This is a genomic window from Mucilaginibacter sp. (genome assembly GCF_964263795.1).
Lineage (GTDB): Bacteria > Bacteroidota > Bacteroidia > Sphingobacteriales > Sphingobacteriaceae > Mucilaginibacter.
Genome location: NZ_CAXVWK010000019.1, coordinates 1 through 57,671 on the forward strand (window position 1 = coordinate 1; position 57,671 = coordinate 57,671).

Sequence of the window (57,671 nt, forward strand, 5' to 3'; positions counted from 1 at the left end):
AATGATCACTAGTTTTTTTATCCGTTTGGGCCTTTGAATGGCCAACTGGTAGGCAATGGTGCCGCCCATACTATAGCCCGCAACATCTGCGCTATCAACCTTCAAATAATCCATTACGCCGTCCACATCGATTGCAAGCGCAGCCAGGTTCATCTTCCTGTCGGCATAGGGTGTGTGCCCGTGGCCCTGCATTTCAATAGCGATCACCTTCCTGGTTTTAGCTAAATGTGGTATTATCTTCGCCCAGTTACCCTCAATGGTCATGAAAGCGCCGTGCAGCAAAACAATGGGCTTACCACTACCGTAAACTTCGTAATAAACTTTTATGCCATTTACAGGCGCAAGGCCGCTTTGCAGGGGTTTAATTTGCTGCCCTTTAGATTGCACCGACGCTAAAAACAGCATAGCAATTATTAAAGCCGGCTTTAGGAGATCAGGTCCTGTAAATAATCTTTTCATAAACTTTTTATAATATTTGATTGATAATACAAATATCAAGTACATCGCGGAGGTTGGGGCTGTGCGGAAGCGACAATAACAGGGCTAATCACGACTAATACCAGCCGTTATGCAATCATCGTTAACCGCTATCCGCATATTTGCACATCTGCACATTTAATTAATCCGCATATTTGAAGTATGATCTTAGTAACTGGCGCAACGGGGTTTTTAGGGGCCGAACTGGCTAAAGAATTGGTGTTACGCGGCAATATCATCCGCTGTACCAAAAGGGCATCCTCTGCTATCCCGGCAATACTTAGCGGTTACAGCCAACAAGTAAATTGGGTGGATGCCGATCTGATGGATGCCTTTGCCGTGGCAAGCGCTTTAGAGGGCGTTACGCAGGTGTACAATTGCGCTGCATGGGTATCGCTTAAGGCGGCCGACAAAGACCCGATGATACATACGAACGTAACAGGTACGGCCAACCTGGTAGACCTGTGTGTTGAAAGGAAGATCAGGATGGTGCACACCAGTTCAGTAGCGGCAGTTGGCGAGGCCAAGCCCGGCAAATTGATTAGCGAGGAGCATCACCTGGACCCTACAATCGAAAACGACGGCTATGCTATATCCAAACTGGAAAGTGAGATGGAAGTTTGGCGTGGAATTGCCGAGGGGCTCGATGCTGTGATCGTGAACCCATCCATCATTATCGGGGCAAGTGCGGGCACTAAGGGTAGCGGACAGATCTTTGAAACCGTTCGTAAAGGTTTGAAATTTTACACCGAAGGCACCATGGGCTTTGTTGATGTACAGGATGTTGCCAAATGCATGATCGGACTAATGGAGAGCGGTATAAGCGGAAAAAGATATATCATCAACGCCGAACACCGCAGCTATAAACAACTTTTTACAGAAATAGCCGACCGTTTCGGCGTAAAACCTCCCGCCAGTTTGGCTAAGCCCTGGATGTTAGAATTTGCCTGGCGCGGGGCTGCATTGGTGTCGGCCCTAACCGGTAAAAATCCGGCGATTGACAAAACGAGTGCCCGGGCGGCATCTGTTAGCCGCCAATTTGATAATTCGGCCGTCAAAAAAGCTATCGGTTTTGAATTTAAACCGCTAAGCGGAACCATCCGCGAAATTTGCAGCGCTAAAAAAGCTTAACGAAAGTTAGGCCGTCATAGGGTCGTTAGCGGTATCTATGTTGATACCCTCTGAAGTAATACGGGCAAGCTTTGCCGTGTTAAACACTTCAAGCTTTTGGTACAATGCCGACGACTGAAAGGGTTTAGACAAATAATCGTTCATACCTGCCTCTTTTATCTTATCATAAATATTGTGGGATACCGATGCCGTGAGGGCGATAACGGGAAGCTGCCCTTTAGCCGGGTCTGTAAGGCCGCGAATCACAAAAGTGGCTTCGTAGCCATCCATTAGCGGCATGTGCAGGTCCATCAACAATACATCATAAGTATTAGCGATGACTTTGGCTACAGCATCCTGGCCATTGGTGACAACATCGGCGTTGATGTTCCATTTGGTTAGTAATTTGCCCAACAAAAGAGCGTTAATCGGGTTATCTTCGGCAATCAGCACGCGCAGGCCGGTGAGGCTGCTTTCCGTTGCCGATATAGGCGAGACGGATTTGACATCGCCCTTATATAAACTAAAGCTGATAGCGAATGAAAAGGCAGAACCTATATCCGGTATGCTGTTCAATTCAATTGAACTATTAAATAAAGCCAGCAAACGTTTTACAATAGCAAGCCCCAGGCCAGTACCCCCGTAATGCCTTGTAGTATCTGCCGATGCCTGTACAAAGGGCTCAAAAATAGCCGCCTGCCTGTCTGCCGGGATCCCAATGCCTGTATCGGTTATGGTGAAATGTACATTAATACGTTCTTCATCCTCTTCCGTAGCAGTTACTTTGATGTTTACCTCGCCCTTCTCCGTAAATTTAATGGCATTGCCACCAAGGTTGTAAATGATCTGCGTTAGGCGGGTAGGGTCGGTAATAATCCATCGGTCTTTCAGCACATCATCCACTTGTAATATCAGGCCGAAACCCTTTTCTGCGGCCTTTTGCTGTAGCCCGTAGCAAACCTTGTGCAGCAGGCCGGGTAAATAAACAGGTATTGCTTCCAGCTCAATTTTATCGTTCTCGCTTTTATTGAAATCCAGTATATCGTTCACCAGGGTAAGCAAACTGGTGGCCGAAAATTCCAGTATATCCAAATTTTCTGTCTGCTCTTCGGTAGCGGTATCCTTAACCAGGTTAGTCATTCCGATTACAGCATTGAGCGGGGTGCGCAGCTCATGCGACATGGTAGACAAAAAAAGCGAGCGCGAATCGGCCAGGGCTTTAACTTCGGCAATGGTATTTTGCAGCTGTTTGTTCAAAGCCTCCTTTTCCGCTACGTTATCTTTAAACGCCCAGTAAAATAGGTAATGAATGTACACCATGGTGGTAAAATTCAGCATCACGATGATTTCAAAGCCAGGAGATGGAAGCTCCTGCGAGGACTGGTCCAGTTGCCATAACGCCTCGTTCCGCGTTACTAAATACAACATTATAGCAATAATAGCCGAGAAGCTATAGGCAATGGCGTAACGCTTATCTATCAGGTAATAGCCCACAAAAATCACCATGAATACAAACTGAATGGTGACCAGGTTAAGCCGTTGCCCAAACACAAACAACGTAGACCATACACTGGCCACGCCCGTTAAAATAATGATATGTGATATCAGCGTAACCGCCGCTGGCTTGTAAAGCAGGTATTTGATAAGGCCCAGATACAGTACCAACACAAAACTTAAACGGTAAAACTGATGTGCCTTTAACTCATGATAAACAAATGGAAAAAGAACAATGATTTTAAAAATAAGCAGCGCCAGGGTGGTAAACACTATCTCGACCCGGGCACGATTAAGCGAATCGGGTTCCTTTAACAAAACCTTATTTAAAGAAAAGTTGAAAAACGGTAAAGATGCCATCAACAGGTGTTAAGAGTTTTGTAAACAGGGTAGATGAGAGGGCTAATGTACTAAAATACAAGCGATTTGCATTGCACGTTGGCTGACAAACACCATTAAAGATAAAAATTAACTATTGCTTATTCCCGCAATTACAAATTGGATATTTTATTACTTTCCACGTAATAAAGAGGCGCAATTAATTTGGCAGGCTATTTCTTAGCTTTAGTAAAACAACATTTTCTACGTGTTGGGTATGAGGGAACATATCCACAGGCTGAATTTTAACAGTATCGTATTTTTCTTTTAGTATGAGCAAATCGCGCGCTTGGGTAGCGGCGTTGCAGCTTACATAAACTATCTTGTCGGCCTCAATTTCCATCAGGCGCGCTACCACATCGGCATGCATACCGGCACGCGGCGGGTCGGTGATGATCACGTCCGGTTTACCATGCTCGGCAACAAAATCTGCAACCAGAACATCCTTCATATCACCCGCGTAAAATTTAGTGTTGGTGATCTCATTTATACGGGAATTTACCTTGGCATCTTCAATAGCCGATGGCACATACTCAACCCCTACCACCTGGCGCACATGGCCGGCAATAAAATTAGCAATAGTGCCTGCCCCGGTGTAAAGGTCATAAACCAGTTCATCCCCTTTAAAGCCTGCAAAATCACGCGTTATCTCATAAAGGCGCAATGCCTGGATAGAGTTGGTTTGGTAAAAAGATTTTGGCCCTACCCTGAAACGTACTACACTGCCGTTGGCCGCGCCGGGCATTTCTTCGTGGATAAACTCCGGCCCGCGCCAGGCTATCACCTCCTGATCGAAGATGGTATCGTTCATCTTGGTGTTTAGTATGTAAAGCAGGGAAGTAATCTGCGGGAATGTGGCATCTACATAACCCATCAGGTCATCAACCTGCTCCTGGCTGGCGTGCGCAAACACTGCTATTACCATGATCTCGCCGGTAGAAGAGGTGCGGATGATGAGGTTACGCAGTGCGCCGGTGTGCTGACGTACATCGTAATAACTGATGCCCTGCTGCCGGGCGTATGCGTTTATACTGTTTCTAAGATCGTTAGAGGGCTCTGCCTGCAGGTAACAGTGATTAATGTTCAGGATCTTATCAAACCGGCCGGGGATGTGGAAACCTAGTGCATCCATATCCAAACGCTCATCGTCGCGGTTCTCGCCATCGTACAACCAGCGTTTGTTGCTAAAAGTATATTCCAGCTTGTTGCGGTAATACCTGTCGGCCGGCGACGGTACAATGGCGTCCATGTGCTCTACATCGATTTTGGCAATGCGTGTAAGGGCATCATGTACGGCCTTTTGCTTAAATTTTAGTTGAGCATCGTACGTCATGTGCTGCCATTTACAGCCGCCACAAACACCAAAGTGTTCACAAAATGGCTGTGTACGATATTCTGATGGTTGAATAAGGCGCGTTATCTTGCCTTCGCCAAAGCTTTTTTTGCTTTTATAAACTTCTATGTCTGCAATGTCGCCCGGTACCGCTTTTTCAATAAATATTACAAAATCGTCGGCTTTGCCAACGCCTTTACCTTCTTCGGCAATGTCAATTACGGTAACGTTCTCAAAGAACTTTGGCTTTTTTACAGATCTACTCATCAGGCTGCAAAGTTAATCAAAGGCACGAACTAAATAAATACCAGCATAAGATGAATTGATCCTACTTTGTTAGGGAAGTAGCATTTTTGTAGACTCGAATTTTAAGATTAAAATAAGGCAAACAGATTTATATCATGCGGCCTTTATCACTGAGGAAGTAATAATTGAATACGCATAGCGCAGAATGGTACGATTTGTTGCCTGGCTTGACCAACGCAAAAGAATTCAATGCCGCAGGCAAGCGCCGGCCGCAATTTTTATTTTGCCCGATGATGCTTTGCTGGCAATTATAAAAAGAAACTGAATAATTTATCGAAGTAAACTTCGATCGTAATATCCGTCATTTCAAACTGCTCATCGATAAGCTCCGAAAACTCTATTAATTCCTGGCTCATAGCTTTGTAGATTTTTGTTATGCAAACATAGTATTTTTTATACCGAAAACCAAAACGGTATAATGAACTTTCTGTTAATTTACCGTTATGCTTTTTTACTAAGTCCATTCGTACCATTTAAAATCCATTCAAATTATTAAATCCAAAATCATGTTAAAAGTACTTTGCGTTTCAAAGCATGTGGGTAAAAAAATTATTTGGGTGATTTTTGATTTTTTATAATCTGTTCAAGTGCATCCAAATGCAGCTTAAATGCTTGTCGGCCTTTTTCAGTAGCCTGGTAGGTAGTATTGGGTTTGCGGCCCAAAAATGTTTTGTGCACCTGCATATACTCTTCTTTTTCCAGCGCTTTCAAGTGCGATGCCAGGTTACCGTCGGTAGTATCCAGCAGTTCTTTAAGCGAATTAAAATCGTACCTGTCGTTCACTACCAGCACACTCATAATTTGCAGGCGCAGGCGGTTCTCAAAGGCTTTATCAAGTTTTTGAAAAGGGATTTTCACTTATCGTATTTAAAGTACATAATGCTGCCGTAAATTATGTGCAGCACACCAAAACCAAACGCCCAAAGCAGCAGGCCGTAACTAGGCAGCAATGCAGCAAGCAAACCTAACAATATCTCGCCAATGCCTAAATATTTTACATCTGTAAAACTAAAGTTTCCGGCATTTACCAGTGCAAGGCCGTAAAATATAAGCGATGCAGGCACTACCAAACCAAAGTAATCTTTAGCTATCAAAACCAAAATCAATATACCGCCTGCAAGCAAAGGTACCGCCATGTTAAACAGCAACTGCCGGCTTAAACTGCCCGTAATCTGCTGCTTTTTGCGCCGTGCCTTACGTATGGTTAAAACAATACCGGTAGCTACAGATGCAACAAGTACTACTAACGCTGTTAACATAATCTGCGCAGCACCAGGTATGGCCAAATTATTTACCAAGCCCCCATTCCCTACGTAGCCGGAGCTAAAAGTATGTTGCTGCACATAAATGATCTGGTAAGCAATGCCCGCCCCTACCAACGCATAAAGGCCGGCAAGCACGCCTGATAAACCGCTTAAGGATATAAATTTTGACGACCGCTCCATCAAACTACGGATAGAGGTGAGCTGATCCTGAATTTCTTTTTCTTCCACGTGAAAGTACTTTGTTCTTCAAAGTAATGGATTGTCTTTTGAATATCCAAATAAAATAGTGTTGTATCTGCACAAAAACATTTAATGCCTGCCTGCATTGTTTAATAATGGATTTAAACTTGAGCGATATCTTTACTAAAGACCTTGATTTTACTTTTGGAATTGAAATAGTTGTACGCACACTTGTTATGTTTATCCTTATTTTGGTTGTGCTGAGGATGACCGGTAAAAAAGGCGTAAGGCAGTTATCAATTTTCGAAGTCGCTATTATCATCGGCTTCGGTTCGGCCGCTGGCGATCCGATGTTCACCAGAGATATTTCGATAGTGCCATCGGTAATTGTAATGGCAACCATTCTCCTACTTTACCGGGCCATTACCTGGCTGGCTACCAAGAGCGAGCGCTTTGAAAGCGTACTGGAAGGTGACCCTATGTACGTAATCGAAGATGGGATGTTTATACTGCTTGATAACGATGAGCTTACCTTTGCCAAAGATGAGTTTTTATCAGAAATGCGGCAGCAAAGTATTGAACACCTGGGACAGATCCGTATAGCGATATTAGAAACTACAGGCAACGTCAGCTTTTTTTATTTCAGCGACGAAGATGTGCGGCCAGGCTTGCCGGTTATGCCCAGGGTTTATAACACCCGCTCAAAAACCGTTGATATGAAAGCCGATTACGCGTGTGTTTACTGTGGCCATGTAGAAACACTTGCCCCGGGGCGGCATGAATGCAAAAGGTGTAAAAAAGATGAATGGGTAAAAGCGATAGATACTTTGCGGCTATCCTGATTTGTTAAATAGTAACTGCTGCTTTAACCAGGTATGGCAGGATCTCTTTTTGAAACGATACAAAATTCTTGCGTACATCGGCATCGCTTACCGAAGTAAAGGCAAAGCTAAATACAATGCTTTTACTGCATTTGATCAGAAACCGCAGGCGCTGGTGATAAGTTTCATGCTTGCGGATATTAGGTAATTGTGTAAAGGACTGCATCAGCAACTCTTCGAGTTCATTGGAGAGGTTTTTAAGAAAATCCTGCGAATTCGTGCTCTCGCGGATAAAGTCCCAGCCAATAAATTCATTACAGATGGTGTATGATAACCGGCAGGTTTTCATGATCAGGTTACTCAGATGGGTCTCCTCGTCCAATTCGGGCGTGTTAGTGGTAATCAGGTCATTAACGCTCACTTTGATGTAATCCATCAGCAGCACATGCAAAACAGCCTCTTTACTATCGAAGTATTTATAGATGGTGGCCTTGGCTATTTTGGCTTTACGGGCTATTTCGTTTACGCTGGTTTTGTGGTAACCGAATTTGCGGAACAGTTCCTGCGCTGCCCGCTTAATGCTGTCTTTGATCTTATCGGCTTCCATTTATCAATTATACACAATTATCTCAAATTGTGTATCTGAGACTTGATAAGCTTTTAAGGACCTGGTTGCAGGGCCTTTAACGGAGCCGCCGTCGCTCAACGAAAATTTTGATCCGCTGCAGGGGTCGGTTAAGGTCAGCCCGGTATCGTCAACCTTAACCGAGCAAAGCTTTTCAGGCATGTAGGTGCTGCAACGGTCAAACGCTACATAGCCGAAGTTGGAATGATAAATAACAATACCGGCCACGCCAACGCCATTCAGTTCTTTATAACCGCCAATAGCAGTTAGGCCGGCATAGTTAGGGTCGGCTTTAGTGATGCGCAGGTTTACTGCCACGTTAGGCACTACATCGCCGGCTTTCCCGCACGATAAAAGTAGCATGCCCGCCATGGCCAGTATCAGCACAAACCTCATATGATCTCGCTCTGAAACTGTTTAAGGAATTTGGTGTCGTTTTCAGAAAATAAGCGCAGATCACGGATTACGTATTTTAAGTTGGCAATTCGCTCCATACCCATGCCGAATGCGAAGCCGGTGTATTTTTTACTGTCTATGCCGCAGTTCTCTAACACATTTGGGTCAACCATGCCGCAACCTAATATTTCTACCCAGCCGCTATATTTACACATATTACAGCCTGCGCCCTTACAAATGGTACAGGAAATATCCATCTCTGCGGATGGCTCCGTGAACGGGAAATATGACGGGCGGAAACGCACCTGCGTACCTTCACCATAAAGCTCCTGTACAAAGTGATATAGCGTTTGTTTGAGATCGGAGAAAGAAACGTTCTCGTCTACATACAAACCTTCTACCTGGTGGAAGAAACAGTGCGCACGGGCAGATATGGCCTCATTACGGTACACGCGGCCGGGCATAATGGCACGAAACGGCGGTTTACCCTGCTCCATCATCCTCACCTGTACAGACGACGTATGGGTACGTAAAGCAATGTCGCCCTTTTCCTGGTCGCCTTTGCGGATAAAGAAGGTGTCCTGCATATCACGGGCGGGGTGTTCCTCCGGAAAGTTAAGCGCCGAAAAGTTATGCCAGTCGTCTTCAATCTCCGGCCCTTCGGCCACCACGAAACCCAAACGCTTAAAAATATCGATGATCTCGTTACGCACCAAAGAAAGCGGATGGCGTGAGCCAATCTCAAAACCGTCGCCGGGAAGGGTCAGGTCAATTTCCGATTTCGGGTTTTCAATCTCAGATTTAAGCGAGTCCTTGATCTCTTCATATCTGGCTTCGGCAAATTGCTTAAACTGGTTAAGCACCTTGCCAAACGTCCGTTTTTCTTCTGGGCCAACCGTTTTAAATTCTTCAAAAAGGTCTTTTATCAAGCCCTTGGTGCCTAAATATTTTATGCGGAATGCCTCCAGCTCGTCTGCCTTAGCAGCAGTAAAAGCTTTTATCTCGGCAGTGTACTGATCTATTTTAGATTGCATTATAGTATTGTTCTTAAAAATTGCTCGGCTGTTAACACCGGGATAGTAGATTGTTTATAGTCCTTTATATTTCGGGTAATAATGAAGTCGCATTCTCCTTCAACTGCAGAATAATATTGTATTGCATCTTCAAAATCTATAAAGTTGCTACTCAGTGCTAAGTCAATGATGCCAGCGCCTACACTTATAATGGGCAGTATCGACCTCAGTCCTTTTGATAATCTTAACTTATTCGCTTTGTCAAATTTATCAAGAAAGTAATTTACATTCACAAATACCACCGAAGACGTTACACCAGCAATTCGTCCATTGCCTATAAGCGTTATCAAATTCATTGATGGTATATTAAAGCCCGGTCTTTTTAGCAAAGCGTCTAAAATTACGTCGCTATCCAAAAACACCTTTTTCATAACCCGTATTTTTGATCTAAATGCTTATGATATTCGGCTTTATGATCAAAATCGTTTACAGGCGCTGTAGAAATGGTTAACTCCTTTACCCAATCCGGCAATTCGTCTAAATTTTTCATTTGGAAAGGTCCGATTTCTGATGCTACTTCCTTCCTTAAAAAATTTTCTACGATCTTTGAAATACTGGTGTTTTTTTTCTTTGCTACCTCTTTGATCTGGTCTATTAACCTGGATTCGATGTTTAATGTTAGTTTCATAACAGGTCTTTTATACGTACAAATATAAAAATCTTATACGTAATTTATTTGATCACAGCCAGCTCTTTGCCGACTTTGGTAAACGCGGCGATGGCTTTATCCAGGTGTTCCCTTTCATGCGCGGCTGAGATCTGTACGCGGATTCGTGCCTTACCTTGCGGAACAACCGGGTAGTAAAAACCAATCACGTAGATTCCCTCGTCCAGCATTTTGGCGGCAAACTGCTGGGCCAGTTTAGCATCGTACAACATCACCGGTACAATGGGATGCACGCCTGGTTTAATGTCAAAACCGGCGGCAGTCATTTGCTCGCGGAAGTATTGTGTATTGGTTTCCAGTTTATCGCGCAGGTCGGTAGTTTCGCTCAGCATATCTAACACGGCAATTGACGCACCAGTGATAGCCGGAGCCAACGTATTACTGAACAAGTATGGCCTTGAGCGCTGGCGCAGCATATCAATGATCTCTTTACGGCCCGATGTAAACCCGCCTGATGCCCCACCTAATGCCTTACCTAACGTACCGGTGATAATATCAATTTTACCCATTACATTATGGTGCTCATGCGTACCACGACCGGTTTTCCCCATAAAGCCGCTGCAATGGCTTTCATCTATCATTACCAAAGCATTGTACTGCTCTGCCAGGGCGCAGATCTTATCCAGTTGGGCAATTGTACCATCCATAGAGAAGGCGCCATCGGTAACAATGATACGGTGGCGCAAATCCTGGGTTGCTTTCAGCTTTTCCTCCAGGTCGGCCATGTCATCATGCTTATAGCGTTGTCGCTGCGCTTTACACAAACGCACCCCGTCTATTATCGAAGCATGGTTCAGCTCGTCAGATATAATAGCATCCTGTTCGTTAAATAATGGTTCGAACACCCCACCGTTGGCATCAAAGGCGGCGGCATAAAGAATAGTATCCTCGGTGCCTAAAAATTCTGCTATCTTTTGTTCCAGTTCTTTGTGAATATCCTGGGTACCGCATATAAAGCGCACTGATGAAAGGCCGTAACCGTGGCTGTCCATAGCGGCCTTAGCAGCATCAATTACCCTTTGGCTTCCCGACAAACCGAGGTAGTTGTTGGCGCAAAAATTAATCACCTCTTTACCACCCTGCACCGTAATATCGGCACCCTGCGGCGATGTGATTATTCTCTCATTTTTATATAGGCCCGCATCTTCAATACCGGCAAGTTCCTGCTGCAAAACGGGTTGCAATGTGTTATACATATTTTAATTTTAAAGTGTCAAAATTAAGCATTACGCAGCAATTGAACATCTACATGCAACATTTTTAATATATTAAAGGTATAAACAAACATTTCGTTATAAAAAGTATTAAATGTAGAAATCCCTATATGAGAAGATACCTACTATTCTTTTTGTTTTTACTGACTGCATTAACAGCTTCGGCACAACAATATACACTCTCTGGTTTAGTTACCGGCCAAAAAGGCCTGCCGGTTGCCTTTACTTCCGTTTATATCCGTAATTCTACCTACGGTACCACCGCCAATGAAAATGGCCGTTACCAATTTAAATTAAATCCCGGCACCTATACTGTAATTTATCGCTACGCCGGTTATAAAGAACAGGCCGAAAACGTAACTATTACCGATCATAGCGAAGTACGTAATGTGCAGCTTGCCGACGAGGTGTTCCGCTTTAGCCAGGTATCTGACGAGTGGAAACGCAACCGCGACCCTGGTGATACCATTATGCGCCGCGTAATAGCCAAACGCGAACAACGGCTTAACGAAGTTAAAGGCTACTCCTGCGCGGTTTACATCAAAGGGGTGCAAAAACTTTTGAGCTCACCAAAGGCCTTATCGGGCAGGGCGGTTACGCAAGCCCTCGACCTTGACTCAATGGGCAGGGGCATCCTTTACCAATCGGAATCACTTTCCGAATTTAGTTACGGCGGCTCAAGCAGCAAGATCAAAGAAGTAACTATCGCTTCTAAAACGGCAGGTGTTAATACAGCCTTCAGCTACAACAAGGCGTCGGACCTGCAGGCTAATTTTTATAACAATATTTTCACTATAAATGGATTAAGCACACGCGGCTACGTATCGCCGGCAGCTGCAGATGCATTCCACTTTTATGATTATAAACTGATAGGCAGCTCCGTACAAAACGGCCGCCAGATTGATAAGATAGAAGTAATTCCTAAACGTAAATACGGCCAGTATTTTACCGGCAGCATTTACATAGTTGAAGGCGACTGGCGCATATACGGCGTCGACCTGTTTCTTACCAAGGCTACCAATTCGCTCAATTTTGTTGATACGCTTGAGGTAAGGCAGCAATATGTGCCCATTACCGATAGCGTTTGGATGCCGGTATCTGTTCATTTTAACTTTAAAGGAACCGTGCTGGGCTTCAAATTCGGCGGTTATTACACTGGCATTTACAATAATTACAAGTTAAATCCCGCTTTTCCTGAAGGTTTTTTTACCGGCGAAATTTTACGGATAGATACGGCATCTAACCTAAAATCAAAAAGCTACTGGGATAATAACCGCCCGGTTCCGTTAACGCAGCAGGAAACGCGCGACTACTTCAAAAAGGATAGTGTGGCGGCATATCATCTTACCAAAGGCTACCTGGATACGCTTCAGCTAACCAAAAATAATCTCAATCCATTAGGCTATCTTATTTTTGGATACAGCGCCAGTAACCGCAGCAACCGCGATTCGTTATACGTGTTCCCATTCCTGCAAACGTTCTATTACAACACGGTAGAAGGTTTTGGTATTAATGCCAAAGTGCGTTACAGCCACACTTATGATGATTTCCATTCGCTGAGTGTAACCCCGGCCATACGGTACGGCTTCTCTAACAAGTTATTCAGCGCAAATTTTTTAACCGAGTACAAGAACGATCCGTTCCACAATGCAAAATTCTGGGTTAATTTTGGCAGCGATGTGCTGGACCTTAACAACGTAGGCACGCGTTCACTGTACTTTAACACACTAAGTACCATCCTATACGAAAACAACTATGTTAAGTATTACCGGTCACAATTTGGCGGTTTTGGTTACCAGCGCGAATTGGTTAACGGCCTGTTATGGACAGGAAGCCTAAGCTATTCAGACCGTGCACAGCTGTACAATACTTCGTACTGGAAACTATTTAACAGCAAAAACCGCGAGTTTACATCAAACAACCCGCTGGCGCCGCCGGGAACGCCTGCAGATGATAATTCATTCCTGTTTCCAAAACATCAGGCCTTAACTTTCAATACTTCGTTCCAGTTTACCTTTGCCCAGCAGTACATTACCAGGCCTACCGGTAAATTTAATGTACCATCAAAATATCCAACGCTTACTATAAACTATCGCAAGGGTATTAAGGGTGCTTTTGGGTCTGACGTTGACTATGATTTTGCATCTGCAGATATTTCGCAATATAATATCCGCATAGGCCTCTCGGGTTTTTCATCCTTTAAAATAACAGCCGGCGATTTCTTTAACAACAAAACACTGTACTTTATGGATTTTAACCACTATTTAGGTAACCAGGGTACCACTTTTGATCCCACTTACATCGGCAGTTTCCACTTCCTGCCGTTTTATACTTACAGTACCAGCGGCGCATTTTTTGAGGCGCACTACCAGCACAACTTTGCAGGATCTATTCTGAACAAAGTCGGTTTCGCCCGTAAGCTTAAACTGGAAGAAATCATAGGTGCCAACTACCTGTCTACAGTAGGTAACCTTAATTACCGGGAGTTTTATGTAGGATTACAACGGCTGATATTCCGCGTAGATTACGGTATATCATACGCCGGCAACAAAAAATATTTGCAGGGCTTCAGGATCTTCTACGGTATCAGATAAGGAAGTTGACGGTGTAAAGTTAAAGGTTGAAAGTTTACCCATATCTTAACTTTACACTTTCAACTTTATACTTTAAACTCTAAACCTTATCTTTGCGCTTCATTTAACACCGTTTGCAGCGGTATCAATGATGTTATGACGATATACAACACACTCCTTTACTATTGTTATGCAACTATAGCCGATGGCGAGCAGTTTGCTGCCGATCACCTCAAATTTTGTAAATCCCTTGGGTTAACCGGGCGTATCATCGTAGCTGACGAGGGCCTTAACGGAACCGTATCGGGCACAGCCGAAGCATGCAAAACCTACATGGATACGGTACATGCCGACGAGCGCTTTGCCGGCATCGATTTTAAGATAGACGAAGTTGCCGAGCCGTCGTTTGTAAAGATGCACTGCCGCTATAAGTCAGAGATTGTACATTCGGGCCTGCGCGATCCTAATATGATCAACCCGCAAAAGCAAACTGGCAAGCATTTGGAGCCCAAAGAGTTTTTAGCAATGAAAGACCGCAATGATGTAGTGATATTGGATGTGCGTTCTAACTATGAGCACTCTTTAGGCAAATTCAAAAACGCTGTTACGCTTGACATTGAAAACTTTCGCGATTTCCCGGCAATGATCAACGAACTGGCACAATACAAAGACAAAAAGATCCTGACGTATTGTACCGGTGGCATCAAATGCGAAAAGGCTTCTGCACTGCTCCTGCATGAAGGTTTTAGCGATGTTTATCAGCTGCATGGCGGCATCATCAAATACGGTAAGGAAACAGGCGGCGAAGATTTTGAAGGCAAGTGCTATGTATTTGACAATCGCCTTTCCGTTGATGTGAACAGCGTTAACCCGGTAGTGATATCTACTTGCCGCAATTGCGGTAACGTTACGCCTAAAATGATCAACTGCGCTAACCCGGAATGCAACGAACACTTTACACAGTGCGATGATTGCGGCACCAAAATGGAAGGTTGCTGTACTGATGCCTGCCAGGCACACCCACGTAAACGGGTTTATGATGGCACCGGCTATTATGTAAAGACACCGCAGCCTGTTAATACCGCTAAAAAAGGTGTTGTTTCATTAGCCGAATAAAAAAATCTTAAATTTCCTTTCAAGTTCACGTTGCTAAATTGATTACCGATTTCTTAACAACAAGCAATCAATTTATAATTACGGCAGTGGCCAAGCAACTTCATTGAAAATATTACGGCTTTTTAAAGAAGTTTAAAAAGGCGTAATGTACCCTTTACACCCTCAGAACGCGGTTTTTGCATCATTTTACAAAACTTTTTAAAGGCAATTGCGTTCTACCCTTCATATCAATGCCGGGAACAGTAATATAAATCAATACTCCTACCGGCGCTACATTTTTATTTTTATCTAAGTACTACTTAACATTTAACCACTATGAAGAGAATCTCTACAATCTCAGGGTTGATGCTTTTGTTATTCTTTTTTACCACCGCTGCTTTAGCGCAAAACGTTACCCTAAAAGGTAAAGTTACTGATGCTGCTACCGGCGAAAGCCTTATTGGCGTTAGTGTGGGTATAAAAGGGACAGCAAATGGTGTCCAAACCGATGTTAATGGCGCCTATTCAATTTCGGTACCATCAAACGCAACCTTAACATTTAGTTACATTGGCTATACCAGTCAGTTTGTACCGGTTAATGGCCAAACCACTTTAAACGTTTTGCTAAAAGGCGAAGCTAATGAATTGAAAACAGTTGTTGTGGTGGGCTATGGCACACAACGCAAACGCGATGTCACCGGCTCTGTCGCCAGCGTAAATGGCGATCAACTTAGTAAACAACCAGTACAAACACCAACACAAGCCTTACAGGGTAAAGTTGCCGGTGTGCAGGTATTATCATCAGGCCAGCCTAACTCGGCACCTATACTGCGTATTCGTGGTACAGGATCTGTACTGGCAGGTGCTAACCCACTTTATGTGGTTGATGGTGTGCTTACAGACGATATCCGTAATATTAATAATGCCGACATTGTTAGCCTTGACGTTTTAAAAGATGCATCTGCGGCTATTTACGGTGTGCGTGGTGCAAACGGTGTGGTGATCATTACTACCAAAAAAGGCAAAAGCGGCCCGGCAGTTGTTAGCTATGATGCCAATGTTGGTTTCCGTGAAATCGCCAGCCAGATCCAGTTAGCAAACAGGCAGCAATATGTAGATTATCTGAGCGTTGCCAGCCCAACTAAAATTGCCAGTGACGACAAATCACCATTGACCATTCCGGGTACTACTAACTGGGCAGATGCAATATCCCGCAAAGGGTTTTACACCAATCACAATGTGTCGATAGCAGGTGGCGGCGACAAAAGTACTTACTTTATCAGCGCTAACTATTACGATGAAAACGGTGTTATCAAAACCAACAACTTCCAGCGGTTCTCTTTACGCGCAAATAATGATGTAAAAATTTCCGACAAATTACGCTTCAGCGATCAGTTATCGCTAACCCGTGGTGCGGAACAGGGTGTTGATATCGGTGCCATTTATGGCAACGTGTACCGTGCGGCACCAATCATCCCATCAATTATCAATGGCAAATATGGTAATACATCTGCATGGAGCAACGTGGGCAACCCATTATTGCAATTAGATAAATCGAACAGGTTTACTTTAAACAACCGTGTGCAAGGTAACGTAGCGTTAGATTATAACCCTGTAAAATGGCTAACCTTCCACTCTGCCTTTAACCTGGATGCACGTTTCAATAATCAAAAAAATTATAGCTATCAGTTCGAGGCAGACGGTAACACCTTTACTGTGGGAGGTGGTAACCAACGCCAAACCAACAGCTCTTTATTTGTACAAAACGATAACTCGTACCAATACCAGTGGGATAACACCGTAACCTTCGACAGGACTTACGACAAGCACCACTTTACTGTGTTAGGAGGTGTGGTTACAGAAAAAGCCCGCTCAAACTTTATTAATGGAACGCGTATAGATGTCCCTGCCAATCAGGATCAATGGTTCCTGGATCTGGGTAACCCTGATCTTAACGCATCTAATAATAACAACGGATCGTTGTTTACACGCCAGTCGTACATTGGCCGTATTAATTACGATTATGCGAGCAAGTACCTGTTATCAGCCTCTATCCGCCGGGATGGCAGTTCTAAATTCAGCGAAAAATATGCAACCTTTTACACAATAGGTGCCGGCTGGGCCATTTCAGAAGAAAGTTTCGTTAAAGGCGGCATTTTTGATAATTTGAAACTCCGTGCCAGCTATGGCGAGTTAGGAAATGATAATATTGACCCATCGTTATTTATCGTAACGGGCTTGCCTTACCAACCTTATTATTTCAATAACGGCACCCTGGCAAACGGTACCATTATACAGGATATTAAAAACACCAACCTTAAATGGGAAACAACCAAACAGCTGGATATTGGTTTAGATTTCGGCTTTTTAAATAACCGTTTAAGCGGCGAGTTTGATTACTACGACAAAAAGGTAAGCGACGCGTTAACCTACGTAACGCTTCCGGGTATATTGGGCGACCCGGACAACCGCTTTATTACCAATGCGGCATCGTACCGTAACCGTGGTGTGGAGTTTGGCTTACGCTGGCGTGATAACATCAATGATCATTTATCTTACAATATTGGTGCGAACATCAGTTACAATAAAAACACTATTACCGGTCTTAACGGCGGCCAGGCGCTTAACGCCGGCGGGGCAAACGGCCAAACCATTACCCGTACAGATAATGGCCAGCCAATTGCCAGCTATTACGTACTTAACGCTATCGGCGTGTTCCAAAACGCTGCCGAGCTTAACGGTGCGCCAACAAACACTTACGAGGCTAACCACGTAGGCGGTTTAAGGTACCAGGATGTAAACGGAGATAATAAGATCGATGCTAATGACCGTATTTATGCCGGCTCTTATCAGCCTAAATATTTTGGTGGCTTTAATTTTGGCATTAATTACTACGCATTTGATATCAGCGCTGATTTTTACGGCAACTGGGGCAACAAGATTTATAATGGCAAAAAGAATTCAAGAGGTACTGCCAATGATAACATCGAGGCTGCCTATGCCGATGCCCGATTTACCACTGCAAGGCCATCATCAACAGACCCTGACGTGATATCACAAAGCACACCGCCATCTACTTACTTTATTGAGTCGGGTGCATTTTTAAGGTTAAACAACTTAACATTAGGTTATACCCTGCCAAAGGCTTTGCTTACACGTGTGGGCATTGCTAAATTCCGGATGTTTTTAACCTCGCAAAACCTATTTACAGCAAAGCGTTATAGCGGTTCATCACCAGAGTTATTCAATACCGATATCCTATCGGCCGGTATAGATGCTACCAACTACCCTGTAACACGCACTTTTGCATTTGGTGTAAATGTTCAATTTTAACGCTATTGAATCATGAAAAAGATATATAAAAAACATTCAACACTGCTGTTTATCTGCGCGGCAGTTATAGCAAGCACATTTAGTGCATGCAAAAACTACCTGGATGTACAACCCCAGGGACAGATAACGCAGGATCAGATTGCTAACGACCCTGCACAGGCTAAAAACCTGGTTACCGGGATATACAATGTATTTTACATTGGTGGTTTCGATCCGGATATCGAAAGCTTTCAGTTTGTGATCATGTCTGATATCGCATCGGATGATGCCGATAAAGGCAGCTCGCCAACCGATTACGGCGACGCTTTGCAAATCGATAACCTTACCACTTCTGCTACAAACGGCGTGGTAAATAACGTTTGGACGGGTCATTACCAGGGCATTGCACGCGCTAACCAGGCACTGGATAAGCTGAACGCGGCCCAGTTTGACGCGGCAACTAAAAATGCACTGATTGGTGAGGCAAGATTTTTAAGGGCTTACTTTTACTTTAACCTGGTACGTTTGTATGGCGGGGTGCCCTTACTGGACAAAGTACCTTTGCCTGCCGAAGCTAATGACGATAAATATCAAACACGGGCAACTGCCGAGCAAATCTATAACTTCATTATCGGCGATCTTGATTTTGCAGCAAGTAACCTGCCGGATAAAGGTGCTACAGATGTAGGCCGTGCAACCAAAACTGCCGCACAAGCATTAGAGGCTAAGGTTTACCTTTATATGAAAAATTACCAGAAAGCTTTTGAACTATCTAACGCGGTAATTACCAGCGGTAAATATTCTTTGGTTAACGATTACTCGCTAATATGGCGCCAGCGCGCTGTAGGCGGCGACGGCGGCAACAACAACGCCGAATCGATATTTGAGATCCAGGCGGGCATCAACAAAAACTGCTCCGCCGGTATCAATCTGTATACCGTATCGCAAGGCCCGCGCGCAGGTGGTAAGTTTGGCTGGTCAGATCTTGGCTTTGGCTTTAACAACCCATCGCAAAGTTTAATTAACGAATACGAGCCAAATGATGTGCGCAAAGCAGGTACCATTATAACCATCTTACCAAACGGTACCCGCTTGTTTGACGGTTTCCGCATACCAAGCCGCGACTCGGTAGAAAATCCTACCTACAGCTATAAAGCGTACCATAGCCGCAGTGCCGAAGACAATTGCGGCGGCAATACCGACAGGTTGCCAAAACAGGTACGCGTATTACGCTACGCAGATATTTTATTGATCAACGCCGAAGCAGCTATCCAGATTGGCAATACCGGTGCGGCAAACACTGCTTTAACCGCCGTTAGGGTACGCGCCAAACTTACACCGGTTGCACCTACCTTGCAAAACGTTTGGCATGAACGCCGCGTTGAAATGGCCGAAGAACACGACCGCTTCTTCGACATCGTTCGCCAGGATGCCGTACAGCCGGGCCGCGCAGCAGCAGCGTTTGCAGCACATGGTAAAACATGGTCTGCCAGGAATGCACTGTTCCCTATCCCGCAAACACAAATTGATTTAAGCGGGGGACGATTAAAACAAAACCCGGGTTATTGATTCTGAAAAGAACTAATTTTGACCGAAAATTTAAGATTGTCCGTCCCCTACCGGGCCGGACAATCTTTTTTCTGAAAAACTGATTTTTACAAATGAAAAAGCTATTGTTATCCGCCTGCCTTATTATGTTAAGCGCTTATGGCATGGCGCAAAAAAAAGGATTAAATCACCCGGTTAAACCCAACTTCCCCGCCGATTACATTAAACCGGTAGGAATTATCAAAGGGCTAAATGACAGCGCTTTGTTAGATGTGGTGCAGCGCCAAACCTTTCGTTACTTTTGGGATTTTGGGCATCCCGTAAGTGGTATGGCCCGTGAGCGCAGCAACCGATCTTTTGATTATGGCGACGAAGTGGTTACCACCGGCGGCACCGGTTTTGGTATTATGGCACTGATTGCTGCAGATCACCGCAAGTTTATTCCGCATGATAAGGCGGTTGACAGAATGGTAAAAATCGTAGAGTTTTTATACCGGGCCGATTCTTATCACGGCGCTTTCCCGCATTGGCTTAATGGTGCTACCGGTAAAACCATCCGCTTTGGCCGCCGCGATGACGGTGCCGATATTGTGGAGACCGCTTACCTGTTCCAGGGCTTACTTTGCGCCCGCCAATATTTTAAGGCAGACGATCCTAAAGAGCGCCGCATCCGCGATATGATAGGCTGGATGTGGAGCGAAATGGACTGGGCATGGTTTACCCGCGATGGGCGCGACAACCTTTACTGGCACTGGAGCCCTAACTATGGCTGGGCCATGAACTTCCCTATCCGCGGATTTAATGAATGCTTGATCACCTACATTTTGGCTGAATCGTCTGACCGCTCGCCGGTGAGTGCCGATATATATGATCGTGGCTGGGCACAAAGCGATTTCTTTAAGAATGGTAAATCATTCTATGGTTATAAGTTGCCCCTGGGTTTTGATTTTGGTGGCCCGCTTTTCTTTTCCCAATATTCATTCCTGGGCCTAAACCCGAAAGGACTTAAAGATAAGTATGCAGATTATTGGGAGCAAAACCAAAACCACACCCTCATTAACAGGGCGTACTGTATAGATAACCCTAAAAAGTTTAAAGGCTATGGCGAAAATTGCTGGGGTTTAACCGCGAGTGATAATTACGAGGGTTACAACGCACACTCGCCTACAAATGACTTGGGGGTAATAACACCAACCGCCGCACTTTCCGCATTTCCATACACGCCCGAGTATTCGATGAAGGCGCTTCGCCATTTCTACTATGACCTGGGCGACAAGATCTGGGGCGAATACGGCTTTACTGATGCCTTCAGCGAATCAAAAGACTGGTATGCCAAATCGTACCTGGCAATAGATCAGGGGCCGATTGTTGTAATGATAGAAAATCACCGGTCGGGCTTGTTGTGGAACCTGTTTATGAGCTGTCCTGAAATTCAGCGCGGACTAAAAAAACTGGATTTTAAAAGCCCGGCCCTGAGCAAAAATTAACGGCAGGTCATAAAAAAGGCTAAATTGCGTTATCCATAAACATCAACCTTGATAACACAACATGACGCTTAAAAAATTAGTGCTAATAGGGATGCTGGGTGCAATGCACCTGGCATTTCCTTTTGTAACACAGGCACAGGTAAACGGATCGTTTGACCGTGGCAGCTTCATCAGCAAAAAGGATACGCTGCCCTACCGCATTCTATTCCCTCAGCACCTTGATCCGAAAAAGAAGTACCCGCTGATATTTGTATTGCATGGTGCCGGCGAACGTGGTAATGATAATGATGCCCAGATCAAATACGGGCCCAAGCTGTTCCTTAATGACACTATCCGGCAGAATTACCCGGCAATCGTCATCTTCCCACAATGCCCAAAAGATAGCTACTGGAGCAACGTAAAGATAGATACCGCCGGCGGCAAGCGCATATTTAACTTTATTGAAGGTGGCGACCCTACCCGCGCTATGAGTGCTTTAATAGGTTTGGTTAACCAGTTTTTAGCTAAACCTTATGTAGATAAAAAACAGGTTTATATCGGCGGATTATCTATGGGCGGGATGGGTACCCTTGAAATATTGCGGCGCAAACCAAATGTATTTGCGGCAGCATTTGCTATATGCGGCGGCGATAATACCAACAATGTTAAAGCCTACGCCAAAAAAACGCCTCTCTGGATTTTCCACGGGGCTAAAGACAGTGTGGTGCCGTTCACCCATTCAGAAGTGGTAGTGGCAGCGTTGCAACAGGCCGGTGCCGAACCTAAATTCACCGTTTATCCTAATGACGATCATAACAGCTGGGACGATGCGTTTGCCGAGCCGGGATTGATGCCGTGGCTGTTCTCACACAAAAAATAGTTAAAAAGGCCGCTTAAATGCGGCCTTTTTAATTATTGATAAATATTTGTGCAGGCTATCAGATAACCGGGTTGCCGCCTGCAACATCCTCATCGGTAGCTGTGTCGCCGCCTGCCGTTTCTTCTTCAGTAGCACGGGCGGTTTCGGCTGTTGTTGCCGATGACGGCTCGGAGTCGCTCAGTGTATCCTGAATGCCATCCATATTAGCTACTGAACCGTTAGCACCATCAGTATTCACTACTTTGTCCGATTCCTCAGTATTGGTAACCACATCCTGTTCGGCATTATTAGTTTTTGGGTCGCCGGTAGGCTCTGGTGTGGGGAATTTATTTTCTGGTGTGCTCATAACGTTGTTTTATTTAAAAGATCAACACATGAGGTAGGAGGTTGTTTGGAGAAAGAGCCCGCCGGTCAGGGATTACCATTTCGGTCAAACAACTTTTAATATTATTTCAACTAAAATTCTCATTAGTCCAGGTTTAGCTTTAGCTTACTTCGACCAATGCGGGTTTTTACCTGCTCCCGGCAGCGGCGCTGCCGAGAGCCCCAGCCGCTTTTACCTACGCCCCATTGACAATTAAATAGTAACGAAGAAACTTAATGAACCTTTATCGATATAAGTAAATGATATCAATCGATCCTGTTTGAAGTAAAAATAAACAATAGCCTTATTTTTGATAGACAGTATCATTATATCTCTATAATCATCCGTATTGAATATTTTTTTATCCCCTTTAAAGTTATCATATTCAAAAATCTTATAATCAGATGAAGCAAGTATTTTACTGTTTGCGGTTAACTTACCAATCATAGCAGTTACTACTGTCTCTTTTTTTTCCTTTGGAATGGTTTCATTAGGGGCTATATACATATAATTGTCCATAATAAAACGGGTGTCTTTTTTATCCTTAAAAACAGCGGATATAAACGCATGAATGGTTGAACTCCGTTTAACAAACAGATCCTGAGCTGTGGCTAAATTGCTGCAAAAAACAATTAGTGCAATTAAAGTGATAATTGGCTTTTTCATGGGCATGTTCCTGATTTATTAGGTGCGTGGCTTTGTCCCTGTGAACGTATGGTACCTGTTGGTAGAGTCATATTTCGACCAGTTAGGGACTGACAGGGTTATGGTTTAAAAATATTACCTTTATGGTATTAGTGCTTTGTAAGGGCTTACCCTTGCTGGTGTACGCTTGCAATAGCAAGAGGTTAAGAGTTTATTAACTTTTTTAAATTAATCAAAGTGATAATCCACACAATACCAAAAGGGATTAAAAAGATTGCTATTCCTCCACCAACAATCATATACATAAATATAAATATTGCTGGTATAATCATAAACAATTCTTTAAAATATTTGTAGCGTGTAAATAAAATCAAGCACAACACACCCGCATGGAAAATTAGTAATAGTATCCATGCGGTTATTTGTATTTTAGTTAGTGTTCCCGCTTTAATAGAGAAGATAACACCATTAAACTCGTATTTATAGATAGCTTCCCAACTATTACCTAAAGGCATGCCTGATATAAGGGATAACACCATCATTAGTATTATATGCCATTTAATTTTATTCATAATAAATAGTTAATTACAGGGTCCATGGCTTTGTGGTGCTGCCCCCGTTGTTGTTGTTGCCCCGCTTAAATTTTTCAAAACTTGTCCAAAATCACCTGGGGTATTACTGAATGAACCCCTTGATTGGCTTGGTAAAGTTGCCCCGGCAACAGTCATCCAAGATATCGCAGCATCTGTACAATTGCGTTCTGTACCAATCATATTAGACAATGTATAATTAGATGTTGCATTATCCTGAGATAGTCTTGCAAGAGCTGCGTTGAATTGTCCAGCATTTACATTTAAAGCGTAACTAACATTGTAAGGATGTCCGCTATCATCTTTTATGATTGCTTTAGATGAAATTCCTAACCCGCCCGGATAAAACCCCATAACTTGTTTTACTGATGTTCCGTCGGTATTATTTTTTTCAAACCCTACAAATGTGTGTCCAACATTCAATGTTTGCCCGCCAGGTGTTATAAATTTTATTCCTCCGCCTGCAACATTTACATCTGTAGACCATTGGTCATTGTGTCCCGGGATTGGCTGATCGACATATATGGTTAACTTATAACTGCTTGCTGTTTTTCCATCAGTAAAACACTTTATATAGGATGCTGGATCAATTTTGGGTTTTGGATCAGCTTCAGGGATTGCTTCTGCTATGTCAGTAGGCGTTATGGTAGCCCCGCCCCCGCCTCCCGGTATAGGCAGCTGCACCATAGGGCCGTTATCCGGGCAGATAAGCACATAGCCTACAAGGTCATAACTGATAGTACAGTTGCTACCGTCATACTCGCCATTAGTGAACCAATCTGTACAGTATGCGGTTATCCAGTTAGTTGCCGCGTACTGGCAAGGCTGTGGTGCTAAAGTATTTTCTTTTATACTATTAGTGGTTTGTGTGCTTGTTGCCGGGGGCTGTGCCGCCGATACCACGCCGGTAGCAGCACCGTTTATATATTTATAGCCGCTAACCAGTTTGCCCTGCAGCGTATGAAAAAGCATCATACCGCTGAAATCCGCCTCTTTATGCTTAAACGTATTCAGCGAAAGTTTAGTGCTGTCCGGCGTTGATCCTGCATCAACGGTTATCGTCATTACATAAGCACGGAAATCGCCTGTTTTGCTTTTGATGATCAACAGCTTAGATATACTTTCCGGGTGCTTGAGGTCATACTTTTGCTTTTTTGGCCCCTGTATCAGCATTAATCCGGCCTTGTTAATTGCCGGCAGCTCCAGTACCTGCTCGCCATCCTGCTCAAAGGCCAGGGCATTATCCCATAGAGGTGCAAGTATGCGGCTCAGGTCAATACCATCTGTTGCGCCATTACCCATAGCAGCAACGCGGATATCGCTGCCCGCCGGGGCCGGTTTACAATTGCTTTCGTACCAAAGGCGGGCGGCGGATACTTTTTGCGATTGTACCGCTGCATCAGTTTGATGCATTTCTTTTTTACAATTTTGAAATACAATGGCTACAAGCGCTATCAGGATACATAGCCTGGCGAACGATTGGTGTTTCCTATTAAAGAACAAGGCTTTCTTCATAGCTAAATTCTATTGGCTTGGTTTAGGTACCGGTACGGGGTTTAACTTTAATTATGGGCAAGTTAATATGTCAAAAGCCTTTATGCAATACGTATTTCTACGCATTTTCACAATCAGGTAGTTATACGCTAAGGGCCGGAGAAAAGTTCCCGTTACTTCTTTAAAAAATGCTCAAAGGTATCGCTCCTGATACCCAGGCGCAATGTTTCTAACGGGATAATATCTGCCGGTGCAATATTACCCAGGCTTACATTAGCTCCAATCAGTTTGATAAACCAAACCTGCTGGGCCTTTTGCGGTGCTTCCCATATGATGGTTTCTTCGGGGATCTGTGTTAGTATCTCATCAACCAGGCCCTGTCGCACTTCGCCGGAATCACGGTAAATGCCTACGTTACCACTTTCACGGGCTTCGGCAATAACCTTCCATGAACCGGCCTCGATCTCGGCTTTCATCAGTGCGATCCATTTATAGGGTGCAAAGATCTTCTGCACATCTTTTGATCCTACTTCTGATATCACGGTGATCTGCTTGCTCAACTTGCGGATGTATTCGCATTTTACATCATGCTCTATAGTGATTGATCCGTCAGATACCTCAGCGTATTCCATCTGGTATTTATCCAGGATACGGCAATAGTCATCAAACTGCCCGCGTACGATCATCGCCTCAAACAAAGTCCCGCCGAAATAAACAGGTAATCCGGCTTCTTTATAAAGTTTTAATTTGGCAGCTAAATTCGGGCTCACGTAGGAGGTTGCCCAACCTAATTTGATCACATCGGTATAAACAGCACCCATTTCAATAAAATCCTCGGCCTGTCGCAGGCTTAAGCCTTTATCCATTACCATGGTTAAACCGCTATTGCGTGGCTTGGCTGTTCGTTCCGGAAGGTCATTGATGTGGTAGTTCATATATCAGGTTATAGCTTATAACTAAAAGTATTACTGCGGCAAAGGTCGGTAATGCAGTGCAGATGTGCAAATTTCAATGCCGCATTTACAGCTGCTTAAACTTTATCAAAAAAAATGTGCAGATGATCGTTTCACCTGCACATTCGTATTTTAATGTCGTAAAATTTACTTGGTATATCTGTTGATGATATCTATGATCACTTTGTTTTCCTGCAGTTGGGGCAGATAATCAAACAGGATGAAATGTTTCTCCGGATCAGATGTCAGTGCCATTTCCAAATATCTCAGTGCTTCATTAAACTCGCCTTTTGCAAACAGATAGGCAACCATACGGTAATAAAGTTCGGCTGCATCCGGATTGTTCTTTATCGCATCTGATATGATCTCGATGGCATCAACCAGGCGTTGTTGCTCATATAATATTGACGAATAATCCAACCAGGCGTCAACATCAAGCGGGTTTAGTTCTACCACTTTTTCGTAAGCACGTTCGGCTTCCAACAGGTGCCCTAACTTATATTCGGCATCGGCAATGGCAAACCAGTAGTCGGCATTGGCAATATCCAGGTCTAATGCTTTTTTATAAAAATGCAGCGCTTCAAAGTATCGTTCTTCAAAATCAAGCGTTACGCCAATTCCAAACCAGGCATCTGCCAGTTTAGGATCCATCTTAACCGACTTTTTGTAGAAGGAACGGGCCTCGTCCATCTGCTCTAGTTTTTCGTAACACTCCCCAATAGCACAGTAAGTATCGGCATTAGGCTGCTCGTACTCAAACGTCTGGCGGTAAACCTCAATTGCCTCTGCATATTTTTCCAGGTTCACCAAAGCGTTACCCTTGTTAAAGTAAGCCGATGCAAAGCTGTCTTTGATCAGGATAGCGTAATCATAGGCGTCAATCGCCTTTTCAAACAGGCTCAGTTTAGTATAGGCATTACCTAAATTGTACCAGGCAGCATAGCTATAAGGTTCGTTATCAATGTAGGCCTGGTAAAACTGCACACTCTCCTGCTGGTTATCCAAAACATCATAACAAAATGCCAGTTCATACAAGGCATCCTGGTTTTCCATGTTTTGTTTAAGGCAAAGCTTAAGGTAGGTAATAGCGGTATCATAATCGCCCATGTTTTGATAAACGTAGGCAATGTGCAGTAAAATTTCGTCGGTCTCTTCGGCAAGATCGAGGGCTTTTTCGTAGTTCTCCAGCGCCTCGGTATTTCGCTCCATACTTTCGTATAAATTACCCCGGATAATATAAATATCGGCGTCGCTGGCTTCTAACATAGCAGCTTTATCTAATGCCGCAAACGCTTCGGTAGCGCGATTGGTAACTACCAGTAACTGGGCTTGTTTGATGAGGAAAACAGCCGCAAAAGGGTGCTGATTACGGGCATATTCAGATACTTGCAGTGCCTTGGCCGGATCGTTCTTTTCGATATAGTAGTCGATGATGTTCTCAAACGCCTGCGCGTCAAAAAAGTACTGATCATGATTGCGAATCATCTCTTCGTACCGTTCTACCGAAAACTTTGGATCTTCGGTAAAACCAAATTCAAATTCTTCTTCCATTCAAGTTTATTTGCAGAACACCATTTAATACCTTGACAGACGGTTACCGGCAAGGTTTAATCATGAGTTCAAATTACAATATGTAAGCATCTGTAAGGCAATTAAGTTTTCAACATACAAACATTATCAACAAACGTTAATACAAATGCCTGATAATAAATGAAAAGCAATTTAACCGGCAGCAGGTGAGTTGATTTTATTTGCCCTAAAGATTTTTACCTTTGGCAAAAGTAACTATTATGAGCTTAGCAATTAAAGATATTCTTTATCATTTACATATTGACGACACTAATGAGGCGTTTAGTACCGGCAGCCAATGGGGCAGCAGCAATGGTGCCGATGTAAAAGAAATTGTATCGCCGGTAGATGGTAACAGAATAGCTACCGTAAAAATTGCCACCGGTGCCGACTACAACAATGTGGTTGAAACCGCCCAAAAAGCGTTCAAAACATGGCGCACCATCCCGGCACCAAAACGAGGTGAGATTGTAAGACAAATAGGCGAATCGCTGCGCCAAAATAAACAACAACTGGGTACGCTGGTATCTTACGAGATGGGCAAAAGCCTGCAGGAAGGCTACGGCGAGGTTCAGGAAATGATTGATATTTGCGATTTTGCCGTTGGCTTAAGTCGCCAGCTATATGGGCTAACCATGCACAGCGAGCGGCCCGAACATCGCATGTATGAGCAGTACCACCCGCTGGGTATAGTAGGCATCATATCTGCCTTTAATTTTCCGGTTGCGGTTTGGAGCTGGAATGCCATGCTGGCCTGGGTTTGCGGCGACGTTTGCATCTGGAAACCATCTGAAAAAACACCTTTAACAGCCATTGCATGTCAGCACATTGCGCAGGAAGTTTTTAAGCGAAACCATATCGACGAGGGCGTAAGCTGCCTGGTTATTGGCGACCGTAACATTGGCGAACTGATGGCTAATGATACCCGCGTACCTTTAGTATCGGCCACCGGCTCTACGCGTATGGGTAAAGCGGTGAGTGCTGCTGTGGGCGCCCGCTTAGGTAAAATCTTATTAGAACTGGGCGGCAATAATGCTATCATCATTACAGAACATGCCGACCTGGATATGTCGTTAATTGGCGCTGTGTTTGGCGCTGTAGGCACCGCCGGCCAGCGTTGTACCAGCACCCGCAGGCTCATCATTCACGAAAGTGTTTATGAAGCCTTTAAACAAAAACTGATAAACGCTTACCGGCAAATAAAAATTGGCAACCCGCTGGATGAAACTAATCACATGGGGCCACTGATAGATACGGATGCGGTAGATGCCTATCTGGAATCCATTGAAAAGGTAAAAGCGCAGGGAGGCACATTTGTAGTTACCGGCGGCAAACTGGATAGCGAAGGTTATACCTCCGGCTGCTACGTAAAGCCCTGTATTGCCGAAGTGAAGAACCATTATGAAATAGTACAGCATGAAACCTTTGCGCCTATTCTTTATCTTATCAGGTATACCACTATTGAAGAAGCGATAGAATTACAGAATGGCGTACCACAGGGCTTATCATCCGCCATCATGACGCAAAACCTGCGCGAAGCAGAAACATTTTTATCGTACGCGGGTTCTGATTGTGGCATTGCCAACGTTAATATCGGCACATCGGGTGCAGAAATCGGCGGGGCTTTTGGCGGCGAAAAAGAAACAGGCGGCGGACGCGAGAGCGGATCAGATGCGTGGAAAGTATATATGAGGCGCCAAACCAATACTATAAACTATTCTAAAACGTTGCCTTTAGCACAAGGCATTAAATTTGACCTTTAAAATAACCATTTTATTGCTGCATACTTAACAAAGGGCCCGACAATCAAATTCGGTTGAAATCTTAAAGATTTAGGCTGTTGATGGAATAGCGGCAATGAACGAATGCCTATAAACACGAATATCAAAATATGTATAAAATCTGCAGAACTATCACGGGCGTATTACTAAGCAGCGCCCTACTGATAAGCTTCGATTCAAACGCGCAAACAGGACCAAAACCTACTGACCTTCCCAAAAACTGGCACACGATGGACTTGAAGACCGATGGTTACTTCGGTGTAAGCCTGAATCAGGCTTACCTGTTTGTTAAGGGCAAAAAAAGTAAACAGGTTGTTGTAGCTACCATTGATAGCGGGATAGACACCGCACAGAATGATCTTAAACCTATTTTGTGGACCAACAGTAAGGAAATACCTGGCAATGGCATTGACGATGACAAAAACGGATATATAGACGATGTGCACGGTTGGGACTTTTTAGGTGGCCCCGGCGGCAAGTGCGATTTTACCGAAACCACCGAAGAAGTACGCGAGTTTAACCGCTTAAAAAGCAGATACGTTAATGCAACCGCACCAATTAACGGTAATAAAAAAGAATTTGACTACTGGTTAAAGGTTAAAGAAACACATGACGCAACCGTAACCAAATCAACCGGCGAAATTCAACAGTTACAGCCGGTGATGAACGCGCTGATGGTGACCAGCGGTTATATTAAAAAGGCGCTTAAATTACCTGCCGAGGGTTCTTTTAAAGCCGGCGACCTAAGCCGCATTAAAACCACTAATGATACTACCAACCGGAGTGTATATGTTTGGCAGTCGGTCTTTCAGCAGGAAGGCGGCGGTGATACCGATAATGCAAAGATCATTAAAGATCTGAGCGAGTACCTTGCCAAGTTAAATAACGATGTTACGCCAGACCTGGATGCCCGTAAACGTATTGTTGGCGACGACCCTAATGTAAATGATGGTAAACCTTATGGAAACAACCTGCTTAAGTTTGCCGATGCATCACACGGTACAGGCGTAGCCGGCTTGATTGGCGCGGTTCGCGATAATAAATACGGCATCAACGGCATTGCCGATAATGTAAGGTTGCTGGGAATTAAAGCGGTACCAAACGGCGATGAGTATGATAAAGATATTGCCAACGCCATCCATTATGCGGTAGATAACGGGGCTAAAGTGATCAACATGAGCTTTGGTAAAAAATTATCGCCACACAAAGCCTGGGTCGACGAGGCTTTTAAATACGCAGCCTTGAAAGATGTATTACTGGTACAGGCATCAGGCAATGATAATCAGGATGTAGATATAAAACCCGAGTTCCCTAATGATATGTTTGAGGACGGATCGGTAACGGATGCAAATAACGTTATCAGCGTGGGCGCATCTGCTGATAAAAAGGACGAAAACCTGGCGGGCTCTTTTAGCAATTACGGTAAAAAGAATGTAGATGTATTTGCACCCGGCGTTAAGGTAACTTCTATTGATATGGATGCCGAGTATAACACTGCCGACGGTACAAGCTTTGCATCGCCCATAACAGCAGGTATTGCAGCTTTGGTGTTGGAGTATTATCCTACCCTGAGCGCTAAACAATTAAAACAGGTTATCCTGGAATCGGCAACGCCTTTAACCGGCACTATGGTTTTAAAACCGGGCAGCAAAACCGAAAAGGTCGACTTTACCACGCTCTCTAAATCAGGTGGTGTAGTTAACGCTTATAGGGCTTTAGTTGCTGCCAGCAAATTAAAAGGCGAAAGGAAAAATTAAAGAAAATTATAATGAAAAGGGCCGGCCGCATATTGTGACCGGCCTTTTTTTGTTTATTAAGCTGTCATTTCATGAGTGACAGCACCGCCGTTGTCATCCCGAGGGAAGCGCAGCGACGAGGGATCCTGATAGCATTACAAAGAAGTCGCGCAAAGTCAAAGTTTGTTGACTATCAAGATTTCTCACTATCGTTCGAAATGACAGTAGGCCGTTGTCTTTTATTCACTCCCTATCAGGATTCTGAGTTTGGTTCGAAATGACGGTTATATCTATTAAAATATCGCCTCGGCTATCTTTTTGGTTGGGCCGGCGTTGCTCATCGTGTAAAAATGCAATACCGGTGCGCCAAACTTGATCAGTTCTTTACATTGATTAATCGTCCACTCAATTCCAACGTCTTTAACCTCTTTTTCGGTTTTGCAGCCGTGCACCGCATCGCACAGGTCCTCCGGCATATCAATGTGGAAGGTTTTCGATAAGCCTACCAATTGTTTGCTGTTAGCCAGGGGCTTTAACCCCGGTATAATAGGCACGTTAATACCATTAGCTCGGCAATTGTTTACAAAATCGAAATACTTTTGATTGTCGAAAAACATCTGCGTGACAATGAAACCGGCGCCCATGTCTACCTTTTTTTTCAGGTATTTAAAATCGGTTTTCATATTTGGCGCCTCAAAATGCTTTTCCGGGTACCCTGCTATGCCGATGCAAAAGTTAGTCTTCAGATTTTCTTCGCTGGTTTCATGCAGGTAAATGCCGTTATTCATATTCACCACTTGCTGTAGCAGGTCGGTAGCATAGTTATGTCCGTTAGGCGTCGGCACGAATGAGGCATCGCCCCGGCGCGCATCACCCCGCAATACCAAAACATTCTCTATCCCCAGAAACTGCAGGTCGAATAAACCGTTCTCCGTCTCGTCTTTAGTAAAACCGCCACACAGTAAATGCGGTACAGTATCAACATGATATTTATTCATGATGGCCGCGCAAATGGCAATAGTCCCCGGCCTTTTACGGTAGCTCAGTTTTTCCAGCAATCCGTTATCATGCTCTTTATAAATGTAATCCTCACGCAGCGATGTAACATCTATAAAAGGCGGTTTAAACTCCATCAGCGGATCTATCGCGTCATATATCCCCTGGATGCTCTGCCCCTTTAAAGGCGGGATCAGCTCAAAAGAAAAAAGCGTTTTGCCGTTGGCGTTTGCAATATGTTCGGTTATTTTCATTTTAGTATCAAGTATGTAGTATCAAGTATCAAGACTTGAATTATAGTTTTAGACTTTTTTGAAGGCCATAAATCATCTTTTGTATTTCGGTAATTAACTGCGTAATCTGAGCAAGCTGATCAGCGCTTAAAAAATCGAATTCTTTGGCAATAATACTTTGTGTTTCCAACTCAAATGCCGAACCTAAAGATATATTCAAAAATTGATGGAGCTCTTTGTTAGATTTTCTTCCGCATCCCTCAGCAATATTTGAAGGGATAGAGACAGCTGCACGTGTCATTTGAGATGTTAAACCGTAGCGTTCTTCAGCAGGAAAATTCCGTGTTAATTGATAAGTTAATTTGGTCACTTCAATGCCTGCTTTCCATACTTTCAACTCTTTAAAATTATGCATCTTTTGTCTTGATACTTGATACTAACTACCAGATGCTACGAATCAATAATTCATATTCGGCCCCAGCCATCTTTCTACAGTGTCAAGGCTCATATTTTTACGGATGGCATAATCCTCCACCTGGTCTTTGCTGATCTTGTTCAGGCCGAAGTAGCGGGCATCCGGGTGGGCGAAATAAAAGCCGCTTACCGAAGCGGCAGGCATCATTGCCAGGCTTTCGGTTAAATGCATATGGGCGTTATCTTCTGCCTTCAATATTTCAAATAAGGTTGTCTTTTCGGTATGATCCGGACAGGCAGGGTAACCCGGCGCCGGGCGGATACCTTGGTACTCTTCTTTAATCAGTTCGTCGGTGCTTAATTCCTCACCTGTCGAGTAACCCCAGTAATCTTTGCGCACCAGTTCGTGCATCTTTTCGGCAAAAGCTTCTGCCAGGCGATCTGCCAGGGCCTTGGCCATGATGCTGTTATAATCATCATGATCGGCTTCAAACTCGGCAACCAGTTCATCGCAGCCAATACCGGTTGTAACGGCAAAACCACCCCAGTAATCGGCCACTCCGCTATCTTTAGGCGCTATGAAATCCGACAGGGCATAATAAGGTTCGCCCTTTACCTTTTCCGACTGCTGCCTTAAGGTATGGATGCGGGTAAGGAGATGCTGGCGGGTATCATCAGTATAAACTTCAATATCATCGCCAACAGCGTTTGCCGGCCAGAAACCGATAACGCCGTTTGCACGCAGCAATTTGTTATCTATAATACGTTTTAAAAGTACCTGCGCATCGTCGTAAAGCTTTTTAGCCTCAGTACCAACGTATTTATCATTAAATATCTTAGGGTAACTGCCGCGCAGTTCCCAAGTATGAAAAAATGGCGTCCAGTCGATATAAGGCACCAGGTCTTCCAGCGGGTAGCCGTCAAATACTTTTGTTCCTGTAAAAGTTGGCTTAACCGGCACTTTTTCCAGGTCGATCACACATTTTTGTACGCGGGCTTCTTCAATACTTACAAAACGTTTGTCGCTTTTTTTGTTGGCGTGTGCCTCGCGGGCTTTGGCATATTCATCTTTAATGCCCTGGATGTAGGTATCACGGGTATCACGGTTCATTAAACTGCTGCAAACGGTAACGCTGCGCGATGCATCCAGCACGTGGATAGCCGCACCTGAATAGTTAGGCGCAACCTTTACTGCCGCATGGATTCGCGAGGTAGTAGCGCCGCCAATAATCAGAGGAATAGTAAATTCCTGGCGCTCCATCTCTTTGGCAAAATGCACCATCTCGTCCAGCGACGGAGTGATCAAACCACTCAGGCCAATGATATCTACATCGTGCTTTTTAGCTTCTTCAATAATGCGCTGCGCCGGTACCATGACCCCAAGATCAATCACCTCAAAGTTATTACAGGCCAGCACCACGCCCACAATATTTTTACCTATATCGTGCACATCACCTTTAACGGTGGCCATAAGTATTTTACCTGCGTTAGCGCGACTGCCGCTGCTATCTTCGCCCGCGTCTATAACTCGTTGTTTTTCCAGTTCAATGAACGGCAACAAGTAAGCTACAGCCTTTTTCATTACACGGGCCGATTTTACCACCTGTGGCAAGAACATCTTACCTGCACCAAACAGATCGCCCACCACGTTCATTCCGTCCATCAGCGGGCCTTCTATTACCTCTAATGGCTTTGCAAACTTTTTACGGGCCTCTTCTACATCATCATCCAGGTATTCGATAATACCTTTTACCAGCGCGTGCGATAAACGCTGCTCAACCTGGTTCTTACGCCACTCCTCATCTCTAACGATCTCTTTACCTTTACTTTTAATGGTATCGGCAAATTCAACCAAACGCTCGGTGGCATCATCACGACGGTTCAGCAAAACATCTTCTACCAATTCCAGCAGGTTCTTAGGTATTTCTTCATACACCTCCAACATCCCGGCGTTCACGATACCCATGTCCAGCCCGGCCTTAATGGCATGGTACAAAAATGCCGAATGCATGGCCTCGCGCACAGTATTGTTTCCCCTGAAAGAGAACGAAATATTGCTCACCCCGCCGCTCACCTTAGCGTGGGGCAGGTTTTGTTTTATCCACCGGGTAGCCTCAATAAAGTCTACCGCGTAATTGTTATGTTCTTCCAATCCGGTTGCAACGGTAAGGATGTTAGGGTCAAAGATGATATCCTGCGGCGGGAAGCCCACCTTATCTACCAGGATGCGATAGCTGCGCTCGCAGATCTCTTTACGGCGCTCCAGTGAATCGGCCTGGCCGGTTTCGTCAAAAGCCATTACAACTGCGGCAGCGCCATAGCTCAGAATCTTTTCCGCATATTCAATAAACTTCTCTTCGCCTTCTTTCAGCGATATAGAGTTTACAATACCCTTCCCCTGAAGGCATTTTAAGCCGGCCTCAATTACTGTCCATTTACTGGAGTCGATCATGATGGGCAGTTTGGCAATATCAGGCTCGCTGGCAACCAGGTTAAGAAATTTGACCATCACCGCTTCCGAGTCGATCATTCCCTCATCCATGTTGATGTCTATCACCTGGGCGCCACCTTCTACTTGTTGCAGGGCAACGGCAAGTGCGGCCTCATAATCTTCGGCAAGGATGAGTTTGGAAAACTTTGGCGACCCGGTAATATTGGTACGCTCCCCAATATTCACAAAATTGGTCTCGGGTGTTAAGGTAACAGCCTCTAAACCGCTTAAGCGCAGGTAAGGCTCAACTTGTGGTATTAAACGCGGTTTATATTTCGCGGCCTTTTCGGCAATGCATTTAATGTGATCCGGCGTGGTGCCGCAACAACCGCCTACTATGTTCACCAGCCCGGCTTTAATAAAATCATCTACCTGGTGAGCAGTTTCGTGCGGTGTTTCGTCATAGGCGCCAAATTCATTTGGCAGGCCGGCGTTTGGATATGCGGAAATAAATACGTCCGCTTTTTCTGAAAGCTCTTCCAGGTGGGGGCGCATTTCCTTTGCGCCTAATGCACAGTTAAGGCCAACTGATAATAAGTTGGCATGACGGATGGAGTTCCAGAACGCCTCTACGGTTTGCCCGGAAAGCGTACGGCCCGAAGCATCGGTTATGGTACCCGAGATCATAATGGGCAGGCGGATGCCCGATTCGTTGGCATACCTGTTCACTGCAAATAAAGCAGCTTTAGCGTTAAGCGTATCAAAAATGGTCTCGATCAGCAGCACGTCCGATCCACCATCTACCAATCCTCTCACCTGGGTGTAGTACGCTTCGGCAAGGTCATCAAAGGTTACGGCCCGGTAGCCAGGGTCATTAACATCTGGTGACAGAGATGCCGTACGGTTTGTAGGCCCAACAGCGCCGGCGACAAAGCGCGGCTTATCCGGATTTTTTTGCGTGTATGCTGTAGCTACTTCCTTAGCCAGGCGTGCACCTTCATAACTTAGCTCGTAAGCCAGTTCTTCCAGGTGATAATCCGCCAGGGAGATGACCTGTGTGCTAAAAGTATTTGTTTCGATAATATCAGCACCGGCGTCCAGGTACTCGGCATGAATGGCCTTTATCACATCCGGCCGGGTAATATTAAGCAGATCGTTATTACCTTTAAGGTCAGACACATGGGTACGAAAGCGCTCGCCACGAAAATCATCTTCAGTAAGTTCGTAACGTTGTATCATGGTACCCATTGCACCATCAATAACCAAAATGCGTTTCTGTAATTCTTGTTTAATATCCATTTTTATCTGTTGCCTGTTTTCGGTGGCGTGTGTCGGGTAATGTTCAGCTACAACTTATTCACTGTAAAAAGACAGATCACAGAAACCTGGCAACACGCAACAAAAAAATAAGCTTATCTCGAAAAGTCGGGTATTTAATTGACTTTCACTTATCTGTCTCGGGCTATTCTTTTAACCCGGGTAGAATGTAGCACCTTGTTAAGTAACAGGTTGCTAAGACATCGCAGGGTCTAATCCCTCCGTCTTTCTCCATAAGCGTTACAAAGATGATTAATAATGTTGTAAAGTACAAATATTCACAATGTTCCAATTTGGAATATTGTGACACAAAAAAAGCCGCTCTTTTCAGGCGGCTTTCAGTTAAGTATTTTACACTTATCTTCTGTTGCCGCCAAAAACACGTAGCAGCATCAGGAAAAGATTTATAAAATCAAGATACAGGGTCAATGCGCCCATTATAGCCATTTTTGATGCAGTAGCATCGCCATATTCTAAACCTGCGCCAATGCGTTTAAGCTTTTGTACATCATAAGCGGTTAAACCTACAAATACTGCAACGCCAACATAGCTAATGATCAAATCGAGGCCGCTGCTATGTAAGATCAATACATTTAAAATAGTAGCGATGATGATACCCACCAGCAACATGATCATGATTGACCCAAACTTTGTAAGGTCCTGATGTGTGATATAACCACCGACAGCCATTACCCCAAACACTACCGATGTGGTAATAAATACGCTGGATATTGTACCTACTGAGTAGGCGTAAAACATATAGCTTAAGCTAATGCCCATTAAGGTAGAGAAAGCTAAGAACATCAGCACAATACCTATAAAAGGCAGCTTTGCAAAGCCGGCCCTGAAAGCAAATACAAATATCAGCGGGGAAAACATTACCACAGTACCCATCAAATTGTTCTTGCCGGTTTCCGGGTCGCGCAATAATGACGACAGTTCGGGGTTAAAGGCAAATATATAAGAGCATACGGCCGAAAGACCTAATGCAACAAACATCCACATGAATACATTGGCTATGAATTTACGGGATGCCTCGGCGTTTTCTACGTAGCTTACGTTTTCGTAAACGTAATCGTGAGTTTTAGTTTCCATTTATTTAATTCAGAATTATTATGATACGAATATAGTAAAAACGTTGTAAGCAAATAAAAAGTTGAACTGCTGTAAAAGCTTACAATTTGATGTTAGTTTAAACGTTTTTGCAGCTGCTCCTCCACTTTCTTAAATACCTGCAGGGGCTTCAAGGTGCGCCAGTTCAGTTCATCCAGCTGGCCGCCAAAGTTGATGTAATAGTCGATGTTGCTTTTTTTGAACTCGCGGATCACGTGCTCCTGGAAATTGACACCCGCTATCCATCCGTCTTCCACTTCCTGGAACCACTCTTCGTAATAACTATCGTCAGAAAAGTGGAAGTTCAATACATTCTCACCAATTAATACAAATTTGTTGACCCCCTGGTCTATCATCAGCTCGAAAAGTTCACGCTTCATCAGCATGATATCGTTGTTGATGGCATCGTTCCATTCGCCTATAAATTCGATGATGCTGTACCCGCGGTCGTAATCCACAAAAAGTATCTTCAGGTAAAGCGTTTGCGAGCCGAACGAATCCCACTGCGGGTGCAGCAGGTAGTTATAGATCTGTTTATCGTACTCAAACTCGTTATACTGCGTAGCGTAAAACGGCGAATACTCGTCCTCCGCCGCTATATAATCGTCGCGCCATTTATAATATGGTTCTATTTCATGCATTGTTTCAAATTCAAAAGTCAAAAGCTAAAATTCAAAACCGAACCTTACTTTTTTAAATGAGCTTCAACTGCTTTCCTAACGCTGCCGTGCTCTTTTAAAAGCTTTGCGGCGGCAGCTTCGTTCAAGCCTGTTTCGGCCATTACCATATGGGTACCGCGGTCAACCAGTTTATTGTTGCTTAACTGCATATCCACCATTTTGTTACCCTTTACCCGCCCCAGCCTTATCATCACTGCTGTACTCAGCATATTTAAAACCAGCTTTTGGGCCGTTCCTGCTTTCATACGGGTGCTCCCGGTAACAAATTCAGGGCCGGTTAGTACCTCTACCGGGTATTGCGCTTCGGCAGCAATAGGGCTGCCACTATTACAAACTATACAGCCGGTAGCAATATTGTGGTCATTAGCTTTTTTTAACCCGCCAATAACGTAAGGCGTTGTGCCGGATGCGGCTATACCCACAACCACATCATTTTCGCTAACCTTAAATTCCAACAAGTCTTTCCACGCCTGTTGGGTATCATCTTCGGCAAATTCCACAGCTTTACGGATAGCGGTATCGCCGCCTGCTATTATACCCACCACCCGATCAAACGGGACACCGAATGTTGGCGGGCACTCTGATGCATCAACCACGCCTAAACGGCCGCTTGTACCGGCGCCTATATAAAACAGGCGGCCACCAATGCGCATCTTTTCGCTCACAATAGTTACCAGGTCTTCAATTTGTTCCAAAGCCTGTTCAACCGCCATCGGTACGGTTTTATCTTCGTTATTTATATTCCGCAGCAACTCCGCTATCGGCATCTTTTCCAGGCCGGTATAGTTGGAATCTTTTTCGGTTGTTCTGTCCATTTATTGAAATAATTTTTAACAAAATTGAGTAAAAAATAGCAAAGCAACTAACGCGATATAAATTATAGGTAATACACGCTATTGTTTAAATTTGCACGGCACACCTATCAATGAAACGAACTGCGGGTATCATTTTCCGGACACTACTGCTCATCCTTATCGGCATAACTATTGGCTTACTGATCAGTGATGATAACTTTACCTCACACCCGCTTGGCTTTAATATTTCTGGCAAAAGCGATAAGCTATCTAAAGTACTGTACCTGGTTACCAATAAGTACGTTGATTCGATAAACACGGATAGTATTGAAGGGGTAACCGTGAACGATATGCTTCAAAACCTTGATCCGCATTCTGTTTACTTACCTGCACAACAAGCGCGTAATATTAACGAACGGCTTGAAGGGGGCTTTAACGGCATAGGGCTGGAGTACCAGATACTACGCGATACTTTATACATCACCCAGATTTACCCTAACGGCCCTGCTGCAAAGGCCGGCCTTGAAACGGGCGACCGGGTGATCACGGTAGACGGGCAGCCGTTTTCTGGCACTAAACTCACTATTCCCCGCATCAGTAAAAGTTTCCGCGGTGAAAAGGACACCCGGGTAGTTTTAGGCATCTCGAAAAACTACAGCGCTGTAAAAAATTACACTATCAAACGCGGGCGGGTAGATCTAAGCAGTTTAGACGCCGCTTATATGGCTACCGCCAACATCGGTTATGTAAAGATCAGCAAGTTTGCATCAAAAACAGATGCCGACTTTAAAGCAGCCCTTAAAGGTTTGAAAATAGATGGTATGGACAAGCTGGTGCTTGATTTACGGGGCAACGGCGGCGGTTACCTTAATACTGCTACTGCTATGGCCGATGAATTTTTACCCAAAGGCAAGCTTATTGTTTACACACTTGGCGTGCATGAGCCAAGAACCGACTATTTTGCAACCGACTCCGGCCTGTATGAAAAAGGTAAGCTAACAGTTATTATTGACGAGTTTTCGGCATCGGCCAGCGAGATCCTGGCGGGCGCCCTGCAGGACCTGGACAGGGCAACTATTGTAGGCAGGCGATCATTTGGTAAGGGGCTGGTACAGCAGCAGTTTCCGTTTGGAGACGGTACAGCAGTTAACCTGACGGTAGCACGATACTATACGCCATCTGGCAGGTCTATCCAAAAATCATATAAAAATGGGGTGGCCAGCTACCGTAACGAATTAGCCGAAAGGGTGCGCCGCGGCGAATTATTGACCGAACGCAGCGCTTTAGGCGACAGCGCTTTCGTAGGCAGTTCGATTTTCCACACAGCTAACGGGCGCAAGGTGTTTAGCTTTGGAGGCATTATGCCCGATGTTTTTGTACCCGCCGATACTACTCTGAATACACGCGTAATTGGCAACCTGAACGAACGGCAGCAGTTTACGGCCTATGTGATTGACAAGCTGCAACCGCAGTTAAAAAAATTCAAAACGGCTTACGAATTTATAACGCTGTACAACATCAGCGATAATACCTTTGGCGATTTTATTACTTATGCCTCCAGGAAAACAGGGCCAATGGATATGCAGGACCTGCATACATCACGCAATACCATCAAGGCTCTTTTAAAGGCCAATGCTGCCCGCTTTAGATGGGGCAACAACGCTTACTACCATGTACTAAACGAAAGCGATAACACCTTTAAAACTGCAATAAAGCAGTAACCTGCACACGGATTATTGGCAAATATCACCATAGTTTGTTAGACCCCAAACGGGCAAAAACGTGTTAACCCAAGTATTTTACAAAATACTGACTATCAGGTATTTAAGTCTTTTTATTGCGAAAAAGTGTAAACCTTTGTTAACCTTTGTGCTGTTTGTTTATAAGCTCACGCTCATCCCGGTTGTAAAGAAAGTATTGATGCTTACCGGCAATTTACCTATCGGTTTTTGCTGTCCGGAAATTACCTTAACTGCCGAGCGCTGGAGGGCATCGTCCTTTTGGTAGCAGGCCAGCAGGGCACCGCTTCTTTCAATACCGGGAAGGCCGGCTATAGCGTAAGGGTTGGCAAACACACTGATTACGGAGTTAGGTTTGGCGGCCAGGTCGGCAACCAGCATCTTAACATCGCTGCTGTAATCGAGCTTACTGGCAGGGCGCAGGCGGGTATCGTGTATGCTCACGTAAATCTGGTCGTACTGTTTCAATGCGTCAAGCATGTTCTTAAGCTCCGGCACAGGGGTGTTTTTGCCGACAATAAATAACTGGCTGTTAGGGTACCACTTAAACAGTTCGCGCTGAAACGTGGTTTGCCCGGTTACCCCAATGCTGATGATGGCGGTACGCTTCATAGGGTCTTGCCTTAACACGCGGCTATCCCCTTTTACAAGTGTGACGGCAGCATCACTTAACTGCTGCACCAAGTCGGCAGCGGCAGGGCGATTAAGGTCAGCAATCAGGTTATCTGTCGATATATCCTGAAAGTTATTTAAACCGGCCCAGTATTTAGCCGCAAGCATTTTTTTAACCTTAGCCTCAAATTCTTCTTTGCTGATCTTACCCTGGCGCACCGCTTTGCGGATCAGTTTTTCGGCGTTCTTTGAATTCTCAGAAAGTTCTATCAGATCGTTGCCCGCTAAAAACGCACGCAGGTCGGCCTCACCGTTAGGAAAATACTTGGTTACCCCTTTCATTTCCATGGCGTCAGATGCAACCAATCCCTTAAAACGCAGGGAGTCTTTAAGAATGTCGGTTACGATGGGCCTTGACAAAGTAGAGGGCAGGTTTTTAGTGGTATCCAACGCCGGGATGTTCATGTGGGCGATCATCACACCGCCTATACCGGCATTGATAGCTTCGCGGAACGGGTATTCTTCCAGCGAATCTAAACGCTCACGGGTAAACGACAATTGCGGCAGGTCGAAATGAGAATCGACATTGGTATCACCATGGCCGGGGAAGTGTTTGGCTATAGTGATGAGGCCGCCGCTTTCCATGCCTGTAAAGTAAGCGATGCCCTTTTTAGCAACGTTATACTTATTGTCGCCGAAGGAGCGGTAATTGATAACAGGGTTGTTTGGGTTGTTATTCACATCAAACACCGGCCCGAAGTTGATATTAACGCCCAGCCGTTTAAAATCATAAGCCACCATTTGGCCCATTTTGTAAATCAGGGTATTATCCTGGATAGCTCCAAGGGTCATTTGATATGGGTAAGATACTGTCGAGTCCAGCCGCATACCTAAACCCCACTCACCATCCTGCGCTACCAGTAAAGGCACACGCGAAAGCTTTTGATAGGCATTGGTCAACACGGCTTGCCTTACAGGCCCTCCCTGAAAAAACACCACACCGCCAACATGCTCATCTTTAATCACCTTACCAACCGAATCTTCATACGCCTTACCCCTGTTGGTATGTGCGCGGATAAAAAACAGCTGGGCGATGCGCTGCCTGCGGTTAAGTTTATTATAAACAGAATCGACCCATTTGTTGGGTTCGTTAAGTGCTTTAATCAGACTTGTTTTTTGAGCGAAGGCACTTTCTGTCAGCAAACTAATCGTAAATATGATGACACAGGTAAAGAATTTTTTCGGCTGCATAATGGTTCAAATGTAGCTTAAATCTATTTTCCGGAGATATTGTTTTTGCACGATCATCAATTTATGCAATGGTTCAAATAAACCTTCGTGCATGAAAACACTCTATCAGTGTATAAATTTAAACACAATGAAGAAAATTCTCTTTTTTGCTATAGCCCTGCTGGTTGCAGGTGAAGTAAGCGCACAGCGCGTATATGATGGCCCCCGTCGCGGCCCGCGCCGGGTTATGAGGCGCAATCCACAGCCCCAGCAGGTGCGCCGGTCTTACGACGATTTTTATCAGCCTAAAGTGGGTATAGCCGGTGGCTTTAACTTTTCAAATACAGTTGATGCTTATAATTCCAGCTTTAGCACCAGCGGCATTACCGGTGCGCATGTAGGTTTAACATTCGAGGTACCATTGGTGTACCCGCTGTCATTCGCACCCGAGGTATTGTTTTCGCAAAAAGGTTATAAGGCCGAAACGGTTGATGGTACCTTCAGGCAAAAAACCAATTACATCGACATTCCTTTACTCGCAAAATTCAGGGTAGCACGGGGCTTTAACTTTGTGGTAGGCCCGCAGCTAACGTTCCTTACTTCAACCCGTAACACATTCGACAACGGCTTTAATACCGTTTATCAGGACCATTACAACAACGCCGGCGACCGCAGTTATGTATCAGGTGTGGTAGGTGTAGGTGTCGACTTGAACCGTAATGTGGAACTACGTGCCCGTTACGCACTGGACCTGAGCCAAAACAATGGCGATTTTAATTCCAGCCTCCCCGATTTCAGGAACCAGGTGTTTCAATTGGGTATTGGATTTAAGTTTCAATAATATTTTAAGCCGATACATTTAATATTGCCAAAAAGCTGGAGCCGTGCTCCAGCTTTTTGCGTTTTAAAGTAGCGCAGTTTTATTGTTACTTTAGGCGTTTATCGTACCCCAAGCTGCATACGGTTTATGATATCTTTAATTGTTTGTTCTATACAACCTGACTTGCTGCAACAGTTAACTGAAAATGTAGCAGCCACAGTTGGTGTGCCTTATGAGATCATCGCCACAGATAACCGTAATACCGGCAAAGGCATTAGCCAGGTATACAACGAAGCGTTGGTAAAAGCGCAATACGAAATTCTATGTTTTGTACATGAGGACATTATCATTCAAACTCAAAATTGGGGCCGGGTACTGGTCAATCTGTTTAAGGACACCAGCCTTGGCCTTGTTGGGGTAGCAGGCAGCAGTTACCGGCCATTAACGCCATCTGCATGGGTAGGTATAGGACCTGCTACGGTTTTCAATAATATTATTCAAGGATATCAATATACGGTTAGCCCCGACACCCTTATCTATGCAAACCCCAAAAACCAAAAGTTGGTAAATGTGGTTTGTGTTGATGGCGTTTGGCTAAGTACTACTAAAAAAGTTGCCTCAGAGATACTATTTGATCAGGAAACTTTTAAGGGGTTCCATTTTTACGATATAGATTTCTCCATGTCGGTAGTGCAAAAATATAAAGTTGCGGTAACCTTTGAGATCTTGATCAAACACTTGTCTGAAGGCAGATATGATAGCGAATGGTTAAAAAACAGCATTAAATTTTCAGAGAAATGGCAGGCGAGGCTTCCGTTGGCTATTGGTAACTTCAGTAAGAGTGAATTGATCAGAGGCGAAAAAATGACCTTCAAACACTTCATTAATCAGTTGCTACAGTTTGGCTTTCCTATAGCTGAAGCCTATAAAGCGCTTTGGCGGGGGAAGAGATTTTACACCGTTTATCGCGGACTGTTTTTCAAACTTAATTATTACATATTGATAAAGTATGCCTTCAGGTCGGGGAAATATTAGAGCGAAATAATCTGTTACTTTACAGTTTTTTTGAATATCTGATCGCGAAATTCGCCTTCGAAAAAAAGGAGCGCTTTTTAAGGCGGGGAAATAATGACTGGTAATGTTTGCAGATAAGAATAATCAGACTAGGGTTTGCCGACGTAGTGATTTTCTTTTCGAGTGCTTTTCTTAAATGGATGATGAGTTGTTTGTCTGCAGTTGCAAGCGGTCTGTAGTTTGCAAAATGGCTTAACATAATTAATGTATTGTTAAAGTCTACCTGCTTAAATATTTGCGCATTTTTACGGATAAGAGTTTGGGTGACAGATCGTTCATGTATACGGTATTGTGTAAGTTCCCGGTCTAAGTAAGTTAGTTTATGATGATAAAGCCCAACAAACCCCATCCACCAATCGTAATAACCAATTTGAGGAAAAGGCAAAATGTGAGGCAACAACAACCTAGACATTAAACAAGTATGGCCAGTAACATAATTTTCCAGTAAAATACTTTTAAAATCCCAATTACCGAACCGGAAATCGTTTAGTAATTTGCCACCAGTCAAGTTACCATCATCCAGTACCCGTACTGAATTTGAAAATATAAGCCAATTGTCACCAATGGCATTCATCAGCTGGTTTATTTTTTCTGACTCCCAAATATCGTCCTGGTCGCTTATAGCAATAAAATCACCGGTGACCAATCCAAGTGCTTTCTCGAAATTTTTGTTGTAACCTAAGTTTTCTGTATTGACAAAATACTTTATCCGCTCGTCTGCCATTGCGAATTTTTGTATTATCGCCAGCGAATCGTCAGAAGAGCAGTCGTCTACAATAACAAGCTCAATATTATTATATGTTTGATCAAGAATGCTTTGAATTTGCTCATTTAAATGGCGGGCACCGTTGTATGTACATAAGGCAACTGATACCAGGATTTGCTGCTGCATAGCGTTTCTATTTAAATATCGTAGCCGTAATTTTTAAAAACCGGCCGCCAGTAATTCAAATATTTGGGCCATGCATGGCAACCGAAAGGCAGAACTCCCCTATTAATTCGCAAGGCGCGGTCAGGGTGAAACTCGAAAGCAAACGCAACGCCAACCTTATAATCAGGAATATTTAAGTGCTGCTTTCTTCGGTTTACCGCTATACTCCAGAAAGCGTCCTCGTTAAAGCGGTCGATGTTTTTACTAATATAAGACGTTGCCTCTGCCCGCAGTGTTGTACTTAACTCATAAAATTTTTTAACCCTCCGTAAAGAGAATCCTCCGTTGCCCACTTTGTCATAAAACTGATCCATAGTAGGCACCCCCTGTTTCTTAAAATTAAATTGGGTATGCAAATAATATTTGAGTTTGTAAAAGTTATCCTTTACCGGTGAATAATCTTTGCGCTTTAGCCAAGGTGCACCTATGTAATCATAATTAAGGCTGCACCAGTAATTCAACTCATCTTTAAAAACAAAGGCATCCAGTTGATAAATGAGTATGAATTCGTAATCTAGAAAAGCCCTATAAAAATCGGCCGATAGCATCAGCGAGTTGTAACCTTTTATCCCGTCGAAGTACCTGTCATCAAAACCAATTACAGCACTAAGTAAATTTTGAGCGAGCGCCGCGGGCAAATTAAGGCTATGCGGCTTAATCACTATTATCGGATGGTGCCTTAAAACACTTAAACATTGCTTTAATGCAATCGCCTCGAAATCCGAGATGGCATGGCGGTAAAACGGAATAACTACAGCCGCTTTGTGGTTCCCTTTGATCATCACTTTGGCGTATTAGCTCAATTTTCGTTAAACGCCTGCATATCTATCAGCTTGCGGTATAAACCGTTTTGGGCCAACAGCTCCTGATGGTTCCCCTGCTCTGCCACCTTGCCATTTTCAATTACTACAATCAGATCAGCATTTTGGATAGTACTTAAACGATGGGCAATAATCAGCGAGGTGCGGTTTTTCATCAGGTTGTTCAATGCATCCTGAACCAGTTTCTCCGACTCGGTATCAAGGGCAGATGTCGCCTCATCTAATAACATTATTGGCGGGTTGCTTAAAACTGCCCTTGCAATACAAATACGCTGGCGCTGCCCGCCGGATAACTTTGCCCCGCGATCGCCAACGTTTGTTGCATAACCTTTATCGGCTTCTAAAATAAATTTGTGGGCATTGGCAATACGTGCCGCTGCTTCTACCTCGGCAGAAGTAGCATTAGGCTTACCGAAAGCAATGTTGTTATAAATAGTATCATTGAATAAAACTGATTCTTGGTTAACTATACCCATAAGTGCCCGTATGGAGTGGGCGGTTACATGCCTGATATCATTACCATCAATAGTTATGCGGCCCTGCTGCGGGTCCATAAACCGGGGGATCAAATCCATCAGGGTTGATTTACCACCGCCTGAAGGCCCTACTAATGCTACTGATTTGCCTTTTGGTATGGAAATATTAACATTTTGCAAAACAGGCTTTTCCTGGTAGGCAAAAGTTACATTCTCAAAACGGATAGTATCATTAAATCCATTCAGAGAAATGGCATCGTACGCATCTTTGATCAACGGTTTTTCGTCTATTAAAGCCAGTACCCGTTCGCCGGCTGCAATACCAGAGTGAATATTACTAAACGAATCGGTAATTGCTTTTGCCGGGCGCATCAGTTGGGAAAAAAGGGCGATGTAAGCGACAAAATCACCTGGTGTTAAAGCTGATGTATTGTTAAAGATCATGTAGCCGCCATACAACAAAATAACGGCAACCATAATGATTGATAATGTTTCGGATACTGGTGATGCCAACTGCTGCCGGCGGGCAATGCTTCTGGTAATGCGGGAATATCTATTGTTCTCTTCATTGAACCGATTTTTTGTAAACTCGGTTGCATTAAAAGCCTTCACTATTCTTATACCAGACAGCGCTTCGTCCAAGTAGCTGATCATCGTACCGTATGATTCTTGCCCGGCTATAGCCTGTGACTTTAACCGCTTAACAATTTTAGATATTATGAACCCAGAAATTGGTATAACCAGTAAAGATATAAGGGTTAGCTTTATTGAGAAAGCAAACAACGCTATCAAGTAAACAATCAGCTGAAAAGGCTCTTTAAAAACAACCTGAAGCGTACTCGTTACAGAGAATTGTACAACCTGCACATCAGATGCTACCTTAGTCAGTATATCTCCCTTTCGCTCATTATTAAAGTAGCCCAAGTGCATATTCATTACATTATTAAATACGGCCTTGCGAAGTTTTAGCAAGGTATGCACCCGTAGGTTTTCCATAACCCGTTGCGATAAGTACCTAAAAAAATTGCCTATTATAACAGATACAACTATAACTGCGCAAACGAATTTAAGGGCGGTCCACCTGTCGTAATATTTCAAAAAGTAATTTAAGTAATATCTAAACCAGCCTGTGATATCCAATAAAGTACCGGGTTTTTTTAAATCAACTACGCTCGCTGCTGTGCCGGCCGGGTCGATGTGAAAAAGTGTTTGCAACAAAGGGCCTATTAGCACGATTACACTCGTACTGAACACCACGTAGAGTACAGTATAGATGATATAAGGAATGGCGAATTTCTCTATTGGTTTAGCAAAAGATAACAGCCTGAAATAAGTTTTCATTTATTATATTGAAGTACAAAGTTAGCTTAATAAATAAGTTATAAACGTGCCGCACAACTATATGGTATCGTTTAATCCTGCCAACTATATTTATTGAACGCTATCGAGCTCCTGCACTAACGATTCAAAATGGTCCTGGAACATAAAATCATAACCAAACTCACCCTCAGGCACAACATTGATCACATCTGTACATACTTCTAATATCCGCTTAACCTTCAACGCTTCGGCAACCGAATAAGGGAAAGATTGGTTGCCGATAAAAAACTTACAGCCTGCTATAATTTCCGCCATTTGCAAAAAGTTGGTTACCTGCATCCATTGCAAATGCGGAATAGCTTTTTGCATATCTGCAAACTCCTGCTTTACACCTATAAATACTATTTTGTTGTAACGCGTCAAAAAGGAATAGTCGATCATTTTATTACGGTAACGCTCGCTGCGAGCAATAATGATATGGTCACCATAAGTTTCATCGGGCGTTACAGTTAACCAGTTTTGATAAAGTTTAGGGTTTATGCCTGTAGTGTAACCGCACCAGCGGGCAATGTTCCCTCTGTCTTGTGGTATCAGGCCGGAGCGGAAAAGATCAAGGTCGACATCTACCTGTACATCATTGTTCACGCTGCAATAATTAATATAAGGCTGTGCCTGTATCAACGGTATAATCATTTGCACCATTTTATCATTAAGCATTACGCTTCCTAATGGGTGTACCATATATGGGGATATCGTTAATGGCCTGTTCAATTTCAGATACAGGTTTAAAGGTGCTGAGGTGATCTCCCAAATACGCTTTAAAGTGGCTAACGCATAAATAATGTCACCTGCACTACCACTATGATTAAAATCAATCGACTGGTTGACAGAGGCAAACTCCTTAAACTTTTGCGCGCCGATTATTGGTGAATTGCTTTTTAACGACGCCTCAAACCGGCTGTATTTGGCATTTACCAGTTGTTGTTTGTATAGATTATAGCCGTGCTTATCGGTATATTTTAAATAAAGCCTGCTAAGTATATTTTTTTTGATCATACCCTTGTACACTAATTGCCAAATTCACTAAAACGCTGCACAACAATTAAGTGAGGCAGCTTTGATAAAGCTGCAAATACTGTTGTGCAGTTTGATCCCAGCTATATTGTGCAGCATGGTTCATAACCATTGCCTCCCGGTTATTTTCTCTAAAGTCGGCTAAGCCTTCTCGTAGCACCCGTTGCATAGCTGCGCTGTCGAAGTTATCAAAGTAGTAGGCCGCATCGCCTGCAATTTCAGGCAAAGAAGTACAGGTTGAGCAAAATACGGGCTTACCAAAATGCATAGCTTCTATAATCGGAAGGCCAAATCCTTCAGCCAGCGACGGAAAAACAAAGGCTTCGCAATTTTTATAGTACCAGGCCTTGTCGTCGTCACTGATTGTCCCGGTTATTTTTACCCGATTTTCACACCCGTATTTATGTGCTTGCTTTATAATCAACGCTTCATAGGATGTTTTGATTCCTGATATAATTAGCTCGTAATTGTTACCGGCAAGCAGGGAGGGTAACACTTCAAAGTTTTTTTTTGCCGACAAGATACCAATTGTAAACAAAAAGGACGACTTTGGTAAATATGTTGGCTGGTGTCCTGTCGGTACCGTCAGTTTGTCGGCACCGTTGTATATTACACTTAGTTTGCCGGCTGCCGACGGAAAACGAGCAACAATATCTCTAGCGGCAAAATGAGAAATTGTCACCAGCTTATCACAAGTCTTAATCGATTTTTCAAGCCTCTTCAAATATTTATTTACCTGTTTTGTACTTATATCTTCGTGCAGTTGATTAATATCATGTATGGTCATGATTTTTTTTCCGATCACCTTTTGTGGGTATAACCTCGGCATCTGATCAGTAAAATGGAATAAATTAATTTTATTAAAGTTGATGTAAAAAAGTTTATGGTATTTTTTTAAATAGTCTTTTTTAACATCGTCCTCGTTAAATTCAGTCGTATTTGGATACAAAAAAAAAGTAAGATTAAACCTGCCGCCATTATTTTTTACTAACGCCTTGCCCAGGCTCTTACCGAAAAAGAACAGGCCGGTATTAGGATAGCGCATTGCATCAAACGTAATTAAAATACGAGTCTTAGTCATATCCATTTGCTCATCAATTTAAATACGTCCTCAACATTTATCATATCTAACGTATCGTTACCACTTTCCAAATATTGAGCTTGTTTGCCTACCGGTGCCCACCTGCCCGGATGGATGGGCCGTAAAGATGGGAATAGCCCCAGCGCGCGGATGCCCGATGCTGCAGCAATATGTAAAGGCCCGGTGCCGGATGCAATTAACCCGTCGGCTTTAAAAATTAACGAAATAAATTCCGAAAGTGACATTTTGCCTGTCAAATCGTGTACGTATAGAGGTAGGGTTGCAATCCACGGGGCGAGCACCGCTTTCTCCTTATCCGATCCGCTGATGATGATATTGAACTTTTCACGGGGCAGTTGGTCTATTAATTGCTTAAAATTATTCAAGCCCCATTCCATCCCGCTGCCGTGTGACTTTGGGTGTAATATAAGGTTGAATTTATCAGGTTTTAAATTGTTGCCCAGGTTAATTGGTAAAGTATCGTTGTTTTGAAATTTATAATGCCCGGCAACATCTGCCAATGATGGTACGCCCCGCAACCCAAATGGCCTTAAAAGCATCAGGTTTAGCTGCGCCTCATGTAATTCAGATTTTTTGCGGCTTAGTTTCACCAGTTTGTTGCAGGTAAACCAATGGTGTATCCGGTTAGTGGTACCTATGCGTAATTTGATGCCGGCCTGGCGGGCTATCCTTGCAACTTGCTTGTTTGGATACACGTGGATAATGGCATCTACTTCCTTTTCCTTTAACCATGCCGCTTGCCTTGCATGCGGCAATCCGGTTATATCATCAAGGCTTAAAAAGGCATCTACCGCTGTGCAACACTTTATCACCGCTGCGGTATAGTTGCGCCCCAGGAACGACACCCGGCAACCCGCGTATTGTTCCTTTAAATAAGCTGCCATAGGTAAGGTAAGCACTACATCGCCAATAGCGTCGGTACGGCTTATCAGTATATGATATGGTTTGGCGTTTGAGGGCATTCGGTAATGCTGATGCAGATATAAGCTAAAACTGCAATAATAAAGATTATATTACCTTAAGTTATTATAAATTTATTCATTTGTAAAATGGCAGGGCGGCAAATAATTAGGGTTAGTTATGGCAGGCAGTAGTATCAACTTTGGTCAGATTGCACGGGCCCTCACTGTTGTTGAGAATAATCTGGAGGGTGCAGATAGCCTGCTGAAAAATCTTACATTCTATAATCTTGTACCTATTATAGGTATTACAGGGCCGCCTGGCGCCGGCAAAAGCACGCTGGTAAATGCCATTATTGAAAATTTGCTGCAGCGAGGCAGCAAGGTGGCTGTATTAGCTATCGATCCTACTTCCCCGTTTAATTTCGGATCATTATTAGGCGACAGAATCCGGATGTCATCTCATTTTAACCACCCGGATGTTTTCATCCGCTCGATAGCTACCCGTGGGTCGCTGGGTGGTTTATCTGCAAAAACCATCGAAATGGCCGATGTGCTGCGCGCCTCGGGGTTTGATCATGTAATTATCGAAACTGTGGGTGTTGGCCAAAGTGAAGTAGAAATTGCCGGACTCGCCGATATTACCTTTGTGATGCTGGTGCCGGAAGCGGGTGACGAGATTCAGAATATAAAGTCGGGGTTGATGGAGATTGCGGACGCCTTTATCATTAACAAAGCCGACCGTGAAGGTGCCGACCTGTTCATCAATAACCTCAAAAAAATCTTACAGCAAAAGGACGGGGAACTTCCTGTTTTTAAAACCGTGGCTTCAAAAAATGAGGGAATAGTTGATGTTACCAGTTTTATTATTTCCCGTCCCGAATGGAAAAATCACCGTAAAGAATTACTGCTTACGCAAAAGGCCTATAATATCATCCAGCAAAAAATGATGGCTGTAATCGATAAAAAAAAGCTTCAGCAAGATATTGCCAAAGCTTTAAAAATTGATGGATTTAATTTGTACAGGTTTATTTCGGAATTCGAACGCTCAGTTTAACTATTCATTATTTCCTCAATATGCTCTGCTTCAATAGGTATATCTGCCATCAGGTCGATATTACCTTCTTTTGTGATCAGGATGTTATTTTCTAAACGGATGCCTAAACCTTCTTCCGGGATGTAAATGCCCGGCTCGCATGTAAGGATGTTACCAACTTCAAATGGTTTATAACGGCTTGCAAAATCATGTACATCCAGACCCAGGTGATGCGATGTACCGTGCATAAAGTATTTTTTATAAAGCGGTGCTTTAGGGTCCTGCTTGGCAACATCGTGCTTATCCAGTAAACCAAGACCGATCAGTTCGCCTGTCATGATCTTGCCTACCTCGTCATGGTACTCATTCCAGATGGTGCCAGCAACTATCATTGCAATAGATTGCTTCATTACCCTTAATACAGCGTCGTAAACATCGCGCTGGCGATTGCTGAAGCGGCCACTCACCGGTATCGACCGGCTCATATCTGCATTATAATTAGCATACTCTGCCGCCCAATCAAAAAGTATAACGTCACCTTGGTTACAAACCTGATTGTTATCTACGTAGTGCAGTACGTTGGCATTTTTACCGGATGCAATGATAGGGCTGTAGGCATGGCCGGTTGCACGCTGCCTTAAAAATTCGTGTGTTATTTCGGCTTCTATTTCGTATTCGGCAACACCGGGCTGTACAAATTTCAATACGCGGATAAAGGCATCGCGGGTAATTTCGCATGCTTTTTTAGTCAGTTCAATTTCAATGTCTGATTTCACTACCCGCAGGTCGCGTAGTATCAGGGCAGATCGTTCGTAATTATGGAGCGGGTATTTCTGGCGCAGTGCCTCGTACATCCGCAAATCACGGTAGGGCACTGTGTGAGCGTAGCGGTCATTTTCGTTAGTGTTTATATATATGGTATCGGCATAATTGATAATAGCATGTAAAATACTGTCATATTCGCTTAACCAAAATATGCTTTGAATGCCTGATGCCTTGCGCGCTTCTTCCTTAATGTACTTGTGACCCTCCCAAACGGCGATCAATTCGCTGGTTTGTCTTAAAAAAAGTACTTCTCTGTATTGCTGATTAGGACAATCAGGGTATAAAACCAGTATACTTTGCTCCTGATCTATCCCTGTAAGGTAAAAAAAGTCGGGATTTTGTTTAAAAAGGTAGTTTTGATCGCCGCTACGCGGATATTCGTCATTGGAGTGGAATATAGCAATTGCGTTGTTTTTTAATCGCGAAACGAAATTTTTTCTATTAATTGTAAACAATCCCTCATTTACAGGAAGATATTTCATAATGTTGAAGATTTTTGTTTTTCCAAAAACAATTTATAATTACTGTTTGTACTAGGTATTATAAAAATTGGAACAAAGTTTGGTAATCGTTTCAAACATAATTACTAATTTTGAAAAAAAATCACAATTAAATCGTTTAATCTTAAAACTATGAATTATTCTACATTAAAGAAATCAGCAGCGTTATCATTCGCTTCTTTAATGGTTGCAGGAATGGTTAGTGCTCAAACTACAACCACTACTACTACCACTACAGATTCAACAATGAAAACGTCTTCTGAAACTACTACTGCCAAGGTATTTGGCGGCAGAGGTCAGTACAAAACCTTTAGCATTGGTATCAATGGCGGTGTTACATCACCAGTTGTTGCTATCGGTGGTTCAAACGACTTTACAAACCACCAGATCTCTTACGGATACGGTTTGTCTTTAAGGTCACAATTGGCTCACTCATTCGGTTTACAACTTGATGCACGTGGTGGCCGTTTAAAAGGCAGCAACGAAGATGTTGTTGGCATCAATGGTGCTCCTAACGGTGTACGTGGTGGTGTTGCAAGCTTCCAAACTGATTTTTACCAAGCTACTTTAAGCGGTATTGTTAACGTTGCTACTATCGACTTCTTACGTCGCGAAAACTCTGTTAACTTCTTCGTTAACGCTGGTGCAGGTTTAGCAATATACAACCCAGGTGTTACTTTCACACCAGGTGGTGCTTTAGTTAAATATGCTCAACCAAACGGCGACAAACATTACGTTAAAGAATTGGTTATCCCGGTTGGTGCTGGTATCAAATTTAAACTAAGCGATGCAACTGCATTAAACTTAGGTTATACCATGAACTTTATTGATGGTGATAACTTAGACGGTAGCAAATTCCAATTCCCAACTAAAGATAAATACTCTTACGGTTACGCTGGTTTAGAGTTCACTTTAGGTGGTTCTGGCAAACCTAACCTTGATTGGGTTAACCCGGTTGCTATGATGTATGATGAATTGTACGATGCTGCTTTACGTCAGGAAGTTGAAGCTTTAAAAGGCCGTGTAACTAACGTTGAAAACGCAGTTACTGATCTTAAGAAAGATTCTGATGGTGACGGTGTATCTGATCAATTTGACAAATGTCCTAACACTCCTGCTGGTAGCGTTGTTGACGGTTCTGGTTGCGTTATCGTATTCCCTAAAGCTGATTCAACTGCAACTGCTTCAGGTGCTGCTTACTCAAACATTCAGTTTGAATTCGATAGCTCGGTATTAAGAACTTCTTCTTACCCAGTTTTAGATGCTACTTCAGCTGACTTACGTTCATCTGGTGCTACTGTTGAGATTGATGGTTACGCTTCATCTGAAGGTACTGCTGCTCACAACATGTCATTATCACGTGACCGTGCTAACTCAGTAAAAACTTACTTAGTTAACTCAGGTGTTGCTGCTTCTAAATTGAAAGTTAAAGGTTATGGCGAAACTAACCCAATTGCTGACAACTCAACTGAAGAAGGTCGCGTACTTAACCGTCGTGTATCATTCAAAAAAAGATAATATTAATTAGATAATATTTCTAAGAAGCCCTCCGAATAACTCGGAGGGCTTTCTTTTTTTATATAAATTTGTGTTATGTATTTTTTCAGGAAAAAAGATCCAAACAGGCCTATAAACTTTAATTTAAAGGTGATGCATATAATCAATGCCATCGCCATCATCATGTTTTTGGGCGGCATTATCTACAAGCTTATCTATTGGTACATCCTAAAAAAATAATTACAACCGATCAACCTATGAAAACCATCATCAATACAAATAACGCTCCCGCGCCCATAGGCCCTTACAGCCAGGCAGTAAATGCAAATGGTTTATTGTTTGTATCAGGCCAAATACCGATGAACCCTGTAAATGGCGAGATTGTCAACACAGGCATTACAGACGAAGCTGTACAGGTGATGGAAAACCTGAAGGCTATCCTTACAGAGGCAGGAAGTAGCTTTGACCAGATCATTAAAACGACTTTATTTTTAACAGATATGCAAACCTTTAATCAGGTTAACGAAGTTTACGGTTCTTATTTCACAGCCAACTTTCCGGCCCGCGAGACCGTCCAGGTATCTGCCCTGCCCAAAAATGTAAACGTCGAAATTTCTGTTATTGCCTTAAATTCCTGATCTGACCGTTAAAATTGAACAACCAGTTTCAAACGCCCATTGAGTATTTAAAAGGTGTAGGCCTTGCACGTGCCGAGGTACTTAAAAAGGAACTGGGCATTTATAACTTTGAGGACTTGCTGCGGCACTTTCCGTACAAGTATATTGATCGTACACGCTACTACAAGATAAAGGATATCCAGCCGGATATGCCTTATGTACAGGTGCTGGTGCGCCTGCTTAGCAAAGAAATTGTTGGCGAAAAACACACTAAACGATTAGTTGCCCAAGCCAAAGACGATACCGGGGTAATTGAGCTGGTATGGTTTCAAGGCATTAAATGGGTTGAAAAAACACTTGTGCCAGGACAGGTGTATATGATATTTGGTAAGCCAGGCTTTTTTAATAGCAAAGCGCAGATGGCACATCCCGAAATGGAGCTTTATACGCCAAACGCTGCAACTAAAAAAGGTAATCTTACTTTGCAGCCAACTTACAACTCTACCAAAAAACTTGAACAGTTTACACTGGATAGCAAAGGCCTTAGCAAACTGATAGCCGGGCTGGTAGAGCAGCACGCTAAAGACATTCACGAAAACCTGCCTGCTTACATTATTAACCGGTTTAAGCTTTCCGGCCGGGCCGATAGTTACCGCAACATCCATTTACCTAACGATGCCAACCAGCTTAAAGAGGCGCAGTACCGCTTAAAATTTGAGGAGCTTTTCTTTTTACAGCTAAAACTGCTTAAAAGCAAAATAAACCGCAACCATAAGTTCAAAGGCAATATATTTAGTAATGTTGGGCCATGCTTCAATGAGTTTTACGCCAATAAGCTTCCGTTTGAGTTAACAGACGCGCAAAAACGGGTTTTAAAAGAGATCCGTTTAGATACGCAGCGGGGCGTACAGATGAACCGGCTACTGCAAGGCGATGTTGGCAGCGGCAAAACCGTTGTGGCGCTTATGAGCATGCTGATCGCTATAGATAATGGCTTTCAAACCTGCATTATGGCGCCCACGGAGATTTTAGCTAACCAGCATTACCAAACCATTAAAGGTTTGGTAGGTGATGATTTTATAGAGGTTGCGCTGCTTACCGGATCGGTGCCTAACAGAGCCCGTAAGCTGATCCACGAAAAGTTGGAAGACGGCAGTCTGAAAATCTTGATAGGTACCCACGCATTGATAGAAGATAAGGTACAATATAAAAATCTTGGCCTTGTCGTTATTGACGAGCAACACCGCTTTGGTGTAGAACAGCGCGCCAAGCTATGGCGTAAAAATTTCGTACCGCCACACATTCTTGTGATGACGGCCACCCCTATCCCCCGTACCCTAGCCATGACTTTATATGGCGACTTAGATGTATCCGTAATAGATCAACTGCCCGCCGGCCGCAAGCCCATTGAAACCCTGCATTACTTTGAAGCACAACGTCTGCGCATGTTTGGATTTATGAAGCAGGAGATTGCCAAGGGCCGGCAAATTTACGTGGTGTACCCGTTGATACAGGAAAGTGAAAAGCTGGATTTAAAAAACCTGCAGGATGGTACCGAGGTTATGTCAAGAGAGTTTCCGCTGCCCGATTATCGCATCAGCATTGTGCACGGAAAGCTTAAGGCTGCCGAAAAGGATTTTGAAATGCAGCGGTTTATAAAAGGCGAAACGCAAATAATGGTAGCCACTACCGTTATCGAGGTGGGTGTGAACGTACCTAATGCTTCGGTAATGATCATTGAAAATGCAGAGCGTTTTGGCCTGTCACAGCTGCAC

At 43.7% G+C, this 57,671-nt stretch carries 49 protein-coding genes and 1 riboswitch (1 of these 50 running past the window's edge); of the genes, 18 read left to right on the plus strand and 31 right to left on the minus strand.

The features are described from left to right. A partial coding sequence (locus ACE5CV_RS03215) for an alpha/beta fold hydrolase (RefSeq protein WP_374948714.1) occupies positions 1 to 459 on the minus strand: 459 nt, incomplete at its 3' end. Between the two features lie 180 nt (positions 460 to 639). On the opposite strand from ACE5CV_RS03215, the gene ACE5CV_RS03220 reads away from it, so the two are divergent. Beyond that, complete coding sequence (locus tag ACE5CV_RS03220) at positions 640 to 1,608, plus strand: NAD-dependent epimerase/dehydratase family protein (RefSeq protein ID WP_374948715.1); 969 nt, start codon at positions 640 to 642, stop codon at positions 1,606 to 1,608. Positions 1,609 to 1,614: 6 nt separating this feature from the next. Here the strand turns inward: ACE5CV_RS03220 and ACE5CV_RS03225 are convergent, their stop codons facing one another. The 4 genes from ACE5CV_RS03225 to ACE5CV_RS03240 all read right to left on the minus strand — a co-directional run bounded on the left by ACE5CV_RS03225 (position 1,615) and on the right by ACE5CV_RS03240 (position 6,591). Beyond that, positions 1,615 to 3,441 (minus strand): ATP-binding protein, encoded by a 1,827-nt coding sequence (locus ACE5CV_RS03225; protein ID WP_374948716.1) that lies wholly within the window; start codon positions 3,439 to 3,441, stop codon positions 1,615 to 1,617. 178 nt (positions 3,442 to 3,619) lie between these two features. Next, a complete protein-coding gene (gene rlmD / locus ACE5CV_RS03230) occupies positions 3,620 to 5,059 on the minus strand; it encodes a 23S rRNA (uracil(1939)-C(5))-methyltransferase RlmD (RefSeq protein ID WP_374948717.1) in 1,440 nt (479 codons plus the stop codon). A gap of 588 nt (positions 5,060 to 5,647) precedes the next feature. Further along, positions 5,648 to 5,956 carry a winged helix-turn-helix domain-containing protein gene (locus ACE5CV_RS03235; protein WP_374948718.1) on the minus strand — a complete coding sequence of 103 codons (309 nt, stop codon included), beginning with the start codon at positions 5,954 to 5,956 and terminating at the stop codon, positions 5,648 to 5,650. Next, positions 5,953 to 6,591: a hypothetical protein gene (locus ACE5CV_RS03240; RefSeq protein WP_374948719.1), complete on the minus strand. Its 639-nt coding sequence runs from the start codon at positions 6,589 to 6,591 to the stop codon at positions 5,953 to 5,955. The genes ACE5CV_RS03235 and ACE5CV_RS03240 overlap by 4 nt, the downstream gene beginning before the upstream one ends. Before the next feature lie 107 nt (positions 6,592 to 6,698). Here ACE5CV_RS03240 and ACE5CV_RS03245 point away from each other — a divergent pair, with 107 nt between their 5' ends. After that, entirely contained in the window at positions 6,699 to 7,385 is a 687-nt protein-coding gene (locus ACE5CV_RS03245) for a DUF421 domain-containing protein (protein ID WP_374948720.1), read from the plus strand. A 4-nt stretch (positions 7,386 to 7,389) separates the two neighbouring features. Here ACE5CV_RS03245 and ACE5CV_RS03250 read toward each other — a convergent pair whose 3' ends face one another. The 6 genes from ACE5CV_RS03250 to kbl are packed head-to-tail and all read right to left on the minus strand — an operon-like array spanning position 7,390 to position 11,321. Next, positions 7,390 to 7,971 (minus strand): TetR/AcrR family transcriptional regulator, encoded by a 582-nt coding sequence (locus ACE5CV_RS03250; RefSeq protein ID WP_374948721.1) that lies wholly within the window; start codon positions 7,969 to 7,971, stop codon positions 7,390 to 7,392. Positions 7,972 to 7,974: 3 nt separating this feature from the next. Continuing rightward, positions 7,975 to 8,385, minus strand: coding sequence for a hypothetical protein (locus tag ACE5CV_RS03255; protein WP_374948722.1), 411 nt, complete (start codon positions 8,383 to 8,385; stop codon positions 7,975 to 7,977). Next, positions 8,382 to 9,419, minus strand: coding sequence for a phenylalanine--tRNA ligase subunit alpha (gene pheS, locus ACE5CV_RS03260; RefSeq protein ID WP_374948723.1), 1,038 nt, complete (start codon positions 9,417 to 9,419; stop codon positions 8,382 to 8,384). The genes ACE5CV_RS03255 and pheS overlap by 4 nt, the downstream gene beginning before the upstream one ends. Then, positions 9,419 to 9,829 carry a type II toxin-antitoxin system VapC family toxin gene (locus tag ACE5CV_RS03265; RefSeq protein ID WP_374948724.1) on the minus strand — a complete coding sequence of 137 codons (411 nt, stop codon included), beginning with the start codon at positions 9,827 to 9,829 and terminating at the stop codon, positions 9,419 to 9,421. The genes pheS and ACE5CV_RS03265 overlap by 1 nt, the downstream gene beginning before the upstream one ends. Next, a complete protein-coding gene (locus tag ACE5CV_RS03270; protein WP_374948725.1) occupies positions 9,826 to 10,086 on the minus strand; it encodes a DUF6364 family protein in 261 nt (86 codons plus the stop codon). Before ACE5CV_RS03270 ends, ACE5CV_RS03265 begins: the two co-directional genes overlap by 4 nt. A 44-nt stretch (positions 10,087 to 10,130) precedes the next feature. Continuing rightward, positions 10,131 to 11,321 carry a glycine C-acetyltransferase gene (kbl, locus tag ACE5CV_RS03275; RefSeq protein ID WP_374948726.1) on the minus strand — a complete coding sequence of 397 codons (1,191 nt, stop codon included), beginning with the start codon at positions 11,319 to 11,321 and terminating at the stop codon, positions 10,131 to 10,133. A 128-nt stretch (positions 11,322 to 11,449) separates the two neighbouring features. Here kbl and ACE5CV_RS03280 point away from each other — a divergent pair, with 128 nt between their 5' ends. The 6 genes from ACE5CV_RS03280 to ACE5CV_RS03305 all read left to right on the plus strand — a co-directional run bounded on the left by ACE5CV_RS03280 (position 11,450) and on the right by ACE5CV_RS03305 (position 22,213). Beyond that, positions 11,450 to 13,933: a DUF5686 family protein gene (locus tag ACE5CV_RS03280; protein ID WP_374948727.1), complete on the plus strand. Its 2,484-nt coding sequence runs from the start codon at positions 11,450 to 11,452 to the stop codon at positions 13,931 to 13,933. Positions 13,934 to 14,068: 135 nt separating this feature from the next. Next, positions 14,069 to 15,028 (plus strand): rhodanese-related sulfurtransferase, encoded by a 960-nt coding sequence (locus tag ACE5CV_RS03285; protein WP_374948728.1) that lies wholly within the window; start codon positions 14,069 to 14,071, stop codon positions 15,026 to 15,028. A gap of 315 nt (positions 15,029 to 15,343) precedes the next feature. Continuing rightward, entirely contained in the window at positions 15,344 to 18,340 is a 2,997-nt protein-coding gene (locus ACE5CV_RS03290) for a SusC/RagA family TonB-linked outer membrane protein (RefSeq protein WP_374948729.1), read from the plus strand. Between the two features lie 12 nt (positions 18,341 to 18,352). Beyond that, positions 18,353 to 19,888, plus strand: coding sequence for a RagB/SusD family nutrient uptake outer membrane protein (locus ACE5CV_RS03295; protein ID WP_374948730.1), 1,536 nt, complete (start codon positions 18,353 to 18,355; stop codon positions 19,886 to 19,888). Between the two features lie 92 nt (positions 19,889 to 19,980). Further along, the gene (locus ACE5CV_RS03300; protein WP_374948731.1) at positions 19,981 to 21,354 is read left to right on the plus strand and encodes a glucoamylase family protein; all 1,374 of its coding nucleotides are present in this window, start codon (positions 19,981 to 19,983) and stop codon (positions 21,352 to 21,354) included. 61 nt (positions 21,355 to 21,415) lie between these two features. After that, complete coding sequence (locus tag ACE5CV_RS03305) at positions 21,416 to 22,213, plus strand: prolyl oligopeptidase family serine peptidase (RefSeq protein ID WP_374948732.1); 798 nt, start codon at positions 21,416 to 21,418, stop codon at positions 22,211 to 22,213. 58 nt (positions 22,214 to 22,271) lie between these two features. Here ACE5CV_RS03305 and ACE5CV_RS03310 read toward each other — a convergent pair whose 3' ends face one another. The 6 genes from ACE5CV_RS03310 to ACE5CV_RS03335 all read right to left on the minus strand — a co-directional run bounded on the left by ACE5CV_RS03310 (position 22,272) and on the right by ACE5CV_RS03335 (position 27,810). Further along, a complete protein-coding gene (locus ACE5CV_RS03310) occupies positions 22,272 to 22,559 on the minus strand; it encodes a hypothetical protein (protein ID WP_374948733.1) in 288 nt (95 codons plus the stop codon). A 231-nt stretch (positions 22,560 to 22,790) separates the two neighbouring features. After that, positions 22,791 to 23,243, minus strand: coding sequence for a hypothetical protein (locus ACE5CV_RS03315; RefSeq protein ID WP_374948734.1), 453 nt, complete (start codon positions 23,241 to 23,243; stop codon positions 22,791 to 22,793). A gap of 182 nt (positions 23,244 to 23,425) precedes the next feature. Next, on the minus strand, positions 23,426 to 23,794 hold the full coding sequence (locus ACE5CV_RS03320) for a hypothetical protein (RefSeq protein WP_374948735.1): 369 nt from the start codon (positions 23,792 to 23,794) through the stop codon (positions 23,426 to 23,428). Between the two features lie 9 nt (positions 23,795 to 23,803). After that, on the minus strand, positions 23,804 to 25,327 hold the full coding sequence (locus ACE5CV_RS03325; protein WP_374948736.1) for a hypothetical protein: 1,524 nt from the start codon (positions 25,325 to 25,327) through the stop codon (positions 23,804 to 23,806). Positions 25,328 to 25,479: 152 nt separating this feature from the next. After that, positions 25,480 to 26,241, minus strand: coding sequence for a phosphosulfolactate synthase (locus ACE5CV_RS03330; RefSeq protein WP_374948737.1), 762 nt, complete (start codon positions 26,239 to 26,241; stop codon positions 25,480 to 25,482). A 165-nt stretch (positions 26,242 to 26,406) separates the two neighbouring features. Next, positions 26,407 to 27,810 (minus strand): tetratricopeptide repeat protein, encoded by a 1,404-nt coding sequence (locus ACE5CV_RS03335; protein ID WP_374948738.1) that lies wholly within the window; start codon positions 27,808 to 27,810, stop codon positions 26,407 to 26,409. 239 nt (positions 27,811 to 28,049) lie between these two features. Between ACE5CV_RS03335 and ACE5CV_RS03340 the strand changes: the two genes are divergently transcribed. Both ACE5CV_RS03340 and ACE5CV_RS03345 read left to right on the plus strand, forming a co-directional pair. Next, positions 28,050 to 29,591 (plus strand): aldehyde dehydrogenase family protein, encoded by a 1,542-nt coding sequence (locus ACE5CV_RS03340; protein WP_374948739.1) that lies wholly within the window; start codon positions 28,050 to 28,052, stop codon positions 29,589 to 29,591. Between the two features lie 128 nt (positions 29,592 to 29,719). After that, on the plus strand, positions 29,720 to 31,366 hold the full coding sequence (locus ACE5CV_RS03345; protein WP_374948740.1) for a S8 family serine peptidase: 1,647 nt from the start codon (positions 29,720 to 29,722) through the stop codon (positions 31,364 to 31,366). A gap of 272 nt (positions 31,367 to 31,638) precedes the next feature. On the opposite strand, the gene metF is transcribed toward ACE5CV_RS03345, so the two are convergent. The 6 genes from metF to murQ all read right to left on the minus strand — a co-directional run bounded on the left by metF (position 31,639) and on the right by murQ (position 39,344). Then, positions 31,639 to 32,595: a methylenetetrahydrofolate reductase [NAD(P)H] gene (metF, locus tag ACE5CV_RS03350; protein WP_374948741.1), complete on the minus strand. Its 957-nt coding sequence runs from the start codon at positions 32,593 to 32,595 to the stop codon at positions 31,639 to 31,641. A 40-nt stretch (positions 32,596 to 32,635) separates the two neighbouring features. After that, positions 32,636 to 32,989 (minus strand): four helix bundle protein, encoded by a 354-nt coding sequence (locus ACE5CV_RS03355; RefSeq protein ID WP_374948742.1) that lies wholly within the window; start codon positions 32,987 to 32,989, stop codon positions 32,636 to 32,638. A 42-nt stretch (positions 32,990 to 33,031) separates the two neighbouring features. After that, positions 33,032 to 36,724 (minus strand): methionine synthase, encoded by a 3,693-nt coding sequence (metH, locus tag ACE5CV_RS03360; RefSeq protein ID WP_374948841.1) that lies wholly within the window; start codon positions 36,722 to 36,724, stop codon positions 33,032 to 33,034. Positions 36,725 to 36,864: 140 nt separating this feature from the next. After that, positions 36,865 to 36,976: riboswitch (SAM riboswitch) on the minus strand. Between the two features lie 117 nt (positions 36,977 to 37,093). After that, the gene (locus ACE5CV_RS03365; protein ID WP_374948743.1) at positions 37,094 to 37,831 is read right to left on the minus strand and encodes a Bax inhibitor-1/YccA family protein; all 738 of its coding nucleotides are present in this window, start codon (positions 37,829 to 37,831) and stop codon (positions 37,094 to 37,096) included. A gap of 92 nt (positions 37,832 to 37,923) precedes the next feature. Beyond that, on the minus strand, positions 37,924 to 38,490 hold the full coding sequence (locus ACE5CV_RS03370; RefSeq protein ID WP_374948744.1) for a hypothetical protein: 567 nt from the start codon (positions 38,488 to 38,490) through the stop codon (positions 37,924 to 37,926). A 44-nt stretch (positions 38,491 to 38,534) separates the two neighbouring features. Continuing rightward, entirely contained in the window at positions 38,535 to 39,344 is an 810-nt protein-coding gene (gene murQ / locus ACE5CV_RS03375; RefSeq protein ID WP_374948745.1) for an N-acetylmuramic acid 6-phosphate etherase, read from the minus strand. 110 nt (positions 39,345 to 39,454) lie between these two features. Between murQ and ACE5CV_RS03380 the strand changes: the two genes are divergently transcribed. Beyond that, entirely contained in the window at positions 39,455 to 41,044 is a 1,590-nt protein-coding gene (locus ACE5CV_RS03380) for a S41 family peptidase (protein ID WP_374948746.1), read from the plus strand. A gap of 159 nt (positions 41,045 to 41,203) precedes the next feature. On the opposite strand, the gene ACE5CV_RS03385 is transcribed toward ACE5CV_RS03380, so the two are convergent. Then, positions 41,204 to 42,925 (minus strand): glycoside hydrolase family 3 protein, encoded by a 1,722-nt coding sequence (locus ACE5CV_RS03385; protein WP_374948747.1) that lies wholly within the window; start codon positions 42,923 to 42,925, stop codon positions 41,204 to 41,206. Positions 42,926 to 43,052: 127 nt separating this feature from the next. Between ACE5CV_RS03385 and ACE5CV_RS03390 the strand changes: the two genes are divergently transcribed. Then, the gene (locus ACE5CV_RS03390; protein ID WP_374948748.1) at positions 43,053 to 43,745 is read left to right on the plus strand and encodes a porin family protein; all 693 of its coding nucleotides are present in this window, start codon (positions 43,053 to 43,055) and stop codon (positions 43,743 to 43,745) included. A gap of 126 nt (positions 43,746 to 43,871) precedes the next feature. Then, positions 43,872 to 44,759: a glycosyltransferase gene (locus tag ACE5CV_RS03395; protein WP_374948749.1), complete on the plus strand. Its 888-nt coding sequence runs from the start codon at positions 43,872 to 43,874 to the stop codon at positions 44,757 to 44,759. Between the two features lie 19 nt (positions 44,760 to 44,778). Here the strand turns inward: ACE5CV_RS03395 and ACE5CV_RS03400 are convergent, their stop codons facing one another. The 6 genes from ACE5CV_RS03400 to ACE5CV_RS03425 all read right to left on the minus strand — a co-directional run bounded on the left by ACE5CV_RS03400 (position 44,779) and on the right by ACE5CV_RS03425 (position 51,484). Next, on the minus strand, positions 44,779 to 45,690 hold the full coding sequence (locus ACE5CV_RS03400; protein ID WP_374948750.1) for a glycosyltransferase: 912 nt from the start codon (positions 45,688 to 45,690) through the stop codon (positions 44,779 to 44,781). An 11-nt stretch (positions 45,691 to 45,701) separates the two neighbouring features. Next, the gene (locus ACE5CV_RS03405; RefSeq protein ID WP_374948751.1) at positions 45,702 to 46,511 is read right to left on the minus strand and encodes a DUF5672 family protein; all 810 of its coding nucleotides are present in this window, start codon (positions 46,509 to 46,511) and stop codon (positions 45,702 to 45,704) included. Positions 46,512 to 46,528: 17 nt separating this feature from the next. Next, on the minus strand, positions 46,529 to 48,367 hold the full coding sequence (locus tag ACE5CV_RS03410) for an ABC transporter ATP-binding protein (RefSeq protein WP_374948752.1): 1,839 nt from the start codon (positions 48,365 to 48,367) through the stop codon (positions 46,529 to 46,531). 90 nt (positions 48,368 to 48,457) lie between these two features. Further along, positions 48,458 to 49,402, minus strand: coding sequence for a hypothetical protein (locus ACE5CV_RS03415; protein ID WP_374948753.1), 945 nt, complete (start codon positions 49,400 to 49,402; stop codon positions 48,458 to 48,460). 46 nt (positions 49,403 to 49,448) lie between these two features. Then, positions 49,449 to 50,225 carry a glycosyltransferase family 4 protein gene (locus ACE5CV_RS03420; protein ID WP_374948754.1) on the minus strand — a complete coding sequence of 259 codons (777 nt, stop codon included), beginning with the start codon at positions 50,223 to 50,225 and terminating at the stop codon, positions 49,449 to 49,451. 272 nt (positions 50,226 to 50,497) lie between these two features. Then, positions 50,498 to 51,484: a glycosyltransferase family 9 protein gene (locus ACE5CV_RS03425; protein ID WP_374948755.1), complete on the minus strand. Its 987-nt coding sequence runs from the start codon at positions 51,482 to 51,484 to the stop codon at positions 50,498 to 50,500. A gap of 118 nt (positions 51,485 to 51,602) precedes the next feature. On the opposite strand from ACE5CV_RS03425, the gene meaB reads away from it, so the two are divergent. Further along, the gene (gene meaB, locus ACE5CV_RS03430; protein WP_374948756.1) at positions 51,603 to 52,478 is read left to right on the plus strand and encodes a methylmalonyl Co-A mutase-associated GTPase MeaB; all 876 of its coding nucleotides are present in this window, start codon (positions 51,603 to 51,605) and stop codon (positions 52,476 to 52,478) included. Here the strand turns inward: meaB and ACE5CV_RS03435 are convergent. After that, entirely contained in the window at positions 52,475 to 53,764 is a 1,290-nt protein-coding gene (locus ACE5CV_RS03435) for an aminopeptidase P family protein (RefSeq protein ID WP_374948757.1), read from the minus strand. The two genes, meaB and ACE5CV_RS03435, sit on opposite strands and share 4 nt — an antisense overlap. 150 nt (positions 53,765 to 53,914) lie before the next feature. On the opposite strand from ACE5CV_RS03435, the gene ACE5CV_RS03440 reads away from it, so the two are divergent. From ACE5CV_RS03440 to recG, 4 genes are all read left to right on the plus strand, one after another. After that, positions 53,915 to 55,300, plus strand: coding sequence for an OmpA family protein (locus ACE5CV_RS03440; protein ID WP_374948758.1), 1,386 nt, complete (start codon positions 53,915 to 53,917; stop codon positions 55,298 to 55,300). Between the two features lie 75 nt (positions 55,301 to 55,375). Beyond that, a complete protein-coding gene (locus ACE5CV_RS03445; protein WP_374948759.1) occupies positions 55,376 to 55,519 on the plus strand; it encodes a DUF6728 family protein in 144 nt (47 codons plus the stop codon). A gap of 17 nt (positions 55,520 to 55,536) precedes the next feature. Further along, the gene (locus ACE5CV_RS03450; protein ID WP_374948760.1) at positions 55,537 to 55,917 is read left to right on the plus strand and encodes a RidA family protein; all 381 of its coding nucleotides are present in this window, start codon (positions 55,537 to 55,539) and stop codon (positions 55,915 to 55,917) included. A gap of 14 nt (positions 55,918 to 55,931) precedes the next feature. After that, positions 55,932 to 57,671, plus strand: the 5' portion of a protein-coding gene (gene recG, locus ACE5CV_RS03455; RefSeq protein ID WP_374948761.1) for an ATP-dependent DNA helicase RecG. 366 nt of this gene lie beyond the right edge of the window; the window shows 1,740 of its 2,106 coding nt (coding positions 1-1,740); it begins with the start codon at positions 55,932 to 55,934; its stop codon lies beyond the right edge, outside the window.

Excerpts from the sequence above, each read along its gene's own strand:
- ACE5CV_RS03220 (WP_374948715.1), top strand. The coding sequence starts at position 640 with ATGATCTTAGTAACTGGCGCAACGGGGTTTTTAGGGGCCGAACTGGCT.
- ACE5CV_RS03225 (WP_374948716.1), bottom strand. The coding sequence starts at position 3,441 with ATGGCATCTTTACCGTTTTTCAACTTTTCTTTAAATAAGGTTTTGTTA.
- rlmD (WP_374948717.1), bottom strand. The coding sequence starts at position 5,059 with ATGAGTAGATCTGTAAAAAAGCCAAAGTTCTTTGAGAACGTTACCGTA.
- ACE5CV_RS03245 (WP_374948720.1), top strand. The coding sequence starts at position 6,699 with ATGGATTTAAACTTGAGCGATATCTTTACTAAAGACCTTGATTTTACT.
- ACE5CV_RS03250 (WP_374948721.1), bottom strand. The coding sequence starts at position 7,971 with ATGGAAGCCGATAAGATCAAAGACAGCATTAAGCGGGCAGCGCAGGAA.
- ACE5CV_RS03255 (WP_374948722.1), bottom strand. The coding sequence starts at position 8,385 with ATGAGGTTTGTGCTGATACTGGCCATGGCGGGCATGCTACTTTTATCG.
- pheS (WP_374948723.1), bottom strand. The coding sequence starts at position 9,419 with ATGCAATCTAAAATAGATCAGTACACTGCCGAGATAAAAGCTTTTACT.
- ACE5CV_RS03265 (WP_374948724.1), bottom strand. The coding sequence starts at position 9,829 with ATGAAAAAGGTGTTTTTGGATAGCGACGTAATTTTAGACGCTTTGCTA.
- ACE5CV_RS03270 (WP_374948725.1), bottom strand. The coding sequence starts at position 10,086 with ATGAAACTAACATTAAACATCGAATCCAGGTTAATAGACCAGATCAAA.
- kbl (WP_374948726.1), bottom strand. The coding sequence starts at position 11,321 with ATGTATAACACATTGCAACCCGTTTTGCAGCAGGAACTTGCCGGTATT.
- ACE5CV_RS03280 (WP_374948727.1), top strand. The coding sequence starts at position 11,450 with ATGAGAAGATACCTACTATTCTTTTTGTTTTTACTGACTGCATTAACA.
- ACE5CV_RS03285 (WP_374948728.1), top strand. The coding sequence starts at position 14,069 with ATGACGATATACAACACACTCCTTTACTATTGTTATGCAACTATAGCC.
- ACE5CV_RS03290 (WP_374948729.1), top strand. The coding sequence starts at position 15,344 with ATGAAGAGAATCTCTACAATCTCAGGGTTGATGCTTTTGTTATTCTTT.
- ACE5CV_RS03295 (WP_374948730.1), top strand. The coding sequence starts at position 18,353 with ATGAAAAAGATATATAAAAAACATTCAACACTGCTGTTTATCTGCGCG.
- ACE5CV_RS03300 (WP_374948731.1), top strand. The coding sequence starts at position 19,981 with ATGAAAAAGCTATTGTTATCCGCCTGCCTTATTATGTTAAGCGCTTAT.
- ACE5CV_RS03305 (WP_374948732.1), top strand. The coding sequence starts at position 21,416 with ATGACGCTTAAAAAATTAGTGCTAATAGGGATGCTGGGTGCAATGCAC.
- ACE5CV_RS03310 (WP_374948733.1), bottom strand. The coding sequence starts at position 22,559 with ATGAGCACACCAGAAAATAAATTCCCCACACCAGAGCCTACCGGCGAC.
- ACE5CV_RS03315 (WP_374948734.1), bottom strand. The coding sequence starts at position 23,243 with ATGAAAAAGCCAATTATCACTTTAATTGCACTAATTGTTTTTTGCAGC.
- ACE5CV_RS03320 (WP_374948735.1), bottom strand. The coding sequence starts at position 23,794 with ATGAATAAAATTAAATGGCATATAATACTAATGATGGTGTTATCCCTT.
- ACE5CV_RS03325 (WP_374948736.1), bottom strand. The coding sequence starts at position 25,327 with ATGAAGAAAGCCTTGTTCTTTAATAGGAAACACCAATCGTTCGCCAGG.
- ACE5CV_RS03330 (WP_374948737.1), bottom strand. The coding sequence starts at position 26,241 with ATGAACTACCACATCAATGACCTTCCGGAACGAACAGCCAAGCCACGC.
- ACE5CV_RS03335 (WP_374948738.1), bottom strand. The coding sequence starts at position 27,810 with ATGGAAGAAGAATTTGAATTTGGTTTTACCGAAGATCCAAAGTTTTCG.
- ACE5CV_RS03340 (WP_374948739.1), top strand. The coding sequence starts at position 28,050 with ATGAGCTTAGCAATTAAAGATATTCTTTATCATTTACATATTGACGAC.
- ACE5CV_RS03345 (WP_374948740.1), top strand. The coding sequence starts at position 29,720 with ATGTATAAAATCTGCAGAACTATCACGGGCGTATTACTAAGCAGCGCC.
- metF (WP_374948741.1), bottom strand. The coding sequence starts at position 32,595 with ATGAAAATAACCGAACATATTGCAAACGCCAACGGCAAAACGCTTTTT.
- ACE5CV_RS03355 (WP_374948742.1), bottom strand. The coding sequence starts at position 32,989 with ATGCATAATTTTAAAGAGTTGAAAGTATGGAAAGCAGGCATTGAAGTG.
- ACE5CV_RS03365 (WP_374948743.1), bottom strand. The coding sequence starts at position 37,831 with ATGGAAACTAAAACTCACGATTACGTTTACGAAAACGTAAGCTACGTA.
- ACE5CV_RS03370 (WP_374948744.1), bottom strand. The coding sequence starts at position 38,490 with ATGCATGAAATAGAACCATATTATAAATGGCGCGACGATTATATAGCG.
- murQ (WP_374948745.1), bottom strand. The coding sequence starts at position 39,344 with ATGGACAGAACAACCGAAAAAGATTCCAACTATACCGGCCTGGAAAAG.
- ACE5CV_RS03380 (WP_374948746.1), top strand. The coding sequence starts at position 39,455 with ATGAAACGAACTGCGGGTATCATTTTCCGGACACTACTGCTCATCCTT.
- ACE5CV_RS03385 (WP_374948747.1), bottom strand. The coding sequence starts at position 42,925 with ATGCAGCCGAAAAAATTCTTTACCTGTGTCATCATATTTACGATTAGT.
- ACE5CV_RS03390 (WP_374948748.1), top strand. The coding sequence starts at position 43,053 with ATGAAGAAAATTCTCTTTTTTGCTATAGCCCTGCTGGTTGCAGGTGAA.
- ACE5CV_RS03395 (WP_374948749.1), top strand. The coding sequence starts at position 43,872 with ATGATATCTTTAATTGTTTGTTCTATACAACCTGACTTGCTGCAACAG.
- ACE5CV_RS03400 (WP_374948750.1), bottom strand. The coding sequence starts at position 45,690 with ATGCAGCAGCAAATCCTGGTATCAGTTGCCTTATGTACATACAACGGT.
- ACE5CV_RS03405 (WP_374948751.1), bottom strand. The coding sequence starts at position 46,511 with ATGATCAAAGGGAACCACAAAGCGGCTGTAGTTATTCCGTTTTACCGC.
- ACE5CV_RS03410 (WP_374948752.1), bottom strand. The coding sequence starts at position 48,367 with ATGAAAACTTATTTCAGGCTGTTATCTTTTGCTAAACCAATAGAGAAA.
- ACE5CV_RS03415 (WP_374948753.1), bottom strand. The coding sequence starts at position 49,402 with ATGATCAAAAAAAATATACTTAGCAGGCTTTATTTAAAATATACCGAT.
- ACE5CV_RS03425 (WP_374948755.1), bottom strand. The coding sequence starts at position 51,484 with ATGCCCTCAAACGCCAAACCATATCATATACTGATAAGCCGTACCGAC.
- meaB (WP_374948756.1), top strand. The coding sequence starts at position 51,603 with ATGGCAGGCAGTAGTATCAACTTTGGTCAGATTGCACGGGCCCTCACT.
- ACE5CV_RS03435 (WP_374948757.1), bottom strand. The coding sequence starts at position 53,764 with ATGAAATATCTTCCTGTAAATGAGGGATTGTTTACAATTAATAGAAAA.
- ACE5CV_RS03440 (WP_374948758.1), top strand. The coding sequence starts at position 53,915 with ATGAATTATTCTACATTAAAGAAATCAGCAGCGTTATCATTCGCTTCT.
- ACE5CV_RS03445 (WP_374948759.1), top strand. The coding sequence starts at position 55,376 with ATGTATTTTTTCAGGAAAAAAGATCCAAACAGGCCTATAAACTTTAAT.
- ACE5CV_RS03450 (WP_374948760.1), top strand. The coding sequence starts at position 55,537 with ATGAAAACCATCATCAATACAAATAACGCTCCCGCGCCCATAGGCCCT.